Source organism: Paraglaciecola sp. G1-13, assembly GCF_055809255.1.
The window spans coordinates 4,093,246-4,150,916 of record NZ_CM147903.1 but is presented as its reverse complement, the minus strand read 5'-3'; the positions used below and the strand labels follow the sequence as shown (position 1 = coordinate 4,150,916).

The following is a 57,671-nucleotide window of genomic DNA, read 5'->3' as shown; positions in this document are numbered from 1 at the left end:
GGCTTTTGGCTAAAAATTCAGGCTCTTGGTTGGGGTAAACGGTAACCACTTCGTAATCTAATTCTTTGTGGGCAAGGGCCAATTTGATCATATTGAAGTAGTTACTGACGTCGAATCCATATAATTTAAGCATGCGTATTCTCATTGTTGCGTATGAGTCTCTAGCTTGCTTCACCTCCTAGCAAGGAGCAATGTTATTTTCTTTATAGAAGAGTATAAGTAAAGGAGGGGGTATAATGTTGAAGCGGCTGCTAAGTCGAAATCAATGGTCAGTAAAGACCTGAATAAACCCACATAGTGAGGTATCAACGTATGTGGGTTTGATCAAATATTCAGGACTACTTGGCTTGTTGCGCCGTGAGGTTGTCCAGACTGATGTGCTCGATTAAGGCTTGTCCATCGGCTGCAAACGTAATTTCATTGTACGGCGTTGACGGGAAAGCAAGCGCTGTCATCGACAACTCTCCGTCATTAACGAACAGTTCGATTGATGCCTTGTCATAAATGATATCGAACGAGTAGGTGTCTAATCCGGCACGAATTACACCCACTTGTTGGTTAACAAAATGTTCTTCAAATTCTGTCTCACCAGATTTTGCACGATCGATCGTTACAGTACCGGCGTTTACATCAAGGCGTATTGAAAGCAGTTCGTCGTTATTTTTGTAATCTAACGACATTGTATTCGCGCCTTGCCTTTTCACCTTCATAGTGACGCGGTGCGATTCCTCTATTGGACCGAGTAATGCAGATAAATCTGTGTCGCTGCTTACTTCAACATTATCAAGCTGTGCGACTTGGTGGCTTATATTGTGAAGTTCAGTGATGGGTTGAGAGAAAAGAAGTGGGCCTTGTGCCGTCTCTTGTAACACTAGGTTACGCGGAGTTGTCATACTGCCACGCCATGCTTCGGTAGGGACGTCTCTTGCGTAAAGCCAGTTGTTCATCCAACCCATAAATAACGTGCGTCCATCCGTATCTGGCACATTAGAGAATGTGACGCCGGCATAGTTGTCTGTGCCGTAATCAAGCCATATAGCTTCTTTTTGCTCTAAACGCTCAGAGAATTCAGGATCAACGGTGAATTTACTCCCGTCAAAGTCACCCACAAAATATTGAGTACCTGAACCTCCGTTGGGTGCCCCTGGGACTAAGCTCACCAGTAATACGTGCTTTGTTTCACCCGTACTGGCAATTGTCATCTCCAACAAATCAGGGCATTCCCATACGCCGCCATGGGCTCCTATTTTTTCGCCAAATGTACTTTCAGCTTGCCAGTCGATCAGATTTTTCGATGAGTGAAAGCCAATATTATCCCCTTGCGCCAATGCCATAATCCATTTTTTCTGTGGGGCGTACCAAGATACTTTCGGGTCACGGTAATCCTTTAAACCAGGGTTTTTCATCACTGGATTTTGACTATATTTGGTCCATGTTCTGCCTTTGTCCAAACTATACGCTAGCCCTTGGGTTTGAAAGTCGAGCGTTCCTGCTTGTTCTCCTGCAACATCATGGTAGGTGAATAGCGCAACCATAGGAGGGTTGTCTTTTGTGCCCAATCCGGATGTGTTTTCCCAGTCAACCACTACGCTACCTGAAAAAATAGTGCCTAATTCGTCTGGATATAATGCAACTGGAAGGTGCTGCCAATTCAGCATGTCTTTGCTAACCGCATGTCCCCAGTGCATGGGGCCCCAAATAGTTGACCCCGGGTGGTACTGGTAAAATAAGTGATATTCGCCCGCGTAATACACCATGCCATTCGGGTCGTTCATCCAGTTGGCGGGGGGCGTAAAATGAAAGTTTGGTCGGTGTTTTTCGTTACTTTGCATACTGCTATCCGAATTGACACGTTCAGATGCTGGATTTGTGGATGACTGGCCTGAACATCCGAGTAATACGCTAGCCATTAGGCCTAACATAACCGTCTTCATTGTTGACTCTCCTTTGTTGACTTAGTGAGTATCGCTGAAAGTGCTTCTAGGGATTTCCCCTTCGTTTCAGGCATTAATATAAATACAAATATGAGTTGTAGAACCATCATAAAAGTGAAAAACGCGAATACAGTACTTGGAGCATATTCTGATAGAAAATATGGCATAAACAGGGTGATTAAGGCTGCAAAAATCCAGTGCGTACCACTGCCAAGTGACTGTCCTTTTGAGCGTACCTTGTTGGGAAATATTTCAGCAATAAATACCCAGATTACGGCGCCTTGACCAATTGCATGGGAGGCAATAAAGGTAAATACGAAAAACACAACCATCATCCCGCCTTGCTCTGAATAAAACGCCCACGTCACCACTGCAAGTGACATGATGTAACCTAACGAGCCTGCATACATAAGTGTTTTTCGACCTACTCGATCAATCAAGTAAATCCCAACAAAGGTAAAAAGTAGGTTTATCACACCAATCCCTGTGCCCGACAGCAGCGAGGCGCTTGTGTCTAGCCCGGCTAGCTCAAAAACTCTGGGCGCGTAGTAAATAATAAAATTGATGCCTGATAATTGATTAAACGCCGCAAGCAAGAACGCCAACACAATAGGAAAACGATATGAGGTGCTAAATAAACGTCCTGAACGTTTATGTTGATTCTCATTAACAACCTCATTAACAATGCTTTCACTGTTCGTTTCACCCAGTGATATAAGGACTTGCTGGGCTTTAACCGAATCGTTTCCATGCAAAATTAACCAACGAGGACTTTCAGGGGCTTTCAATATCAACAGCAAGTAAGCCAACGCGGGTATGGCTTCCACACCAAGCATCATGCGCCAATCAAAGTCTAATAGACCAGACAGAACGTAGTTAGAAAGAAAGGCAATTAAAATACCAAACACAATTTGAAATTGATAAATCGCGACTAAACGGCCTCGATGAGATGCCGGTGCTATTTCAGAAATATAAGCGGGTACCGCAATAGACGAAATGCCCACCCCAATGCCGCCAATAAAGCGTAATATCGCAAAGGTGTATGGGTCTGTAGCAAGGGCAGAACCCAAGGCAGAGACTAAATACAATATACCAATAGCTACTAGGGTGGGTTTGCGACCGTATTTATCGCAGGGATAGTTACCGCCTAGTGCGCCTATTACTGTCCCCCATAATGCTGCCGACATGATAAACAAACCGTGGAAGAGTGGTGACGTATTCCATAAGGTTTGAATTGGCTTATCTGCACCAGAAATTACCGCGGTGTCGAACCCAAACAGAAACCCTGCGACGGCGACCGTCATTGCCCAAAACGTGATTTTATTCACTGTACGTCCCTCTATCTTTGATTGCCTAAGCTAACGTTTACTGCGTTTATCATGCTATTTGAAAATTCTCTCTCACTGTCGCCGACATCCAAGGTATATAGCCCTTGCTCAAGTATTTGAAGTCAGCCAGAACAGCATCTTAAACGTTTAAGAATAATTTATAGTAACCCGCTGTCTTTTTATTGTAAATATTTTATAACAACTAAATAACACGCTATGGTCTGGACTTCGTCGTTGTGATTTTCATAGCCTTGTTCATTAAAAGAGTTCATTAAATAAGTTCATTAATGGATTGAAATTGGTTATTTTGTAGCGCGCCATAGGCTCCAGGATGGGTTTGTTGGCATGGAGCCTGAAGTAAATACTAGAAAAAAGAGACCGCCTTTGCCTCGTTTGGACTTTTTATTCATCTGCATCAACTGAAATAACGCTATGCTCTTAAGGGTAAAATCATCAAAAAAAAACTTAATCTGAAACAAGTATCACAGCAACTCGGGGTATCTACCGCGACTGTGTCTAACGCGTTTAATCGCCCGGATCAGTTATCCGCTAAATTGCGGGAGCGCATCCTTCGCGAGTCAGCGGAACTGGGTTATCACGGCCCTAACTTTGCTGCTCGCTCATTGCGTAAAGGCCGGTCAGATGTCATTGCTGTTGTACTTGCTGATTCCATTAGTTATAGCCTGTCAGACCCGGTCGCCAGTCAGTTGCTACAGGGGGTTGCGGAGGTGTTGGGTGAAAACAAAAAACAACTCTTATTGCTCTCCAGTGAATCAGACGGGCTAGAGCACAGCAGTGCTGAGTCGTTGCCTGATGGCTTCATTTTTTATGGCACACCCAGTGGCGATATTTTTGCCCGAGTGAAACGCTCTGGTAAGCCAATTATTGCTGTAGACTTTGAAACCCACGAAGCTGAATCTGTCAATATTAACAATGAAGATGGCGCGTTCATCGTGGCGAATCATGCTTTAATTAATGAACCAAAAAACGTGGCTGTATTAGGTTTGCGTTTGGTGGATTCACAACGTATCTGTCGCCTCACGGACCAAGATATGCATGTTAAATCAAAAGAAATCTCTCGCAGTCGATTAAAGGGGTATCTGCGTGCATTTGATGAGAAGCAACTCACTATTTCCCCTAGCCAAATTTGGCACATTCCTCTAAATACCCCAGAGATGGCAGAAATAGCTGCGAAGGAAGCGCTGACCCTTAGCCCGTTACCTGAGGTCATTTTATGCATGAGTGATGTTATTGCGCTCGGCGTGCTAAGAGTGGCTAATGAGTTGAATATTGCAATACCAGAACAAGTGCAAGTGACTGGTTTTGACGATATACCTGAGGCGAACCGAAGTAAGCCTGGTCTCACCACTGTGTGTCAGCAAAGCTTAGAAAAGGGCAGGGTCGCTACCCGTTTACTCCTCGACAAAGATCACAATGACAGCGTCGTACTTGAAACGCGACTTGTGATTAGAGCGAGTTGTGCATAAGTTAGCAACTCGCTGCTCAGTTCTATTAAACAGGTTGAGCATTAAGTAGCCACATCACCTGATAAGGTGCAAGTTCAAGCTCTTGGGGGGCCGGAGAAACCCGTACCTCAGAAAGCAAATCGTGCCAAACATCACCACTACCTAAACCCAGAGTAGTACTTGATATCTGTTGCTTATGCTCGCTGAAATTGCAAATAGCTAACAATCTGGTGCCATCTTTTGCTGAGCGTTGATAGGCGAATAGTGCGCTTTGATGAGTATCGATAATACCCGTGGCGGCTTGACCAAATACGTTGTGGCGTTTACGCAACGCTATGAGGTTTTGCAAACCATTAGTCACCCGGTTTTGCGGTGTGTCTTTTTTCTTACTGGCTTGAATGTCCGCGTCCGTCACGGCAATTCTTTGCACCCAACGCTCATCGTGTTTTTTGCTTTCGTCTTGTTCGTAGCTGTAATCATTCAGTAAGGCCAACTCATCCCCAGAATAAATAAGCGGAATGCCACCGATGCTTAAGATAATGCTGTGAACCAATAGTATTCTCGCGATAGCATGGTTAATCAGTGTATCGTTATTTTTTTGTAGGCCTTGCTCCAACCCGGCAAGCGAAGCCAAAGAGCCGCAAACACGGCAGTCACCGTTGCTGGGATTTTCGCCAAAGGCAACGCCCGTGGCAAACGTGCCATCGAAGCGCCCGGTGTAGAATTGATTTAGGAAGCGACGATGGTCATAACCGTTTACGCCTTGTTGTTGGGCTACCGCATCGTCAAATGTCCAGCCAATATCGTCATGGCAACGAACATAATTCACCCAGGCGCAGTCAGGAGATATTTCAAAGCTTTTCTGCATAGATTCAGTCAATAAATGCGTGTCTCTGGTGGCCAGCGTGTTCCAGATAAGTGCCATAAGTAAGGGGTTGTAAGACAGCTGGCATTCTTGTTTGTCGATGTACTTCAAGACTTCATCAGGATGTACTATGGCTTCAGACTTAAAGACCACTGCAGGAGCAGCGATTTGCAAACAACTGTTGAATGCTTGGATCAAGCTGTGCGCTTTATCTTGATTCTCACAGTTGGTACCCATTTCTTTCCAGATAAATGCTAACGCATCTAAGCGCAGCGCTTCGCATCCAAGATTGGCTAGGTAGAGCATCTCGTCAGTGATGGCATTAAATACAGCGGGGTTAGTGTAGTTTAGATCCCATTGAAAATTGTTGAATGTCGTCCAAACCCACTTATGGGCATCTGAATTCCAACTGAAATTGCCTCGACGAACTTGAGGAAATATTTCTCTTAGATGTTGCTCATACTCGTCAGGAATACGTTTGTCATCAAACATATAATAGTAATCTTGGAAGTGTTCGTCTCCTGACTTGGCCGCGACTGCCCATTTATGTTCATCCGAGGTGTGATTAAACACAAAATCCAATACGAGGCTGATGCCGGCATCAGCGAGTGCTATCGATAATGCTTCAAGATCGTTATTTGTGCCAAGTGACTTATTGACCTTTCGATAATCTGATACGGCATAGCCACCATCACTATCTCCCTTGGGAGAATCGTATAGAGGCATTAAATGCAAATACGTGATGCCGGTCTCAACTAAGTAAGGGATCTTCTGTTTGAGTCCTTTAAGGTCGCCCGCGAACAAGTCTACATAACACGCCATACCCAACATCTTTTTATCTTGATACCAATGAGGATCGGCCAATCTAGCTTGATCTTTTGCCTTTTGCGCCTTCGAGCGCTTACTAAAGCCGTTGGCCAAGGTTTGTGTCAGCTGTTGCAGGTAGTAGAAAAAATCATACCTGTGACCGTAAATATCAATGAGTAGCGAGAATAGTCGAGGAAACTGCTCATTCATTCGGCTGATAAATATAGCTTGGTCATGTTTGGGCATAGCGCTTAAATCTAAGCCGTCTAAAATACGCGTTAAGGTGCGTTTACTTTCAAGTTTTATATCCATGGTACTCAAACTGTCTAAAACGATTAAGTTAAAATGTTATGTGATTAATAGTACGTTTGTCACCCAGTGTAAATGATTTTCGCTTTATTTTTTACAGAGTGTTTACAAAATTAAATTTATTTGTTAATTTCGTTTTACATCATCTTAAACGATTAAGTTGTTGTTTGCTAATCAACGTTAACATTTGCGGTTATTTATTGTTAATGGGCTAAGGTAAAAGCATATTGGCGACTTATTCACAAGCGTGTCTCTAGAGGCAAACGTTTTACTTTAAAGGAAATAAGCAGTGAAAAATGTTTCAAATTCAAGCAATGCTTCGCTTATTCGCTGGCTCACCTACTTGATGTTCATGATGTTTGCTATGACGTCTGACTCGGTGGGAGAGATCATTAAAGAAGTAAAACGAGAATTTGACGTCTCAAATACAGAGGCGAGTTTGATGCATTCGTTGTTCATGATTGGTATCGCATTCTCGGGGTTGTTTTTGGGTTTCTTGGCTGACAAGTTTGGCAGAAAGAGAACCATCATATTGGGTTTGTCCTTATTTGCTTTATCGTGTTACTTATTTCTAGTCGGTAATAGCTTCGAATTTATTTTAGGTCTCATTACTCTGTCTGGCTTAGCGGTTGGTGTTTTCAAAACAGCAGCCTTGGCACTTATTGGCGATATTTCTCGCTCTACAAAAGAGCACACTGGCACCATGAACGGCGCTGAAGCGTTTTTCGGTGTTGGGGCGATTATTGGGCCGCTGATTGTTGCCTGGATGGTCCGAGAAGGAGTTGACTGGAAATTACTTTATGTTCTTGCTGGTGGTTTGTGTACTTTGCTTATTTTAATGGCGTGGAAAGTCGATTATCCGGAGCATGTGCCTGCTGCTAAAACCCACAAGCCGGTTAATTTCATGAGTAGTCTGAAATTGCTTAAAAACCCGTACGCTATGGGGTTTTCTATCGGAGCCTTTTTGTATGTCGCCGCTGAGAGCGCCATCTACGTTTGGATGCCAAGTTACCTAGTATGTGACGCGGTCAATATCTCAGATGCATTTTCTTGTTACACCAGCGGTCCCGAAAAAATGCTTGCTGTGTATGCAGTGTCTGTTTTCTTTTCACTGCGAGCCGTCGGCCGGTTTGTGGGCATTTGGATGATGCAGCACTTTAACTGGGCCCTAGTGTTGATGTTATTTAGCCTGGCGATCACCCTGTGCTTCATGGGCGGCTTGTTGGGCGGTAAGAGCGTCGCTTTGTATCTTTTTCCTCTGACCGGTATTTTCATGTCGGTAATTTATCCAACCTTCAATTCAAAAGGAATTTGTTGTTTTGCTAAAAACGAACATGGCACCGTTGCGGGCGTCATCTTGTTTTTCACTGCTGCCGGTGCTGCTGCTGGGCCTTTCATTATGGGCATGGTCAGTGATGCTAACGGAGGGGACGCAAAATACGGGTTTATTGTTGCAACAGGTTTTTCCTGCATATTGTTTATCGGCTTATTACTCAACTTCATTTTCAATCCGACAGAAGGCCGTTTAGCCACGGTTGAAGAAGCAGAATATGGCGCTAAGCCATAGCCATATTGCAGCTAACTGAAACGTTATTTAGAAAACTGAGCCGCTTTATCGCTTGGTAATGAATAAGCATCGAATTTCGATGTGGTATTAAAAGTTCAACAAATATTAGGCAACCAGCGAGCTGGTCGGCTTTTAACCGTATTACAGCGTCTATTCAACCATGCTTTGATTGAGTGCGTTGTAAAACAAAATAATGGGGTAACACATGAAGAACACACACTTTTTTAAACCAGCCTTGTTGTCTATCGCTGTCTCAACGGCTATGTATTCCAACGTCTCTTTTGCACAGGAAGCTGCGCAAGCTGAGGATGTAGAAGTCATCTCAGTCTCAGGTATTCGAGGTTCGCTTATCCGCGCTCAAGCGGTAAAGATGGAGAATACTTCAATCGTAGAAGCCATTTCAGCTGAGGACATTGGTAAATTACCAGACTCCTCTATCGCAGAGTCATTAGCGCGTTTGCCAGGTATGTCTGGTGAAAGAGTCGGTGGGCGTACCTCTGGTATCTCTATCCGTGGTTTTAAAGAAGATTTCACTGGTACCTCATTAAATGGCCGCGAGTTAATCGGCATTGGCGACAACCGCGGTGTAGAATACGACTTGTATCCGTCAGAGATCATGACAGGTGCTACCGTTTATAAAACAACAGATGCGGCGTTGATGGTGCAAGGCATTGGCGGTACAGTTGATTTACAAACTGTGCGTCCTCTTCAAGCTCAAGAAACTTTAACGGTTAATGGTGTTTATGAGCTTGCTGGCCGTGACTCAGACAACCCTGAATTTGATAATAAAGGCCATCGTTTATCACTATCATTCGTTGAAAAATTTGCCGACGATACTATTGGTTTAGCGGTGGCATTGGCGACCACTGAATCACCTAATAACCAGCGTAAATTTGGTGTGTGGGGATACAACCCACCTAATGAAGATGGCCATATATTACCATCAGGCTTGGATACCAATGTGCAAAGCCAAGTGCTCGACCGTGACACTGTTTCTGCCGTGTTGCAGTTCCAACCTAATGATAGCTTAAATATCGTTATTGATGCGTTGGATATCAGCTTCTCTGACTCAGGTATTATTCGCGGTTTTGTCGAACCTTTTGAAGCCACAAACGTAACAGGTACAGGCTTCAACACCACAGGTACGCAGATTAACGCAAACTCTGTATTGATTAACAATCCTAAGCAGAAAGACGGGGATTTATCTGTTTATGGTTTAAACGTGGAATATCACGTAAACGACAACTGGTCGGTTAAACTTGATGTAGCAAGAAGTGAATCAACAAAGCGCGACCTACAAGGGGAGTCATATTCTGGCCTTGCTCGTAATGGTGCATTAGACGCTACTGACCCATCTCAATTTGGTACACGTGAATTCGAGATGAGCCAAGACGGCATCTACTTTACCGGTTCGACGGGCTTAGAGGCATTCTCAGACCCAAGCGCTCTTCAATTAACTGGGCCGCAAGCTTGGGGCGGCGGTTTGAAAAACCTTGCAGATAATTTTGCAACAACAGAATTGATGGCTAATGGTGACCCATACAGTTATGTTCAAGCCCAAGATGGCTTTTTAAATTATGCTGATTTCGAAGAAGAGTTAACCACCTACAAGTTTGAAGTGGTTGGCTTACTCGACGGCGATATTTTCCATACCGTCACCGCGGGTATTAATTACAGCGACCGCTATAAGAGCAAAGACAACAAAGGCTTTTTCGTAACGGCCTCTTCATATCCTTTCTCTGATGCCATTCCTTCTCAATATGTGTACAACGGATTAGCCGACTTAACGTGGGCTGGCTTAGGTGAAGTTGTTGCATACGACGGTTTTGCTCCATACAACGATGGTGAGTATCAATATAATGATGCAGGTTTACTTGAACCAGACCGTTTAGGCGACACCTATGTAGTAGAGGAAGAAGTTACCACTATTTACGCGAAAGTCGATTTTAATACCGAGATTGCTGACTTCCCGGTAATGGGTAACGTGGGTCTGCAATACGTACAAACGGATCAGTCCTCTACCGGTTATAACGGTATTGTTGGGGCTAACTTTGCAGTGTGTGACGACGATAACGATCAACAGATTGATGAATCATGCGTTGTTTCTGGGGGAGATGAGTACAGCCATGTACTGCCTAGCTTAAACGTCAGTGTGGAGGTTGGTGACAATCAATTCGTTCGTTTTGCTGCGAACAAAGCGATTAGCCGAGCGCGTATAGATCAAATGAAAGCATCAAGCTTCGTGAAGTTTGACCAAAACATTACGCTTATCGCTATTCCTAACACAATTGAGGCGGTCAATGACTACGGTTCACCTTGGTCTAAATTTGCTGGTAACCCTGAGTTGCGCCCACTAGAATCCAACAACTTTGATTTGTCGTTCGAGCATTACTTCGAAGATGAAGGGTACTTATCAGCAGTTCTTTTCTACAAAGATCTTGTTAATCTAACCCAAGAAAGCAGTGGTGATAGCTCACTGATTAACTTCAGAAACGACGAAACAAACGACGGTGCTGATTACTACATTCCTGGTTTCCACGACAGATTAGCTGTGTTCACGGGTGAGCATGATCCTGCCGGGGTTTTCTACAATGAAGGCGATTTAATCACTCCGCCTGATTACGGCACCTATTCATTCTTTGAAGATGGCCTCAAAGGAGAAGTAAAGGGTATTGAATTGACAGGTAATGTACCATTCAACATTTTCAGTGACAGCCTAGATGGCTTTGGTGTTGCGGCATCGGCTATTTTCATTGATGCAGAACTAGATGATGGTTCACCGCTTGTTGGTCAATCTGATCGCACTTATTCATTGACTGCCTACTATGCCATGGACGGTTTTGAAATACGTGTCGCCGGTACCGATCGCTCTGATTACTCTACGTATCAACGTGGTGGCTCAAATAAAATTGAAACGGCCCAGCGTAACGGCGTAACCCTAGTCGATGCACAAATTAGCTACGACTTCGAAAACTCCGATATTGATTATCTCAAGGGGCTACGTGTTTCATTGCAAGGCACCAACTTGACTGACGTGGATGAGGAAACAGTTGATACCAACGGTATCGTAACGGCTCGTCGTCAATTTGGCCCATCTTATATGGTTAACGTTAACTACGCGTTTTATTAATTAAAACACTGCTACTCGGCCCCTCAGTTTGCTAACTGTTGGGGCCTTTTTTATGCGTCAGATTGTGCATTTAATGCATAAACATGAGTATGATACCAATTCTTTTAAACTCTCGCTGAGTGCTCACTTATTAACGTGGAATGGTATGATAAGTCACTGTAAATTTATAGGGTGTGGAATATGGCAGCGCCAATACGCAAAGTAGTCATAGCAGGTGGTGGTACGGCAGGTTGGATGACCGCTGCCATGCTCAGTAAGGTTTTAAAAGAGCAGGTGGAGGTTGTATTAGTTGAATCCGAAGAGATTGGCATCATAGGGGTTGGCGAAGCGACAATTCCTCCCATACACACATTTAACACTTATTTAGGTTTAGACGAAAAAGAGTTTTTACGAGAAACGAAAGCGACAATCAAACTGGCGATAAAATTCGAAAACTGGCGAGTCAAAGATGAGAGCTATTACCATACGTTTGGTGCGCCAGGTACGAACATGGGGTTTTGCAGTTTTCAACATTATTGGCTGCGCGCCAAGCAAGCAGGCATGACAACACCTCTGTGGAATTTCGATTTAAATTATCTGTGCTGTGAACAGCAAAAATTCAATAAAATCAATACCCAAAACCCAGTATACGAAATGCAATATGCCTATCATTTTGACTCTGGTTTGTATGGTCAGTACTTGCGCAAACTATCCGAAAATGCGGGGGTAACCCGAATAGAAGGGAAAATAGAGCATGTGCAGCGTGACGAGCAGTCGGGTTTCATTACCGGCTTGCAGTTACATAGCGGCCAACAAATAGAGGGCGATTTATTCATTGATTGCACCGGCCAAAGAGGCTTGCTAATCAAAGGAGCGATGGGGGTCGAATTTGAAAGCTGGAAAGACTATTTACCAGCGGATACGGCATTAGCTGTACCCAGCGAACGCTTTGAGCGCACATTACCTTACACTCGCAGTATTGCCCATGCGTCAGGTTGGCAGTGGCGTATTCCGCTAACGCACAGAAACGGCAACGGCATTGTATACAGTTCGTCGTATTTATCCGATGAAGATGCCCATCAAACCTTGATGAGTAATTTAGACAGCAAACCCTTGGATGAAGCACGCAAAATACAGTTTCAAACCGGAAGAACAACTCAGCAATGGCACAAAAATGTTGTCTCAGTTGGTCTCTCAAGTGGCTTTTTAGAGCCATTAGAATCTACCAGTATTCACCTTATTCAATCTGCTATTGTGCGATTATTAAAAATGTTTCCGAACGAGACGATCGAGCAAAGTGTGATCGATGCTTACAATGAAGAGTCCAAGGCCGAATTTGCCACTATCGCTGACTTTATTATTTTGCATTATCATGTAAATGAACGAAATGATTCAGATTTTTGGAAAGACAGGCGGGAAATGCCCATACCAGAGCGGTTAAAACAAAAAATCGCTCTATTCAAAAGTTCAGGGGCTATCTTTAACGAGCCTCTCGATATATTCAGAGATGCTTCTTGGTTACAAGTCATGCTAGGTCAAGGCATTGAGCCTCAGGGGTATCACCCCGCGGCTAACGTGCCTAGCAAAAAAGAATTACTCGCAGTCATGCAGAAAATACAAACAGCCAAACAACAACCCTTAGGGCAAATGTTATCTCATGATGAATTTTTAGCGCGTTATACCAAACAGGGTTAACGAGCCTTAATTTTGCGTTATACTGCGCCGGTCTTAATAAGTTGGGTGATATATGAAAGTTTGTGGTGTTGAATTAAACAGTAATGATGTAAATGTGTGTTTGTTGTCTTTGGCGGATGAGGTGTTCCAACTGCCGGATTTTCGTAGCCGTCGACTCACATTAACCAACATTAATAGCGCCAGTGATTTGCGCTATTTTCAGCAGACCTTCGCTAAGCTAATGGCTGATTACCAAGTGGACAAAGTGGTTATTCGCCAGCGCCCCATGAAAGGCAAATTTGCTGGTGGTGCAGTGGGTTTCAAATTGGAAGCGGCGATTGAACTTATCCCTGATTTAGACGTGGTGATCATGTCACCCACGGATATCAAAGAATCTTTACGACGTAACCCTGTACACATCCCGTATGCTGAGACTGGCCTAAAAGTATTTCAAGAAACTGCGTTTAATACCGCGTTTGCTTATTTGATGAAAGACAAGTACGCCCCGAAAGACGAGTAACTTGTTGCTATATCATTTAGTTTTTAAAAAAGGCGCTTAGCGCCTTTTTTTGTGCACGTAAGATAGCGCGCTACACGCATGTCGTTATCACATCACAGACAGTGATTTTAGAACCAAGCGTACGCCTAACCCCAGCGACACTAAAAATACGATTACGCCCAAACTATTGGCCACAATGCCATTGGTGTATTTACCCAAAAGTGCCTTGTTATTCATGGTGTAAAGTAAGAAGGCAGCAATGATGGGGAGCAACAAACCATTGGCAAACTGAGCCCCAATAATGATATTGATTGGTTTAGCCCCACTTAGCGCAAAGACCATTCCCACTGCCAGCACACTTAAGCTGATACCGCGAAATATTTTTTCTTTCATTTTGGCGTTTGGGTTAACGATTTCAGTGATGGCATAGGCTGTTGCCAATGGGGCGGTCAGTGAACTGCTCAGGCCCGCAGCTAATAATCCAGCACCCAATAGATACTTAGAAAAGCTGCCAAACAAAGGCTCCAGCTGAATCGCCATATCCGCTGCACTATTCGCCCCTAAACCGCGAGAGAATAAACTCGCAGCGGCCGTAGATACTATGAACATTGCCACCAAGCCACCTAAACCGATAGAGACCACTGAATCAGCGCGGGCAGCAGGCAAATCCGCTTCACCTTGCCAGCGCGCCTTTGCTGCAGAGGCGTGTAAAAATAAGTTGTATGGCACAACGGTCGTGCCGATTAAGGCGACCACAGTAATTAAACTATCATCCGGCAGGGTCGGGGTGAACATACCATGGAAAAAGGCGCCTAAATCAGGCTGGCTGACAATAAACGTGCTGATAAATGCCACGCCCATAAAAAGCACTAACACCATAAGCAAGCGCTCTACCTGTTTGTAACTGCCTCGCCAAAGTACTAACGCTGCGACAAGCGTGATAAGAACGATGGTCCAAGTAAACATAGTGTCGTTTGGCTCATCCAATATCGCACTCACTCCAAGCGCCGCCCCGGATAAATTGCCCGCCTCGTATGCGGCATTGCCACCGTAAAGCGCCATGGCAATCAGGGCAAACAGAGGCCATTTCCACATCGAATATTGCAAGCTATCGCGTAGCGCTTCACCCAGTCCCTTTTGCGCTATGGTGCCCAAGCGCCCAGACATTTCTTGGAAAATAATGGTTGAGACAGTGGCGAACAGTAATGCCCACAACAAGGTATATCCAAAATTCGCTCCGGCTAATGTGCACACAGTGACCGTGCCCGGGCCTATAAAGGCAGCGGCGACTAAGGCGCCGGGCCCGACATTCTTAAAAAAATTTAATGACGGCATATCAGGTATTTCCTATGTGCTCGCTTCAGCGAATCTAATTAAATTAAGCATTTTCAATGGTAGACGAGCTTACCCATTAGCTTTGTTGCTGTGTCAACTTAGCAACATAAAAAACCCTTATCAACAATATATCTACAAAATATTGATAAATTATCATTGTGTGGTTAGATTGACGTTAAGTACATTTCTACTTCGTTTCGCAAAGGAATTAAAAAATATGACGCGCACTGCCAGTGAGCAATCGATACCTAACCTTCATTCTTCATCTGATACAAATGGCTCAGACGCCAAGCGCTGGGATTTTTGGATCGACAGGGGCGGTACGTTCACTGACATCGTAGCGAAAACACCCCAAGGTCAGTTTCTAACAAGAAAGCTGCTGTCTGAAAATCCAACGGCTTACGAAGACGCTGCTTTGCAAGGTATTCGTGATTTTCTAAATGTTGAGCCCACTGCGCCTATCCCGAATCAATTAATTAGCAGCGTGAAAATGGGCACAACCGTGGCTACCAATGCGTTGCTAGAGCGCAAGGGCGAGCCCACCGTGCTTATTATCACTGCAGGTTTACGGGATGTGCTCGAAATAGGCTATCAAGTGCGTCCAAAAACCTTCGCCTTAAACATTGAAAAACCTGAAGTGTTGTATCAAGACGTTATCGAAGTGTCTGAGCGTTTCGACGATCAGGGAAACGAGCTAGTCGCACTATGCGAGGAGACTGTGCGCCAAGAACTTCAGCAGCGCTATGAGGCAGGGTTTCGTTCGGTCGCCATAGTATTAATGCATGCGTATAAATTTCCCGAGCATGAATTACGAATTGCGACGATTGCCAAAGAAATTGGTTTTAGCCAAATCAGTACCAGTCACGATGTAAGCCCCATGGTGCGTATTGTACCAAGAGGCGATACCACAGTGGTTGATGCCTATTTATCGCCTATTTTACGTCGTTATGTGCAACGAGTTGGGGCAGCAATTGGCGCTGAGACAGGCGCAGACACAAGTTCAAAAACAAGTGCTGGTACCGATGAAAGCACTGCTATGGTTGAAGCAAAATCGGTGAGTAGTGATAGCAAGCGCTTGCAGTTTATGCGCTCATCCGGCGGTTTAACCGTAGCGAGTAAATTTCAGGGCCGGGACGCGATTTTATCTGGCCCTGCTGGTGGCATTATCGGGGCCGTGCGCACTAGCGAATTAGCCGGTTTTAATAAAATCATCGGTTTTGATATGGGCGGCACCTCTACGGATGTCTCTCATTATGCAGGGGATTTTGAACGCGCCTTTGAAACCCAAGTGGCTGGTGTGCGCATGAGTGTACCCATGATGAGCGTGCATACGGTAGCCGCAGGCGGTGGTTCAATATTACACGTTGATGAGCAACGCTTTCGCGTAGGACCGGAATCAGCGGGTGCATTTCCTGGCCCCATGTCTTATCGAAATGGCGGGCCGTTAACCGTGACCGATGCCAACGTGTGCTTGGGCAAAGTTGACCCGCGCTTCTTCCCTAAATTATTTGGGCCCCAGCACAACCAAGCTATTGATGATGCGGCCGTTAAAGCTGCCTTTGCAGAGATTGCCCAACAACAAAGCACGCAAAGCAGCCCAGAACAAGTGGCTGAAGGCTTTTTGACCATAGCCATTGAACATATGGCGCAAGCGATCAAAAAGATTTCCATTGAGCGTGGCTACGACGTGCAGCAATACGCCTTAACCTGTTTTGGCGGCGCAGGCGGCCAGCATGCGTGTTTAGTAGCAGACCGCTTGGGCATGCAAACTATCTTTATTCATCCTTTTTCTAGTATTTTGTCGGCTTATGGTATGGGTCTGGCGGATATCCGCAGTCAACGCACGGAAACCTTTCAAAAAGTGATGGATCCCAGCGGCCTTGAGGCGCTCAATGCTGCCTTTGCTCGTTTAAAAGCGCACACCAGTAAGGAGCTTAAAGATCAAGGAATTGATGATGCCGAGCAAAGCCATAGCGCCACGGTATTTTTACGTTATCAGGGCACCGATACGACTCTGCCAATAAGCCAAGCCGCTATTGATCAAATGCAGCAAGACTTCGAAGCTCAACACGCAGCTCAATATGGCTTCATCTCCCCTGATAAAGCCATCATCGTTGAGTCTATCTCTATGGAGTCTGCGGGTGGGGGGCAATATATTAATGAGCCTGTTTATCCTCTTGCTGAATCAGCCGTGCCTGATGCCCAGTACACGACCCAAGTATTTTCAGGAGGAGCGTGGCACAACACGCCTATTTATTCGCTAGCTGAGTTGCTGCCAGGTCATCAAGTGCAAGGCCCGGCGATTATTATAGAGGACAATGGCACCGTTATTGTGGAGCCAAATTGGCTTGCAAGCATGACCGAGCACAAGCATTTGGTGTTGAAAAAGAGTGCAGTCGACGCCTTGGAAAACAGCGACACCCAAAATACACCAGCGGTTAGTCATGAGAAAAGCGATCCTGTGCTGGTGGAAATCTTCAATAACCAGTTTATGTCGATAGCGGAGCAAATGGGTATAGTGCTGCGCAATACGTCATCTTCGGTCAACATCAAGGAGCGATTGGACTTTTCCTGCGCCGTGTTTGACGTGCAGGGTCAGCTAATTGCTAATGCGCCACATATTCCGGTGCATTTGGGGTCGATGGATGCCACGGTGAAAGTGCTTATTCAGAGCGGCCTGAGTATTGAAGTAGGTGATGTGTTTATTCACAACGATCCTTTTAACGGCGGCTCTCACTTACCTGATGTGACGGTAATCACCCCTATCTTTGATCAGCAGAAAGAAAACGTAGTGTTCTTTGTGGCCAGCCGCGCGCATCACGCAGATATAGGTGGTATCGCACCAGGCTCTATGTCACCGAAGGCTAAAACTATTATTGAAGAAGGCGTGGTGATCCCGTGCATGAAGTTGGTCTCAAAGGGGCGCTTTCTGCATGACGAGCTGCAAGCATTGATGCAAGGTGCGACTTATCCGGTACGTAATTTCAACCAGAATGTGGCCGACTTACAGGCTCAAATCGGCGCTAATCGCCGAGGTTATCAAGAGTTACTTAAACTAGTCGATGAACACACCTTGGGTGTAGTGAACACCTACACCCAACATATTATGGATAATGCTGAAGAAAGCGTAAGGCGCACCATAGACACTCTACAAGGCGGCGAGTACCGCTACGAAATGGATGGCGGCTTACATATTTGCGTGAAAGTAGCAGTGGATCACGCTAATCGCAGTGCCAGCATCGATTTTACTGGCACGAGTCCCCAGCAGCCGAATAATTTCAATGCGCCTGGGGCGATTACGCAAGCCGTTGTGCTTTACGTATTTCGCTGCCTGGTCGACAGTGACATTCCGTTAAATGCAGGCTGCATGCGTCCACTCAGCATTATTGTGCCAGAGGGGTCAATGCTTAACCCCGTTTACCCCGCGGCAGTGGTTGCCGGTAACGTAGAAGTCAGCCAAGCGGCGACTAACGCATTGTTCGGGGCTTTGGGTGTGCTCGGCATGAGCCAAGGCACTATGAATAACCTGACGTTCGGTAATGCGAAATATCAATATTATGAAACCATTTGCTCTGGCGCCCCTGCTGGTCCTGGTTTTGATGGCGCAGCGGCAGTGCATACCCACATGACAAACTCACGCTTGACGGATCCTGAGATTCTAGAGTCTCGTTACCCCGTATTGTTGGACAAGTTTATCGTACGCAGAGGTTCGGGCGGCAAAGGCCAATGGGATGCGGGTGACGGTATCGAAAGACGCATTCGCTTTTTAGCGCAGATGCAGTGTGCAATATTGTCTGGCCATCGGGAAGTCCCGCTAGCCGGTGTTAATGGGGGGGATTCAGGTGAACTTGGGTATAACTGGATTGAGCGTAACGGCCAGAAATGGTTAGATTTGACCGGCAACGGTGAAACCCAAGTACAAGTAAATGATGTGGTGGTTATTCAAACACCTACTGGCGGCGGGTTTGGCAGCGTTTTTGATAAAACGACTGATAAAAAAACGGTAGACGAAAAGATAGAAGACAAAAAGAGAGAAGCCAAAAAGAGAGCAGACAAAAAGACGCAAGGTAAAAAGGCAGATACCACTGGGCAAGGAGAGTAACGATGAGCGATAAAGATGAAACGACTAAGGGCACAGCTGAAGCTGCTGATCGCGAACGAACTGACGTCGAGCGCTCTGATACCCAAAGCACGGATAACCAGAGAAAAATCGTCTCCTCTGAGCATTTGGCCAGTGATGGAAATTGGCCATTATCTGAAGTCGAATATGGTATGACGGTGGTGTACAACGCGTTTTCACAGTGGATGGTGCGCTGCGCTAATGCAGCCGGTATTGGTGAGTTGGCGGTGCTAGATATTTTGATACTGCACAATATCAATCATCGAGGGCGCGAAAAGCGCTTGAACGACATAGCCTTTATGCTGAATATCATTGATACCCACACAGTGAATTACGCGCTTAAAAAGTTGCTAAAGCTTGAGTTAGTCATCGGCACTAAGCGTGGTAAAGAGATTTTTTACGCCACGTCTGACAAGGGTAAACTGGCTTGTGAGGAGTATGGTCGCGTTCGTGAGCGATGTTTACTTGATGGGCTAGGTATGCTCGATATCGACCAACAAGAATTAGCTAAACTGGCGTCTACATTGCGTTCAATGTCAGGTTTATACGATCAAGCATCGCGCGCAGCGGCATCTTTGTAACAGCATGTATAGATTAAGCCGTATTTAGGATGAAAGGCGGCTCAAAAATGCTGTTAAACTCTTTCTTAGTAGCATATTAACACTTCTATAACATCTGAATATGGTCCTCCATAGCTAGATTCAATTTACCTTTTTGCTAACTTGGTGGCATGGTTCATGTCATTCGTGCCATCCCTATCCACCGCGTTCTTCCGCGGTAACGATAGGGAGGCGCTGTGAAGATACTAAACCAGCCATTTCGAGTAGAGAGCAAATATTGTGTCCGAAGCCTTATCTGTCACCACTTCTATCCACGGCAGCGTTGCCGTCATTTGCTTTAATCGCCCCGATAAACTAAATGCTTTTGATGATAGTCAGCGTAAATCCTTTCGTGAAGCCGCGAACAAGGTCAATGCCGACGATAGCATACGAGCTGTGGTGCTGATGGGGGAAGGCAGAGCCTTCAGTGCAGGCGCCGATTTAAATGAAGTCATGCCTGATGAGCTAGATGTAGAGCAGGGCTTGATACAAGAATATAAACCCGCTTTGATGGCGATAACGCAGGCACCAAAACCTTGGATTAGCGCCGTCAATGGCGCAGCTGCAGGCATTGGTAGCGCGTTCGCTATGGCATGCGATTTAACTGTCATGGCCGAGAATGCCTATATTTATCAAGCTTTTAGCGCCATTGGTTTAATACCTGATGGTGGCGCTACTTGGCATCTTGCGCAAACGGTGGGGCGCAAACGCGCTTATGAGCTGATCGCGCTGGGTACCAAATTAAGTGCAACGGAGTGCTTACAACTAGGACTGTGTAATCGTGTTGTACCAAACGCTGCACTACTCGATGAAACTATGGCACTGGCTAACGAACTCAGTACTAAAGCGCCATTAGCATTGCGTTACGCTAAAGAGGCGTTACATGTTGCTACGCAAAGTAACTTGAGTGATACGTTTGACCATGAAGCCAAATTACAAAAAATATGTGCCAACAGTGAAGATGCCAAAGAGGGCAGTAGTGCATTTTTAGCTAAGCGTAAAGCGAAATTCACCGGTCGGTAGTCGTACTAACATGAGGACGTGGCGGCATATTTTGGGTAATGCGCCGTAGGTTCTAAATTATTGATATAGGAGTAGTTAATGGACAATACAACGGTACTGCATAGCTTATTTGCAGGTAACGAAGCGCACCCTGATAAGCCCATGTTCCATCAACCAATCGACCGCCAATGGCATACCTACACATGGGCCGAAGTGACTGAGCAGGCCAAGCGCATTGCTCAAGGCTTACGCGCTCAAGGTTTCGAAAAAGGCGATCGTATTGTCATTATGTCGAAAAACTGTGCTGAGTGGATCATCGCTGACTTCGCCATTGCTATGGCGGGGATGGTCAGTGTGCCGATTTATGCCACCGCTGGGGTGAATATTATCGAGCACGTGATTAATCACAGCGGCGCAAAAGCGATATTCGTGGGAAAATTGGATAATCTCGATGCAGCCAAAGCGGCTATTCCTAGTACGTTATTGAGTATATCTTTTCCTTACCCCACGGTTGAATGCCATGAAAAGTGGAATGATTGGCTAACAGCATTTGAACCTATTGAGGATCCATATCTGCCAAGTCATGACGATTTGGCGACGATTTCTTACACGTCGGGCACCACGTCTTTGCCAAAAGGGGTGGTATTGAGTCATAAAAACTTCTCTTCTGCGGCGGACAACGTCATCAAGCTCTTTGAGATTAGAGACGGTGATCGCTCAATCAGTTATTTGCCTTTGGCGCATATTACCGAGCGCAGCTTAGTGGCGGTATTTGTGCGCTGTAAAGTCGAGGTGTATTTTACTGAAAACCTACAAACATTCGTGGCTGATATTCAGCACGCGAGCCCTACAGGGTTCTCGTCGGTGCCACGCTTATGGTCGGTATTTCAGGCTCAGGTCATCAGCCAAGTAGGCGCTGAAAAGCTAGATAAAATGCTCAAATTGCCAATTATTGGCAAATTGGTCGCCAGTAAAATTCGCAAAAAACTCGGGTTACACAAGGCCCGTACCTTTGGCTCAGGTGCTGCGCCTATGTCTGAATCTGTTTTGGCCTGGTATCACCGTTTGGGTATTCCAATCAACGAAGGGTGGGGTATGACGGAAACTACAGGTCTTGCCAGCGGCAATATGCCTTTTAGTCATGAAGACTTGGGCACAATTGGAAAACCTATGCCCAATATTGAAATGACCCTCTCTCCTGACAGTGAAATTCTTATCCGTGGTGATTTGGTGTTTAACGAATACTATAACGACCCAGAAGCCACAGCAGAGAACTTCGTTGACGGTTGGTTTAGAACGGGCGATGTGGCGACCATTACAGAGACAGGTGCCTACAAAATCACGGGGCGCATTAAAGAGCAGTTTAAGACAGCAAAAGGCAAGTATGTGATGCCAGTGCCTATTGAAAGCCTGCTTTTTGCTAACTTAAATGTGGAGCAAGCGTGTGTGCTTGGAGCGGGACAAAAGCAACCAGTGGCCATGGTGGTGCTTAATCAGTCGTGCAAGCGTAAATCAAGTGAAGTGATTAAATCTCTGCAAGACACGCTAGCGAAAGTGAATAGTCAGTTAGAAAGTCATCAAAAACTCGATTTCATTATGGTGTGTAGCCATGGTTGGACAGTAGAGAACGATTTACTGACAGCCACCACTAAGGTTAAGCGCAGTGATGTAGAGTGCCACTATAGTTGGTTATTTGATGAAGACCGTGGTGAGGGCATACTATGGGAAGAAGACTTGCACTAGGGGCTGTTGAACGTTGGACTATGTTTTTTGACTTAGCTCACTAGGCCTACAAAGTATCGTCGCCTTAAGACCTTTAAGGCGTCGCAATGTAAGGCTTTTCTGGAGAGACGATGCAAACATTTAGCGTTACTGGTAGTGATGGTCTGCCACTGAGTTGTTATCAGTGGCTGCCCACTAGCGTTTCGGCTGCCAGTGCTAAGCCAGTAGGAAGCGAGCCTGCAGACAGTGAACCTGTCAGTAACGTGCGGGCAGTGATACACATTGCTCACGGTTTGAGTGAACATGCCCTGCGATACGAGCGGTTTGCGTTGGCGCTGAATGAAGCAGGTTTCGCTGTGATAGCGAACGATCACCGAGGGCATGGCCGGTCAGTTTTAAAGGATCGCGAACTGGGGCACATGGCGGATGAAGACGGTTGGCATAAAGCGGTGAATGATTTAGCCGTGGTTAATCAACACATTCAACGGCGCCTACCTAATACTCCGATTATCTTACTCGGTCATTCCATGGGCTCATTTATGACCCAGGATTATATGGTGCGTTATGGTGATACGATTTCTGCCGCGGCCCTATCGGCAACCAATGGGCCAGTGGGCGCATTGCTTAAGGTGGGGCAGATGTTAGCGCGATTTGAGCGGCGCAGGCTAGGGGCTACTGGGCATAGCCCCGTCATTTTGAGCATGGTATTTGGTGCATACAATAAAGCGTTCAAACCCAATCGGACTGAATTTGACTGGCTCTCTAGAGATGAGGCTGAAGTCGACAAATATATCGTTGACCCTCAGTGTGGTTTTGAATGTTCTACCCAAACTTGGAACGACATGTTTACCGCATTAGGCACGATAGCGTCTGAGCACGCCCTCAAAAAAATAAATAAGACCCTGCCGATTTATGTGTTTTCAGGCACTGATGATCCCGTCGGTGAAAAAGGCAAAGGCGTTCAGCGATTACTAAACGCCTATCAAAAACAGGGGTTAACCCAGGTCACACATCAATTCTACCAAGACGGACGCCACGAATTGTTAAGCGAAATCAATCGCCATCAAGTCACCGCCGACTTTATTCAATGGGCAAAAAGCGTCTTCAACTAACGCATTAATACTTTCATCGCTTTTCAATCCTAGTTTCCTGCTTCCTGCTTCCTGCTTCCTGCTTCCTGCTTCTTAGCGCTAACGTGCGGTAATGATTGCTTTACGCTAAAAGTGAGTAGTTCTTGCGTCTTAGCTTTACCACGAACAACTTTCAATCGTCTTTGGTTTTTGGCAGGCACTTTGCTTAGGGTGGCTTAAGCCAGTATTTCTTGCCATCCCATGCATTAATTTGCGGTGGGCGCTGGTGCGAAAAAGACAAAAAACTGAGAGGAATACATGTTGCACCGAGCACTTAAGCGTAGACATTTTTTACAAGGTCTGGGGGCCGGAGCGGTCGCTGCTTCGCTAACCGGTTGTACGCAAACACCGGCAAACAAAGGCTTTGAGCGTCCATTCTCTCGAAAACCCATGGTGGCACCGAGAATATCTGCCAATAATATTATCACTGAAATTGTTGGCCATAGACCTTACAGAGCCGAAGGCTTTGTGGTTACAAGCGAACCTTTCGGTGATAAAACCCTGGTGCACAATTATGGACATGGTGGCGGTGGCGTTACCCTATCTTGGGGCTCTTCTGCATTAGCGGTCAGTGAAGTCAAAAACACTTACGTGGGTAACGCTAAGAGTAAAAAAGCAGCCATCATTGGTGGCGGTGTTATGGGGCTCACTACAGCCAGATTATTGCAAGAAGCAGGCTGGGGCGTAACCATTTATACCAAAGAAATGGCACGGCACACCACATCGCAAGTCGCAGGTGGTGAATGGGGCCCGTTCAGCGTGCATGACCCGATGGTATCTTCGGCTGCATTTAAATTGCAATTGCAACTTGCAGCGCAAATATCCCATGAAACCTTTGCTCGTATGGTCGGCGACGACTACGCGATAAAATGGACAGAGTTATATACTGCAAGCGACACCCTCCCGACGGCGGATAGTCCATTTAGTCAGTTTTACCCCTATAGACAGACCTATGGCCCTGGTGAGCATCCTTTTACTACAAATTACTGTACTGTATCAGCTACTATGTTGGTGGAGACTGGGACTTTCTTGCGTCGCTTGATTCAAGACGTCAGAGTTGCTGGTGGTGTATTTGTGATCCGTGACTTTAAAGATCAAGACGAAATACATGGGTTACAAGAGCCCGTCGTATTCAACTGCACCGGTTTAGGTTCACGCGCCTTGTTCGGTGATGAAGGGATTACCCCTGCAAAAGGCCAGTTGATATTGCTCCCACCAGACCCAGCTGTAGATTTTCTTACTGTAGGCGGTGGCAGTGGCAAGGGCCCGCTGTATATGTTTTCGCGTAACGACTACATGATCTTAGGCGGTACTTTCAAACCAGGAGATTGGTCGACGCAACCTGAGCCGCAAGAAACAGAGCGTATTTTAACTGAGAGCCAAGCGTTTTTTGCCGGGTTGTCTAAATCTTAACGCACTCAATAAAGTCTTAACGCACTCAATATAGCGGGAAAAGCACTGAACAAGTCAGCGCGCCAAGTTGGTTTTCTTACTGCGCGCTGACGGACCGTTGTTGTGATAGCACGCTGAGATTAGTTTACCCACAATGCACGATTCACCACCCAAAACCTGCTGCACATTGCCTAAAGCCCGCACCAGATCCCTTATAAGTCACGATCATATCGATTAAAATTCAAGCGAATTAATTTTTTAGTAGTGGCTGAGTCTTGCGTCATGTTTTAATCAGCGGTAAACCTAGTTAGACTCAATATGATAGGCAGTAAGTTGATACGTTTTATCCTAAGATCCGCTATTTTTTCTATTTCTTCTTCGTATCAGCGCTAAATGGAATCGTGCAATGCCCTTTAACAAAGTTGATTATATTCCCACTATGCCAAACGGTGGTTACGACCCTATCGCTGCGCAAGAGCAACAAAAAATCCAAACCAAGCGATGGCAAGTACTCGTAGGTACGTTTCTTTGTGTGATGATCTTGGCCAATCTCTTTATTTGGACCAGAGCGCCTGAGTATCAAAGCCAGGCGATTATGCATTTTGCTTACACCTCGCAAAATGCTGAAGAGCTTGATTATATAGCCCAGCAGCAACTTAGCCTTAACCAGAAACGTTTGACCAGCAACAGCACTTTACAGGCGTTATCAACTAAGCTGCGAGAAGACCATTTAATTGATCTTAATGTTCAGCAGTTACGAAATATGCTTAGTGCGACGGCTAGTGAAACAGGCAAGATAATCACCTTGCAAACCACAGGGCCGACTCCTGATTTACTGGAGGATGTTTTGCAACAATGGTTGTCGTTGTATACCTCATTATTAGAGCGGGAAAAACTGAGTAACGGCTCTGACGAAGAACGGCAGTACCAACAGCAGTTGGCGGTATTAGAGCAAAAAATCACTGAACAGAAGCACGTAGTAGAGGCGTTTTCTGAGGCCAATAATATTATCTCTTTAGAGCGTAATGAAAATATTATTCCTAACAAAATCAAAGGATTGAGCAATTCTTTAGACGAGGCTGAAGCGCAAAAAGCGCAGGCGCTAGCAGAGCTAGACAGTCTTAACGCGTCATTGGCAAGTGGTCAGCAAGTTGAGCGCCCCACGGATCGCCCAAGTATCGATGCGAACCGAGCTGTACTGCAAGCGCTAGAGGGAGAGCTGTCAGCACTGTCAGAGCGATACACACAGCAATACCTGCAACGTGATCCTGAGGTAGTAGCCAAACAACAAAAAGCGAAAGCCTTGAAAGAAGAGTTAGCAAACCAAATAGCCGACAGCCAGCTTTTATACTTGCAGGATTCTCAGCGAAATTTAGCCGCTTCAGTGGGCAAAGTGAAGAGTTTACAAGCGCAATTAGCAGACTTTCAAAATCAAGCGCAGCAATTTAATCAAAAATTAGCTGAGTATCGACGGTTAGATGATGCCCTCAAAGACCTACAATTACAGGCGAAAACGTTAAATAATCAGCTGGTTGAACAAGAAGTATCTAAGCCGTTTGATGCCAAAATAAGCATACTCGAACCGCCCTTTACTCCAGAGTTTCCTGTGGGTCCTAACTATTGGCAAGACACTTTAATCAGCATCATTGCCGCCATTGTATGTGCTATAGCGGCATTATTATTATTTAGCTTTATTGTGCGTAGGAGTTCACCCAATTTAGGCAGCACCAATTTTGTGGTTTTGCCCGGTGAGCAACGCGACCAGTCTTATGCAGAATTGCAGGGAGCTCATCAGGCGCAGTTAGAGGCCAAGGCACAAGCGTTGCGCCTAGGCGAGCAGCAGCGTCATCAACCGCAAGAGAGTCATCAACGCCAGCAAGAAAACATCCGTTTACTCACAACCGACGAGTGTCAGGCCTTGTACGGGGTTGCAAATAAGCAAGCTAAGGCCGTTATCGGTTTAATGTTAAGCGGTGTCAATGCCACTGAACTGCGCCAAATTACCAAAGCTGATTGTATGATAGGTAAAACGAAGCTGAATATAACGGGTGCATATGCGCGGCAAATACCACTCGCTGGTCAATTAATCACTGTCCTTGAACAGCTTTGCGAAGGGCTAAAGGAAGATGATTTATTATGGTTAAACCCGCTTTCAATTGAAGATTTTAATCAACTCATTATCAACGCCGCGCATGATGCTGAGCTACCTTACCCAGAACAGCTCTCTGGTGAGGTATTAAGGCATACTTATTTAACGTACTTGGTCAGCCAAGGGGTTCGATTAAACGATTTAGAGCAACTTGCTGGCTATCTCAAACCAGCCAAGTTAGGGAAATACCGGACCGTCAATCGCCACGGCAAATCAGTGGATATCGAGCAAGCAAATACGATGTTTCCCTACTTTTGAATATGCTATTTAAGTGCTATGCAAAGCAACAATGATTGGCATGATGCCCGCCCCCTGCGCAAATCCCTGTCGCGTAATATTTGCGTTAGGTAGGTTACCACTTTTCTTTTTTAGTTGTTATTTGTTACCTAATTATCTGAATTGCTTATTAAATATGCTGTTGTCGCCCTTGTGCGATGAAAGCGTTGCTCACTTGTAACAAACATGTAAGTATCGCTCGCGCGAGGAAAATAACTATAAAAAATGGAAACAGTAAAATGAAAAAAATTATTGGTGCCGCAGCACTTTTATTACTAACTACTACATCAGTTCAAGCCGATGAAGAGAAGCTCAACCCTTGGCAACAATGTGGTATTGGCGCGATGATATTCCCTGAAAACGGTGTAGCTGCCGCTATTTCAAACATCATTTGGGATCTAGGGACAACCGCGGTGACGTCTGCGAGTGCATCAGAAGACAGCTGTGATGGTGCGCGCACCAAGACTGCTATGTTCATAAATGAAACGTATAGCCAACTTGAAGATGAAATAGTTCAAGGTGAAGGCGCTCATTTGACCGCAATGATGACAATGATGAGCTGTGATGCTACTGCTGCGAGCGAAATTCGTTCAGAAGTAGCGACGAACGTATTATCAAGTGTGGCAAGTGATTCAGCGAAAGCAGAACAATTGTTCAATATTGCAGAAACGGCTTGTTCAGCTAGCTAAATCATATTCATCCTCGTTAACGGGTATCATAGATGCCCGTTTCAAAGTGCCCCATGAAACTTGCCTTATCTATTTTAACTTTTTGCCTTTTTTTTACCGTTAGCGTAAACGCCCAAGAGCCTTGGCAATCGCGTACGTGGCAGAAACTCGTTCACTATTCTGCAAGCAGCCATATTAGTGAAATAAAGAACGCTGATTTTTTCCTAAGTACTCAGGGGAAAAATAACCCCGAGGCCGAATTTGTGGCCAGCTTAGCGCTATTAACGCCATCTAACAGAATATTCGATGAGCGAGTATGCCGCTATCCAGCCAGAGCACTTTACTTGCGTTCCTTGGGCTATGATGTAGTTCATGTACCTTCTTTGTGTGACAATTTTAAACAGTGGCAAGGAGATCTCTCGAAGCAGCAGGTGAGTATTGTTTACGCCGATGGTTACCTGGGTAATCCAGCCTCATTTTATGGTCACTTGTTGTTTAAATTGAAAAGTGAAGCGTTCTCAGTAGATCTATTGAGCAATAGCTTGAATTTTGGTGCGAAAGTACCTGATAACGAAAACCCAGTAGCTTATATCTTAAAGGGGTTAGTGGGGGGATATGACGCCAAGTACAGCAGCAACCACTATTACCGCTACAATATTAACTACGCCGAAGTTGAAATGCGTGACCTTTGGCAATATACCTTAAACTTAACGTCTGACGAAAAGACAATATTGATTGCCCATGCTTGGGAGTTGCTTTTCACAGAGTATCGATATTATTTTACCCACCGCAATTGCGCGTATCATATTGCCAAAATGCTCGAGCTAGTATTAGAGCAAGACTTGATATCAAATAGGCGGCCTTTCGTATTACCCATCAGCGTATTTTCGGCTCTTGAGCAAGCAACAACGATCTCAGGTCACCCCGCCGTGCAAAAGGTAGAGCACACTCTTTCTCGCCAAGCTCGGTTCAGACAACATTTTGCTGAATTAGATGTGACGATGCAGGAGACACTAAGCGACATTGTTAATAACGCAGGCACGCTGGTGGAAGTCCAAAATTATCTTGATGCCTTGTCATTGAAACAACAGCTGATGTTACTCGACGTTTTGCTCGACTATGTCAATTTCAGCCTAGAATTAAATAAAGATGATATCAAACTGCAGTCACTTAAAAGGAATGTTCAGCGCGCACGTATCGTTTTACCAGCCAAAAAAGTGCAGTGGAGCACACATACTGAAGTATTGCCGCACACAGGACAGAACCCCACGACGGTGCGAACTACATTAGGGCACAATAATGGCCACGGAGGCTTCGCAGAGATTATGTTTCGCCCTGCTTACTACGACATGCTAGCCCGTGGCGGTGGTATTTTACCAAACTCAGCATTATCAATGGCGGCGCTGTCAGTACGTTTAACGGATGACAACTTGGCGCTGAGTAAACTCGATCTGCTAAATATAGAAACGGTCGACACCGGTGCGACTGGTTTACCTGGTGATATAGGCATTGCGTGGCAGCTGCGCTTGGGTAACGAACGTGACTATTTAGGGCCAGCAGATGTCAGCAATGAATTTTTCCTAGAAAGTGGCTTCGGTAAAGGAATTGCGATGGGGGATACTACGCTTTATGCATTGGCCGTTGGCAGAATGCAAACACCTGACTCACTGGATACACGCTTTATGATATTACCGATCTTGGGTGTTCTATGGCAAACGGATGCGTACAAAGGCTTGTGTAAAATCGTGTTTCCGATCCGCATAGATAGCAATGCTTATCGCAAAAGAATAAAAAGTACCTGTGAGGTCAGTACGTTTGCATCCAAGACAACCGATATTCGTTTCGGTATCAGTCATCATAACAATACAGAGCTTTCCTTAAGCGGCAGTTGGTATTTCTAAGCTAGACAACAAATGAGTGCTCGCTTCCTCCTGCATAGGTCTTTACCATTGTCACTTTAGTCTATTTTTTAGTGTGTAAGCATGTATGGAAATATCTGGACAGGCGTTGATACTAATTGAGTTTACGCGAGGTTATCTTGCCGTTTTCTTTACCTTTGTCGCACTTTTTTATGCCGTAAAGATCACCGTAGCAAAGTACAAAAGCGGTAACGAACAAGTGTTTGCGGGAGAGCGGTTTTGCACTTCTTGGTGGAATCACACACTTTTTCGTTTATTTCGAGTCATTATTTGGATGGTTTGCTTATTCAGGTGGGGTTTTCCCGCACTTGATTACTACTTAGGCATATTCTCATTTTTGCTTGTCCCTTGCGTGTTACTGACAGGCAATATTTTACTGACCCTTGGATTTACTGTAACCATTATAGTGCATTTGAGCATGGGCGAATATTGGCGCTCAGGTGTTGACCCAACAGGACCTAGAACACTCCTTACACGGGGGTTCTTCCGCTTTTCACGCAATCCTATGTTTACTGCTATTGCGGTGGCTCAATTAGGCTTTTTTCTGGCTCTGCCCAGTGTTTTTTCGCTAATTTGCCTGCTCGTTGGTGTACTTTCATTGGTCCGCCAAATCCGAGTTGAAGAAGCGCATTTGTCTCAAGCCTATCCTGTGGCATACACCGACTATTTACTCAACGTTAGGCGTTGGCTTTAGCAACTGATGCGCCATAACGGGTAAATTAAATAATCATAAAGTATCAAAATAGCGTTAATCAGTAACTAAATATTGCCAATCTAAATGATATTAATTACCATTCGCGGCCTTTGAAGTTGTCATCATTTATTAGGGCCCACCATGTATTCCAAAAGCACACACCACTGGCCAATATCAACGGCTGTTGCCACCATATTGACCGCCGCTTCTATTCCTACCTTAGCGAACGAAAACAGTGCTTCGGATAATAAGGCTGCAGTGACAGTTAGCGATGTAGAAAAGATCACTGTTTATGGTAAACATAACCAGTTGATTATGGACTCAGGCACAGCGACTAAATCGAATATGAGTTTGATGCAAACACCTGCAGCAGTCGTAGTGGTTGATAAGCTCTTAATCAACGAGCAAGCAGGTACTACCTTGCAAGAAGCGCTGCGAAATGTCAGTGGTTTATCTCAAGATGGTAATAACTACGGTGTGGGCGATAACCTTGCCATTCGCGGTTTAGGTGTTAATTATGCCTATGATGGAATGTATGGTGGTGCAGATTTAGAAAACAGCTACAACCCAACGCGTACCATGACCAATGTTGAAAGCATCGAGGTACTCAAAGGCCCTGCAACCGGTCTTTACGGCATGGGCGCTGCCGGTGGCGTGATCAACCTGATTGAGAAAAAGCCACAACAAAAAGAAGCCTATGAAATGCGCTTTGTCGTTGGTCAGTGGGACAACTACGGTGTGATGTTTGACGCAACTGGAGGCTTAGCAAAAGATACGGCTTACCGCTTAGTGGCAAATTATGAAACATCGGATGGTTATCGCGGGTTAAGTTCAGAACGTAGCGAATTATACGCGTCATTGAGTCATGAATTCTCTGCCGATAACTCGGTGCTTTTTTCAGCGGCGTACATCGATGATGCTGTGCAGATTGACTCGATTGGCCATCCTGTACGTTTGATCGATTTGAGTTTAATCGACTCCGACCCGGGTAGCATTACCGCTGACGACCTAGCCAATGGCGACGTTGCTGACGGTGGCTTACAGCTAACGGAAGAGCAACGCCAGACTCTTGCTGATTCTCTTAGTGCAACAGACGGCTGGCAGCCAATTGACCTTGGTGACACAGGATTAATTTCGCCATTGTCGACTCCTAATGAGGGCGAAGAGCTTAGGTTAAAAGTGCGTCAAGATTTGGAATTTGCTAACAATTGGCGTCTAACCCATCAATTTCAATATAGGAATTACACTACTGACTATATTCGTCAAACCTCTGCCTATAACTATATTTATCACAACCGAAGCGGGGTGATTAATCTTGACCCGAGAGCGCCGTTGATCATTGATGATGTGCTGTACCCGTTTGCTGCGCGCCGCCAAGAGTACCGTAATATCTCTGCTGAGGAATCGACGTGGCAATATTTCGCTGATATATCGAAAACTTGGAGTGCAGGCAGTTTACGTGGTGAACACTTAATAAGCGCTAATTACGAATATCGTGATATGACGTATACCCAATATTCAATTTGGGATGCAGACGATACTCGCAGCGATCCCGTACCATATATATTAGATATACGTGAACCTAATTGGCCTACTGGTGAGTTTGATGATTATAACCCGTCGCTTCGCAGCAAATATGACAAATCAGCAAAAGCTTGGGGATTGAGCCTACAAGAGGTTTTATATATTACAAACTCACTGACAGCGCGAGTAGGTGGCGCCTACAGTGGTATCAAGCAGACATACCAAAACCAGTTCAGTGATGGCAATCCTGAATTTGATGCCGACGATAATGGTTTTACCTACAATGTGGGGCTGAACTACAAGGTAACTGAGCAATTTGCCGCTTTCGTGAATCAATCTAAAGGTCGCACTGCTTACAGTGTGTTAGGTAGTTTGACGGGAAATGACGACCGTCCTGACTCAGAATCTGAATCCTTTGATTTAGGCACAAGGTTTACGGCCTTTGATGAAGAACTATTAGCATCCTTAGTCTGGTTTAAAACCAGTAGAACTAACCTACGTTATTCGAACCCGCTTTTCGAAGATGATCCAGAAGATGCCTTTTATAACATTGACGTACCTGAATATTATTATGACGAACGTGATGAAACACAAGGTGTCGAGTTAGACGTCAACCTAATGCTGAATGACCAGTGGTCGATGAATTTTAATGCAACCTATCAAGATGCAGTCACCAACCCCGGCAGTCATGCATTAAGCCAAGTAGAAGAACAAACCAAGGGGATTGCACAAAAATTTGCCAGTCTATGGACAAGTTACAGCCACCAGTTTGACGGTCTTTCTTATCCAGTCAAATTCAGCATTGGGGTGAATTATGAAGATGAACGCTCAATTGCGGCATCTGCATTTGGTATTAACTATGCGATTGTTGACGCCTACGCCGTATTGGGTGGTGCAGTAACTTACGTCGGCGAGAAGTGGAACATTCAGCTTAACCTAAACAATCTTACCGACGAAACTTACTACAGTAAGGCTCTGTACTTAGGTGGTTTACCAGGTGAAAGTCGCAACGCCAAATTAACCGCATCATATCGTTTCTAACAGACTGGTTGCGACCCTACTGATGAAACATCAACTGGATGTGTCACTTCGCATGATAGTCGCCATTATTGGCGGCTACCTTGCTTCAGTGGCCTTTAGTTTTGCGTGTGTGCCGCTGTTAGTGTTGAGTCACCTATGTGACAAAAATGAAGCGGTAATGGTTAGCACTATGCTGAGCTACTTGTTTTATTTTGCGTTGATTATCATCAGTTTTTGTCGCAAGAGTAGTGTCTTACTGTGCCGCGATGTGTGTTTAATATTAAGTGTGTGCGGCGTCATCATATACGCCCTAGGTGATGTATGAAGCCTGATTTTAGAAAGTCGATGATATGGCTACATACATACTCTGGTTTAGTCTTAGGTTGGCTGTTATTTACCATTTTTTTAACGGGTACCTTAAGTTACTTTAATCCGGAAATAACCCAGTGGATGCAGCCTGAACTGCAGCACGTTGCGACCAGTAAAAATACCATTAATCGTTCACTGACAATGTTGCACGACAAAGGCGAAAACGCCGACAGATGGCGAATCTATTTGCCGAATGAACGCACTCAGAAGTGGAGCATACAATGGAGCGAAGGGCCTGATAGACATAGCCTGGATTTAGGCGCGCAAGTTGGATCTGTCATTTCCCCTCGAGAAACTGCTGGGGGTAACTTCTTTCGAGTATTTCACTATACGCTGCATCTACGAGGCTATGGCGGCCGTTACATAGCGGGTGTTGCGGCTATGTTCATGTTGGTGGCCGTGTTCAGTGGCATTTTTACCCACAGACGCTTCTTTCGCGATTTTTTCACCTTGCGTACTAACAAGTTGCAAAAGACCTTAACGGATTTTCACGCTCTTGCGGGGATTGTCACAATACCCTTTTGCATCATGATTTGCGCCAGCGGTATCATGATATATGTGATCATGTACATGCCTTGGGCCGCAGAGCATTACGCTGGTGGTGAAAGGCAGCTCAGCCGTGCGCTTAGCCCTGGTTTAAGCCCAGTTTCTGCTGTTCGAACCGCCCCAGAGTCATCCGCATCTGGGTCACAGTCGTCATTAACTTCCACTTCTGATCTGGGGTCAAGTTTTCAGCCATTGCGAGATTTTTCAGCGATACAAGCCCAGGTAAATCAACAATGGGCTGGGCAACATCAAATTGACGTTATTACCTTTGAGCAACCTTATAACGAAAATGGCCGAGTCATTGTTCAGCGCGTTAATGAACATACTCTGTCTTATCAGACTGAGCGCTTGGTTTTTTCAGCCCTCACGGGTCATGCTTTAACCGGCTACCCGCCGGTCAGCACCGCGGCCAGTGTACGAAGAGTATTTTTCGGTCTGCATGAAGCGCACTTTGCAGGCATTGGTTTGCGCTGGCTATTATTCCTGCTCGGTCTTCTATCTACTGCGCTTATTGGCACTGGTTTGGTCATTTGGCTAAATAAGCGTCTAGCCAAGATAAAAACACGTCATGCTGGGCATGCCATCGTCGAGCGGCTCAATATTGCCACGCTCTGCGGACTGCCGTTAGCTATCAGTGCCTATTTTCTTGGTAATCGGCTCATTCCTATTGCTATCGAAAATCGAGCCGCCCTTGAGGTACAGGTTTTTCTTTGGGTCTGGTTGGGGTGCTTGCTACACAGTTTCATACGCGACTCACTAAGGGCGTGGGAGGAGCAACTGTTTACCATCGCTTTCTTGTGCTTGTTATTGCCTTTGGTCGATGTGTATCAAGAGCATACGCGCTTACTTGAAGCCTTAATGAATGGCAATATCATCTACATAGGGTTTTGTTTGTGCACACTTACCTGTGGCGCTATTTCACTTAGAACAGCATGTTGGTTACGTGCAAAGACGCGTTTGAGTGCAACCACCTTAGGTCAGAAAACATGTTGTTAGCCTTTGCTTTACAGTTATTTTCATTGCTGTGCTTGTCATTCGATATGGACAAACATGCGAAGCCTGTGTGGGTGAAAAAAATTAAAAAGCACGGGAAATATCGACTGTCAGTTCTAGGGTGGGTGAGTATGCTTTGCTCGCTTAGCTGGGTATTTTTCATCCAAAACAATCTTCCTATTAATGTAGTAAATTGGCTGGCCTATCTGTCGCTTAATGTACTCTTAACTGCTTTATTACATGCCTATTTAGCAAAACGTGTAGCGCATTAACGTTTTACATACTTACTTACATTTAACCTTGCTCTAGGCCCTGTATTTCCTGCCACTTAGGGCGTTTCATTGGTGTAGGTTAACCCTATCTTAACCCTCTGTTTGTTATTATTTTGGCCATTATAGGCAGTGACGACATTCAATGGTTATCCATCGATGGAACGTTTGTCTTTTGCCTCACGTTTTTAATTTATCACGAGGAACGCTTTACCATGAAATACTTAACGTGCATTGGGGGACTGTTATTAGCCTCTGTCTTGCTAAGTGGATGCCAGCAAGAAACAACTCAGCCCCAGCCTCAGGGTGGGCGTGTCACTGAAGTTGCTTATCTCACCGTGACCCCTACCGAGTATAAAATTGACACCCAAATGCAAGGTAGAGTGGTGGCCTCGTTGACGGCTGAAGTGCGTCCCCAGGTTGGCGGTATTATGCAAGAGCGCCTATTTACTGAGGGCGAGTTCGTAGAAGAAGGTGACGTTCTGTACCAAATCGAGCCTGCGACCTTTCAAGCTGCCGTCAATGAAGCTAAGGCAAATTTAAACAGTGCTAAAGCAACCGTTGCAACCGCCAAGCTCAAAGATCAGCGTTTCGCTGACCTTTTGAAATTTGAAGGTGTGTCGCAACAAGATGCAGACGATGCTCATGCAACGTATTTAGAAGCAAAAGCAGATATTGAACGTTTTGAAGCTGCTTTAGAAACAGCGCGCATCAACCTTGAGTTTAGCAAAGTAAAAGCGCCTATCTCAGGGCGGATTGGTATCTCAAACGTTACCCCTGGTGCATTAGTCACGGCATCACAAACGACCGCCCTTTCGACCATTCGCACCTTAGATCCAATTTATGTGGATATGATCAAAAGCAGTACAGAGATCTTGAAATTACGTCAATTGTTAGCCAAAGCAGATATCAAAAAAGGCTCGACTGATGTTTCTCTGCTTCTTGAAGATGGCAGTGAATACGAGCTAAAAGGCCAGCTGAAAATGCAAGAAGTAGCGGTTGACGCTTCAACAGGTGCCGTGACGCTAAGAGCTGAATTCCCTAACCCTGACGGTGTGTTATTGCCAGGTATGTTTGTGCGTACTCGCGTTAATGAAGCGGTTGACGACAACGCTATTCTCGTGCCCCAGCAAGGTGTTTACCATAACCCAGCAGGTGAAGCTTATGCTTACGTCATTGACGAGGACAACAAGGTACAGTCGCGCGTGGTGGAAACCATCAGTGCAGTTGGTAACAAATGGTTTATCAGCTCAGGTTTGAAGGCGGGCGACAAACTATTGGTAGAAGGCTCAAGCAAGGTTGGCCCCGGCAGTGAAGTGAAAACGGTAGAAGTGCAAATGCAAAGTAACGGTAAGATGGTTGCTGTTGCAGCTCAATCAGGAAATTCGTCCGCTGCGCCGTCTTCTGCACCTTCTGCTGTAAAAGGGGGCGTGTAAAACATGTTTGCACGTTTCTTTATTGACCGCCCAGTTTTTGCCTGGGTTATTTCGATTATCATCATGCTTACGGGTATCGCGTCGATTATGTCGCTGCCTATTGCACAATATCCTACTGTAGCCCCCCCCGTGATTTCGGTAAGTACGACTTACACTGGGGCGGATGCTGAAACTGTTGAAAACAGTGTGACGCAAATTTTAGAGCAGCAATTAACAGGATTAGATGGGCTGCTATATTTTTCATCTTCGAGTACATCTGATGGCTCTGCGTCAGTAAATGTCACGTTTGAAGAGGGCACAGATGCTGATTTTGCCCAAGTTCAGGTACAGAATAAGGTGCAACAAGTGACCTCGCGCTTGCCCGAATCGGTGCAGTCTCAAGGGGTAACAGTAACCAAGTCCAATACAGATTTCTTGTTGGTTACAGCGGTATACGACACCACTGACAAAGCCTCAGCGTTTGATATCTCTGATTATATTTCTTCTAGTATGGAAGATTCGTTGGCACGAATAGATGGCGTAGGAGACACCCGTGTATTTGGCTCACAGTACGCCATGCGTATCTGGCTAGATCCAACTAAATTGGCTGCCTATGAATTGATGCCCTCGGATATTACCACTGCACTTGCAGCGCAAAACATACAAGTGCCCGCGGGTAAAATTGGCGCAGTCCCATCCCTTGATAATCAAGAGCTAAACGCCACGGTAACTGCGCAATCAATGTTAGAAACGCCTGACCAATTTCGCGATATTATTTTAAAATCAGATCCCAGCGGCGCCAGTGTGCGCTTAGGTGACGTAGCACGTGTTGAGATTGGCAGTGAAAGTTACGATGCCATACCGCGCTTAAACGGTCACCCAGCATCAGGTATCGCTGTAATGCTAACACCCGGTGCGAATGCACTTGATACCGCCACACGCGTCAAAGACAAAGTCGCCGAGCTTGCTCTAAATTTACCTGAAGGGTATGAGGTTACTTTCCCCCGGGACAGTACGGATTTCATAAAAATCTCTATCAGTGAAGTGGTGCAAACATTGGCCGAAGCCGTGGTATTGGTGGTACTGGTAATGTGGTTGTTCCTACAAAACTGGCGCGCCACGTTGATCCCCGCCATTGCAGTGCCGGTGGTGTTATTGGGCACGTTTGGCGTGTTAGCGGCGTTTGGCTTTTCAATTAACACCTTAACCATGTTTGGTATTGTGCTCTCTATTGGCTTGCTGGTAGATGATGCCATAGTGGTGGTGGAAAACGTTGAGCGTCTAATGCGTGAGAAAAACCTTTCGCCCCGAGACGCGACCATCGAATCTATGTCTGAAATTAGCGGTGCTTTGATTGGGATCGCGGTGGTATTGTCAGCGGTATTCTTACCCATGGCCTTTTTTGGCGGCTCAACAGGGGTCATTTACAAGCAATTCTCCATCGCGATAGTGTCATCTATGACCCTGTCAGTAATTGTGGCCTTGACCTTGAGCCCTACGTTGTGTGCCAGTTTCCTGACTCATAAAGAGCATAGTTCTAAAGGTAAAGGCTTCTTTGCGCGCTTCAATCGTATGTTCGACAAGTTAACGGCGTCGTATACCAGCCAGGTAGGAAAAATAATTACCCGTAAAGTGCGCTGGGTATTAGGGTATGGCGTTATTATCGTGGTGTTAGGGTTATTAGTGGTACGTATGCCGACAGGATTCTTACCCCAAGAAGACCAAGGCAGCATAATGTTCCAAGTGAACATGCCTGTTGGCGCATCAATATCCAGAACGCGGGATGTCTCTGAGCAGGTAGAGCAATACTTGCTTGAAAATGAGTCTGAGGACATTCAACGGGTCTTTAGTATTTCTGGTTTTAACTTCTCCGGTAGTGGCCAAAATGCCGGCATGGGCTTTGTGTCGTTAACACCATGGGATGATAGAACTGAAGACGACCAAAGTGCTGATGCGCTGATTGGGCGCATGAATAAGAATTTATCCACAATACGTGATGCAAGTATATTTGCTTTGTCGCAGCCTGTTATTCAAGGCTTAGGACAAAGTAATGGTTTTACCTTTGAATTGCAGGCGGCTCCTGGCACAAGTCGAGATGAACTCACGACCTTGAAAGACCAATTCATGGCCGCTGCAAGGCAAAGTGAGCTGCTAATGGGGGTGCGCGAAGGGGCACTGAGTAACACCCCTCAACTAAAAATAGACATAGATTACGGCAAAGCGACGTCCCTTGGATTATCGCTGGCGGATGTGTCTAACACCCTGACTGCTGCGTGGGCGGGCTCCTACGTAAATGATTTTATCGATGATGGCCGAGTGAAAAAGGTGTATATCGAAAGTGATGCGCAGTACCGCTCTAAACCAGAAGATTTGAATGACTGGTATGTGCGAGGGCAAAACGCGGATGGTGATACCACCATGACGTCATTTTCAGCCTTTAGCACTTCGTCTTGGTCTAGTGCACCACAAAGTTTGTCACGTTTTAACGGTATTGCTTCGTATCAAATACAAGGCTCAGCCGCCAGCGGCGTAAGCTCAGGTCAGGCAATGACTGAATTAGAGCGACTAGTTCAAGAAGTGGGACAAGGGAAGTTAAGCTTCGCTTGGAGTGGTTTGTCTTATCAAGAAAAGCTCTCAAGCGGTCAGTCCACTATGTTATATGCGATATCGATTTTGGTGGTGTTCTTAGCCCTTGCTGCACTCTATGAAAGCTGGTCTGTGCCTTTATCAGTCATATTGGTTATTCCACTTGGGGTGGTGGGTGCTGCGCTGGCTTCAACCCTGCGCGGGCTTGAAAACGATATTTACTTTCAAGTGGCCTTGTTGACCACCATAGGGTTGGCCTCTAAAAACGCCATACTTATAGTTGAGTTTGCTGAAGCGTCTTATCAAAAAGGTATGTCGTTAGTTGGTTCTGCTGTTGAAGCCGCTAAGCTTCGCTTACGCCCGATCATCATGACTTCGCTGGCCTTTATGTTTGGTATTTTGCCGTTGGCAATTTCATCTGGTGCTGGCGCGAACAGTCGAATTTCAATCGGTACCGGTATTTTAGGCGGCACGCTTACGGCGACGATTTTCGGGATTTTCTTTGTCCCTTTATTCTTTGTGATCATTCGCGGGATCTTCTCAAAAAGACGCCCTGTTTATCATGATGAGGCTAAAAAAATGGAGAATGCCCGTGATTAAGTTAACCTCTGGCACTATACGCCCAGCATTATTATCAGTGGTGTGTGCCATCGCATTGGCAGGGTGTAGCTCGATGGCACCAGACTACGAACGCTCGGAATTACCCATAGCGAGCGACTGGGCGCAACAGCAAAACAAAACACTGGAGCAAACGTCAGGGTTAACATCGCAAAAAGCGGCTGAGTTACCTTGGAGGCAATTTATTCACGAGCCTCGCTTAACCCAAGTGATAGAGCTGGCGCTTAGCAGCAACAGAAGTTTACGTGAAACTTTGTCTGACGTTGAATCAGCTCGCGCTACCTATCGTATTCAAAAAGCAGATCTATACCCGCAGATAACTGCAGGATTAAGTGGTACACGAGCGAAATTATCTGATGGTGACATTTCAACCTTGTATCAGGCAGAAGCGGGTCTGAGTGGTTACGAGATTGACTTATTCGGTAAAAACCGCAGCTTGAGCGAAGCGGATATGCAAAGTTACTTAGCCAGTGCTGAAACCGCTAAGGCAGCACAGATTGCCTTAATTGGGGAAGTGGCGAATGCTTGGTTGACGCTTGCATCTGACAGCAGTTTACTCAGTCTTGCAAAAGAAACAGCGGCCAACGCGCAAAAAACAATGGAGATCACCCAAAAACGCTTGGAGCTAGGGGTTGATTCTAAGATTGATTTGGCCAGTGCACAGACCGTATATCATACAGCTCGCTCTGATATTGCCAGTTTCAACACCCAAGTAGAACAAGATATCAATGCTTTGCGCTTATTGGTTGGTCAGCAAATTGATGCCACAGTGTTGCCCAGTGCGTTACCGAATGATGCTGATTTCGTGAGTAATGTTCCAGCTGGGCTATCGTCTGATGTGCTATTACAACGACCCGATGTGCTTTCAGCAGAGCACGATTTGAAATCAGCAAATGCAGATATCGGTGCCGCTAGAGCCGCATTTTTCCCGTCTTTATCGTTAACAGCTACAGGTGGGTTAGCAAGCTCGGTGTTAGCGGATATCTTCAGTGGTGGGGCAAGCTCAATCTGGACATTGGCGCCGAGTTTGAACATTCCTATTTTCACTGGCGGTGCGAACGATGCCCAATTGGCGTTTACTCAGGCTCAAAAACAGAAATTCTTAGCGGCTTATGAATATACGATTCAAAGTGCGTTTTCAGAAGTGGCTGATGCCTTAGCGCGTAAAGCGACCATTCAGGAGCAACTCGATGCACAAGAGGCATTGGTTGCAGCGGCAACACGCAGCTATGACTTATCACTTGCGCGGTATAAAGGTGGCGTGGACAGTTTTCAAAATGCACTAGAGGCGCAGCGTACTATGTACAGTGCGAGTCAAACATTGATTAGTACTCGCCAAACAGATCTCGTCAACAGGGTTACTCTATATCGCGTATTAGGTGGTGGCTTAGCTGATACTGGCAACGCTGATGTTGTGGCCAATAACGCGGATTATAATCCTTAAAGTAAATAGGCTTAATCTAGCTTGGTGTGGCAAAGTATGATGGCGACCCAGTCTTTTTTGCTGAGTTCGGGGAAGTTAACAACCCGGATTTGGCGATTAAGACAAATTAAATATTCTAATTTTTTAAATTTATTTATATTTTTTACTTAAATATCGACTACATTACTCTGATATAAGACGCGCTAATAAGCGCGTCATTCGGTGAATCTAATCGCCAACTCGTCTCAATACCATTTCGCTACTAGGAACCAGCAGTGTTGTATCTTTTCTCTGTGTTGATGATTGCTTGTGGCTGCGTGTTTCTGCTGATCAGTGTTCGCCCTGTTAATCACATCTACAAAACGGATAGCAATTTAGGATGGCTAGTGCTGCGCAGCTTGGTCGTATTTTTTGTATTCGGTTACTTTGGCGTTTTTTATTATTTCGTGCAAAAAATGACGATTAATACCGCGGATGTGATTGTCTCAGCGATCATGATGGCGGGTGGTTTTTTTGTATTTCTGGTGACACGTCTTAGTTTAAAAAGCATGGTGAAATTGAATCAACTTGCTGCCCAAGAACGCAGTAATTTGTTACACGATCCCCTAACGGGTTTGGCGAATCGAGCGTATTTGATGCAAGACATGCAGGCGCTTATTGCAAATGAAGAGCAATTTGACTTATTGATCCTCGACTTAAATCAGTTCAAGCAAATTAACGATGCGTTAGGCCATTATTTCGGTGATGTACTGCTTTGTCAGGTTGGACTAAAAATTGGCCAAACTCTGCCAAATACGTGTACTTTGTATCGTTTAGGGGGGGATGAATTTGCCATAGTATCGACAGCAATGGTAAACAAAAATACAAGCCAAAAGGAAAATGAATCAGCAAACAGAATCGATGATATCGCACGATTGATTCACAGCACTATGGACGAAAATTTCGAGATAGAAAGCTACGAGCTAAGTGTTAGCGCATGTATTGGAGGTACGGGGTTTCCTGAGCTTGGCCGTTCTGCCGAAATACTGCTTGGCCAAGCGAATTTGGCTTTGTATGAATGTAAGAAAAACACCAGCTCTTTTAGCCATTATTCATCAGCATTTGAAACGGGTGCCGCTGATAACTTAAGTATTGCGACGCGTTTAAAGCAAGCTGTTGCTTTGGAAGAGTTTGAACTTTGGTATCAACCTATTATCGACTTATCCGATGGCAGCGTGAATGGGGCTGAGGCGTTAATTCGCTGGCCTCAATTAGATGGAAGTTATATTGCGCCAGATAAATTCATAAAAATCGCAGAACAAAGCCTGCTGATAACCCAAATAACCCAACGGGTGATGAATATCGTCAAAGAAGATATTCAGTTATTCAATCAATCAAAATTGAGCTTATGCGTGCACCTCAACTTGTCTGTTAAGGACCTGCAAAGTCCTCACTTGGTAGATAATATTAACTCGATATTCAGTCAATGCGATTGGAGTAAGCATGCTCTGATGCTAGAAGTCACAGAAAGCGCGATGATGACAGATGTCGCTAGGGTCAAAACTACCATGGCACAGATTGCAAACACAGGGTTGGCCTTTAGTATTGATGACTTTGGCACAGGCTATTCTTCCTTAGCGTTATTGCGCGACCTACCTGTGAATCAGATAAAAATAGACCGCTCTTTTGTGAGTAATATTCTAAAAAGTGAAGATGATTTGGCAATCGTTAAGTCAACCATTTATCTGGCGAAACATTTAGGCTGTAACATTGTCGCTGAGGGGGTGGAGGATGCTCAAACCGGTCAGCTTCTTAAATCTCTGGGCTGTGATCACGCCCAAGGTTACTATTACAGCAAGCCATTAAAAATAGAATCTTTCATTCAATTTGCTGAGTCACATAGGCCCATTACTCAATAAGATATAACAGTCAACATCAGCCGAAATACTCACCATGTAATTAAGTGTAATAAAATTCCCTTATCTATTTAGGCCGAGCATGAAACCTGGTTATTCCAACAGTGATAAGGCACTAACCTACTGAAAAATGAGAAGTGATTGGTATGACAAGCTGACTAATCGCGCTGATTGATAGACATTTAACTCAGACTTACTACTATAAAGTGAAGAGCTAGGATGCTGTGTTTCTTATACCTCGTATATTGAATCTTTTCTTTCTTGAAGAACTCAAAAAAACGACGATATAAACTGACCAAGTAAAGTTAGGTAAGCAAGGTTCATCACTCCACTTTCATCGTGTCAGCTAATTATCATTTGATCTCAATATTGGTTAGATTCGAACTGGGTAGTTGAGTGCGTATGAACGGAAAACATCACTGTCACTTTAAATCCTTTGTTAAGCAGCCCCGCCAAACAAAGACATCATCAGGTTACGCAGCACACTTTTTAAATAAAATACTTCTTTTCCTCATTGTTGTTTTTTTGCCAGCAATCCTCATCACTGCCAACGGTCAAAACAGCCAGACCCCTAGCACGATGACATACAGCCAGTTAGGGGCGTCTTGGTACAGTAAAGGCGAATATGACAAAGCAATAGAAGCTTTTCGGCAAGCTCTTGAAGATGACATTAATCACTTTGGCGAAGCACATCTTAATGTGGCGACAGCACACAATAATCTAGCGCTCGCGTACAAAGCAAAAGGTCAATACGACAAGGCAATCTCTTATTATCAGTTGGCACTTGCTAGCAGCATAGAAAACTACGGTGATGGGCATCAGGAAATCGCTTCTGTGCGTAGCAATTTGGGATTAGTTTGGTATGCCAAAGGGCAATACGACAAAGCCCTCGAGTACTATGAATTAGCGCTGGCCAGTAGCGTTAAAAACTTGCACAAGGACTCCGCTTTTATTGCAACGTTAAGAAGCAATATCGGATTAGTATTTCAAGCCAAAGGCGCCTACGACGAGGCTATTCGATATTACACGCAGGCACTGGAAAACGGCATTGCCACTTTGGGTGACGACCACCCCTCGGTGGCAATTCGGCGCAGTAATCTAGGCAGTGCATGGGAAGCAAAAGGACAGTATAAAAAAGCGGTAGCGCTTTACGAATTAGCCTTAGAAAGTGGCATACGTCAACTGGGTGAAAATCATCCTACTGTGGCTACTAGACGCAATAAACTGGGTAATGTTTGGCAAATTCAAGGGCATTACGGTAAAGCGATTGAATACTACACGCTTGCCTTAACAAGCAGTTTAAATTCAGTTGGAAAAGACCACCCTTTTGTAGCGGTGATGCTGAACAGTTTAGGTAGCGCTTGGGAAGCCAAAGGTCGATACACAAAAGCGATCGAGCAATATGAAAAAGCGCTGCAAATCAACATACTAATCTTTGGTGAAAGCCACCCTGACGTTGCTAGCACGCGCAGGCAATTGGGCAGCGCGTGGCATAAAAAGGGTCAATATGACAAATCGTTGGTGTATTACAAACAAGCGTTGGCGAGTGACATTAAGACATTCGGAGGTGACCATCCCAGTGTTGCGGACACGCGCAAGCGTTTGGGCAGTCTTTTACAAGCCAGAGGTCAGTTTGATGAAGCAACAAAACTGTATGAGCTCGCGCTTACCAGTAGTTTGGCGATTTTTAGCACCAGCCATCCAGAAGTTGCCAGTATTTATCGTCAACTAGGGAGCGTATGGCAAGCCAAAGGCCAATACACGAAGTCGCAAAATTACTATGAGCAAGCGTTAGAAAGCGAGATAAATACATTTGGTGAAGATCACCCAAATGTGGCGTTAACCCATGCACTACTTGGCAGCCTATGGGAGGCAAAGGGGCAATATGACAAGGCAATCGGCTTTTATGATTTAGCCTATCAGAGCCATCTGCTCAAATTTGGTGAGAGTCACCCAAGCGTGGCCAAAACTCGGCGTCAGCTCGGCCGGGTTTGGCAGGAGAAAGGGCAATACGACAAAGCCTTAGGGTTTTTCGAGTTGGCGTTAACCAGTGATATAAAAACCTTTGGTGACGAGCACCCAGATGTGGCCGTTACACATCGCCTGTTAGGCGGTCTATGGCAAGCTAAAGGTCGATACGATAAGGCTATCAAGTACTATCAACTTGCTCTTAGCAGTAGCTTGTTAACTTTTACTGAGAGTCATCCCGAAGTAGCTGATACGCGCAGGCAGCTTGGCAGTGTGTGGCAGGAGAAAGGTCAGTACGACAAAGCAATGGAGTTTTATGCCTCGGCGCTTGCCAGTGATACAAAAACCTTTGGGGATAACCACCCTAACGTCGCCGTTACGCGCAGGCTTTTAGGAAGCCTGTGGCAAATTCAAGGTGATTACGACAAGGCAATTGAATATTACGAATTGGCCCTGCAACACACGCTTAAAAAATACGGCAACGCACACCCAGAAGTCGCTAAAACATACAATCAATTAGGCAGTGCATGGCAAGCGCAAGGGCAGTTTGATAAGGCCAATGAATATTATCAACTGGCCTTAATGGGGGGGCAGCAATCTCTCGGTGAACAGCATCCTGTGGTGGCTACAACGCAAAGCCATATGGGCAGTCTCTGGCTGGCTAAGGGCCAGTACGACAAAGCTTTAGGCTTATATGAGCTGGCCTTGGCTAGCACGATTAAAAGCTTGGGGGAAGAGCATCCAGATGTTGCCGAGATACGCAGTAGTTTGGGCAGAATATTCAAGGGAAAAGGCCAATACGACCGAGCAATAGAATATTACGAACTGGCCCTTAATAGCGGTATTGCAACCTTCAAAGAAGACCATCCGTCGGTGGCTATAAGGTGGAGTAATTTAGGCAGTTTGTGGTCAGCGAAGGGACAACATGAAAAGGCGATTAAATACTATCAATTGGCATTTAACAGTGGGATCAACACCTTTGGTCAAGACCACCCTGCGGTGGCCATCAGACAAAGTAATCTAGGCAGTGCTTGGGAATCGTTGGGAGACTACGACAAAGCGATACAATATTATGAGTTAGCACTACAAGGGGGGATTAAACACTTTGGTGAAGATCACCCAGCAGTGGCCAAAAGGCGCAGTAATTTAGGGAGCGTTTTTAAAGCACTTAAGCAATATGACAAAGCGATTAGTTACTATGAATTAGCACTGAAAAGCGGGATCCGCGTGTTGGGGGAAAACCATCCGTCAGTCGCGATCCGCCAAAACAGTTTAGCCAGTTGCTGGCAAGCAAAAGGGCAATACGACAAAGCTATCGCGTATTATGAGAAGGCGCTGTCGATCTACGTGCAAACCCTGGGCGAAAATCATCCGAATGTGGCCGCGACGCGAAGCAACCTTGGTAGCGCATGGTACGCGAAAGCAGAGTTTAAAAAGGCGATTGAATATTATGAATTGGCGTTAGCCACGGGACTAGCAATTTACAACAAAGACCACCCATTCGTTAGCGCCATGCGCAGTAATATAGACAATGCTAGGGATGCTCGTTGGCAATAAAAGAAACCGGCATTTACCGGTTTCTTTGCTTATACCAATTACCGTGGAACGGTATTAGGTATTGTCCTTAAAAGCGCTTTCTCAGTGTGATGCCAAATGTAGCAGGGTCAGAAATATAAGCGTTAAATTTACCCTCTTGCAGAGGCGTATTAAAATTCACATGGTTAATATATTCTTCATCCAACACATTGCGACCCCAGAAAACCAAATCCATATCGTATTTCGCGAAATTCATAAAGAAACGCAAGTTAAGCAAGTTGTATGAGTCTTGCACGGCGAACGGGTCATTACTGCCATCTAAAACGACATCCCCCGTGTAAGAGTATTCAGCTACGATATGGGCATCGACGCCATCACTAATGGTGAAATCCTTTTTCACTCTTAACATGGCATAGTCTTCTGGCTCGCCAGTTGGGCGGTCACCAGAGCGATCGCAATAAGGGTTTGGCGCACCCGATTCCGAAACTTCCTGACCAGGATCGGTAATACCTGTGTGCCACGTGTAGGCTATCCAACAATTGCCGCGCATAAAGTTGTCATACTCTGCGTTGACTCTGGCATATACAAAACCGACTTCAATGGTATCTGTTGGCAGCCACGTTAGCTCTACTTCTAAACCAGAGGTTTTGTAATCCCCTGCATTTTGTAGATTAAAACCTGTGCCGGTAAATGTATTCGCTTGAATGTCATCAACGTTGGTTGAGTGTACTGCGGCGTTAACCCTAAGATCTTGTTCCGGAAAGTCTTTCTTAATACCAATTTCCAGTGATCTGGATTTCTCAGCAGCGAATATAGGGTCGAAACCTTCTGTAATTCGATCAGTGTTGGTCCCCCCAGACTTATAACCAGTACCGTATGAAACATACATGAGCGTGTCTCTATTTGGGGTGTAGCTGAGTTTCAGCGTGCCGGTTATTTGGTCATCATCTAAGGTATCAGAAATATCTGAGCGAGCAGCGGTAATGGCGCCAAGAGGATTGAACCCCCAACCCAGCGTTTGAAACGGGGCCAGAGCAGCCAGTGCTGCCTGGCCGTTAGCCGTTGTAATATCAATCGTATTGGCTTGAATGCCCGCCAAGACGTTACCGGCTAAACCTGCACCGTAAAGTAGTGACCCAGGCACGATTGACTCAGGGTCTGCTGGATCACCAAGCGAGGTAAAGAAGGTTGGAAAGACCGAGTCTGCGGGTAACACTTCACTAAAAATAGTCGAGAGATCTTTACTTTCATCGGTATAACGTAAACCTGTGGTTAGGGTGAGCGTTTCGGAAAGTTGGTAGTCGATTTGACCAAAAATAGCGTAGCTTTCATGTTTTTGCTCTGCGCGGTGATCAAAGCTGGTCGATGCAGGGGCGGGTGATGCCGACGCTGACACAAGGCCATTGGTTGCAATGCTCAAGGCATCAATGCCAGCGAGCAGATCATTAAATGCTCCTTGTGCGAAGCCTGCCAGAAAAAAGTCATTGAATTGTTCGCCCGTGTACAAGCTGTAATCGAGATCCAAGTCTTGCCTAAAATAGTAAGCACCGAGTATCCCTGTGACGTGGTCACTGGTGTAATCGATTCGTAATTCTTGGGAGAACGAATTTTGCTGTGAGTCATTTCGGGTACCAAACAAATGAGCATCCGTAAAGTCACTGTCTATGTTGTCATAGGAGTCGAAATTACGATAAGCGGAAATAGACACCAAGGTAAATTGCTCATTGATATTCCAATTCAACTCAGCTGACAACCCGCTATCTTCTACCTGTGACTCAGGTAAGAATGACAGCGCGACTTTGTGATCAAAAAAGTCACTGCCATCAAATATAGTGGCATTAAACGGCGCTTGAGATAGGAGACTATCAGTGCCAAATTTACCTTCTATACCAGTGGCTTGAGCATTACTGACTTGTACTGGGGCGGCGCAGCAAATTTCATCAATTTTTGCATAGTCAGCAATAATGCGCAGAGTGACATCGTCACTCGGGGTATATAAGGCTTGAAGTCTCGCACCCCAGCGGTCTCGATCATTTAGGACGTCACTTCCTGAGTTGACTTCGCTAACGAAACCATCACGTTGACTACCAAAACCTGTCACGCGCAATGCCAGTACATTGTCAATCGCAGACAGGGACGCCGCAGCGGAATAATTAATTAAACCGTAATTTCCGACTGTACCTTCGATAAAATTATTCGCGCCATCATGGCTTGGTGCAACAGAACGGATCAGTATTGCGCCTGAAGGCGTATTTTTTCCAAACAGTGTCCCTTGAGGGCCGCGAAGAACTTCCACAGCTTCAATATCCACTAAATTGTTGACCATAGAGCTTTGGCGCGCGCGATAAATACCATCAACGTAAAGCCCCACCGATGGGTCCAAACCAAAATTTTGTGACGAGGTGCCTATACCGCGTATCGAGAAGCTGGTGTTGGTCACATTCTGGGTTTGAAATGCAGAGGAGGCAGGCACCATACTAGCGACATCAAAAATATCTTTGAGCACAGCTTGGTTAAGTTGCTTACCGGAAAAGGCGCTAACTGAAACAGGCACCGTCTGCATACTTTGACGACGCTTTTGCGCTTCAACAGTAATGGTTTCTAGGCGAAGTGTTTCTACTTCTTCTTCGATTTCTTGTGCGCTAACGATGGGAATGGGAAAACCCAAGGTGAGCGAAATTAAGAGTGCGATGGGGTTCTTTTTAAGCTGGCAGGTGTTAGTTTTATCCATATGTGCGTGTCCTTTTGTTCGTCGATTTTATCCATGTTTGGTGAACATTTTTTCTGGTTAACAGGTGCACAACTAGAGATTTGCTGACCAGTATTTCGTTATCGTTTTTATTGGAAACCCCGCTTTATAATCATGGGGATAGAGCAACTATAGTTGTCGAAAAATAGCATCGCCAATCGATTTTTACCTGTCATGATTTGACACATTAAATATGAATATTTTTTATGAGTGTTTAACTTACCCATTGATATAGTTAATGTTCCAATTTTATTGGGCTGCGTGACGTTTGTGCGTGAGGGTCTTTGCTCTTCAATCAATCATCTGGTTGCTCTGCCTCTCAACAGGCGCAGATTAATGTGTCATTATGGCGCTATAAATATGCCAAACACGGATGTTCAGGCGACATTTGAACTGACATTGTGAATTATGTAGGCATCACAGCAAGCTGTTGTTATTTGTTCTGATTAATGATCAGCAAAGCAAATAACCTTACTTAGCCATTAGATGTACAGTAGAGCAGCACTACCTCAAACCCATTAACGAAGTTAGTGACACATGATATATTGCCTTTTCTTGATATATGACCCCGTTAATTTAGAAAAATCGCTATTACGTCTCCATCGGTTTCTCACCTCAAGCGGAACAAAAGCCAAAATTCTGGTCATCAATAATGGCGAGCAGATACATAGCTCATCGTTAAATAATATTGAATTTATTCCTGGGGATAACCGCTATTTTGAGTTCTCTGGCTGGCAAGCCGGTAAGCAATATTTAGAAGAGAATTATACCTTGCAAGATGGCGATCTATTTTGCTTCGCAAATGACACCTTCGACAAAAACCACTATTTTTCTCCCTTAACAGCATGGCTGTATAATTTAAAATCGAAACAGGCTGCAAAGCGCCAAAGGGGATTCATTTTAGGGCGGGTTGATAGCCGTAATATAGAATATAAAGTGGATAAGTTACCCTTATCTAAATGGATTTCATCTTACTTTTTCGTGTTGGATTATACTGCGTTCCAAGCGCTGGTTTTTCTCAATACACGGCTGTGCACCGCAGTGAAAGAAGTCACTGATGAATCGATTTATTTTGATCAAACCGTTGTTGATACTCCCATGCAAGAACATATCAATAGTTGGCTCAGGCCAACAGGAAAAGGCTGGTATCGTGCTCATTCAAGTGATAACGATGTCATTCGAAATAAAAGTGTCGCCATTTTGCATGAGAAATATTTAAGTGCGGTGTTAATGGCTAGAAATGTTGAGCTTATTCACGTGTATAGCGGGCGCATTGGTCGGATAGTGCACAAATTTGATAAACGGGTGCAGAAATTTCGCTTGCGATATCTTCAGTCCAGTAAGGCGTAAGATAGTTAGTTCACGGGACGTATTTTTTAGGGTACCTGCAAAGCATTAATTTGAATTAAGTTGGGCCTAAGCCGTTGTTTTATTTCGTGTAAAAAAGTGTCATGTAGTGAACCACTGTTGTATTGTCGATGAACATTAATACTGCAAGACGTATCCATGATTGATTTTTCTAAAAAGCTAACGAGTCATCGACTTCACAATACGAGAAACAGAGAGTCCATCAAATCGATTCTGTTCGATTTTGAAAGTGATCGCGGGCGTATTATCAATTCGGCAGCGGTGCGCAGGTTGCAGCAGAAGACCCAAGTATTCCCCCTAGAACGAAACGCCGCGGTGAGAAGCCGGCTGACTCATTCATTAGAAGTGCAGCAAGTTGGGCGATTTATTGTTCAAAGCATATTCAATAAATTAGATAGCGCTAAGCAGACGGAATACAACCTAGCCGAATTCGAGCGACATTTAGAAAGCGTGGTGGAAATGGCGTGTCTCATGCACGACATAGGCAACCCGCCGTTCGGCCATTTCGGTGAGCAGGCAATTAATGACTGGTTTGCTCTCAAGCTGAAAGATTCATTTCCCACAAACAGCGACGGTGAATTCACGTTTAATCCGGCCTTACAGCGAGACATTTGTAACTTTGAAGGTAACGCTCAAGCGATAAGGCTTATACACTCGCTATTACAATTGAATCTCACTTTTAGTCAAGTGGCAGGCATACTCAAATACACCCGCTGCGGTACTGATGTAAAACCTGATAAAAGCGATAAGCTTGGCTATTTACAAAAAAAGGTCGGCTTTTATTTCAGTGAAAAAGAGTATGTCGAAACCCTGTGTGACACCTTAGGCATAAAGGTTGGGCATCGTCACCCTGCGTCATACATCATGGAAGCTGCCGATGATATCTCCTACTGTATCGCTGACCTTGAAGATGCCGTTGAAAAAGGCATCTTGGGTATTGAACAGTTGCAAGCGTCTTTGTGTGAAGAATTTCTGTTACTGCTGACCGAATTCGGCTTGGATACCAGCAAAAATACCATGCAAAGTTTAACCTCAAAAGCCTATAAAGCCGCGAAGGCGGATGATATATCAAAAGACAGTCAGTTCTTTATTTCTTTAAGAGTGGGCGTACTTCACCCCTTAGTGACTCATGCTGTTGAACGCTTTATCAATAATATCGACGGCATATTTCATGGGTCGTTTAATCAAGCGCTGTTAGAAGATAGAAGTACAGCCCATGCGCTATCTGAAGCATTTAAAAAAGTCGCTCTAAAGTACGCGTTTTGCAACAAAGAGGTTGAAGCAAGGGAGTTGCAAGGTTACAAAATCATTAGTGGTTTGCTTGATTGCTATCAGCCATTATTGAGGCTGTCGAAAGCACAATTTTCTAGGGTATATCAGCAAGAAAAAGACGCACCACTGTTAGCAAAAAGGTTAGTGAAAAAGCTGCCAGGTAAGCATTTGCGTGCCTATTTGCACGCCATCCATCATGATGCCAGTGAGGAGCTAGAGTTTTACTACCGTTGCCGATTGTTACAAGACTATATTAGCGGCATGACAGACCAATATGCGTATGATGAGTACCGCGCACTCATGGTGGTGGATTAAGCACAGCGGCGAGTTGTATCCTTGCTATCTGTTTAATAGCCAAGATATAACCAAGCTTAGGTAAAACACAGTCTTTTGGAGCGAAGTCTAAGTAATGCGCAGTTTATTTGAAGCGCACCTTACCACCGATTATTTTCAGTGCGGGTGTGCCACGTACTAACGTATCTCTGGCAAAAATGGTTTCACACTTGGGGCATGTCCCTTCAACGCTGGTGAAATCTTTGCTTATTCTTTCTTTAAAGCATTTTATTAAGGCCCCTTTACCGCCCTTTTTATAGCGAAAAAGTTGCTGCTGACAGCTAGCACAAAAAATATCGACGCTTTTACTGGGGGCTTTTGAATTTGGTTTTGCCATTAATATCTTACGTTTTGTGAGTATGGTTAAGCCTATTGCCGACAGTATATTGCCAGCAATAAGATAAACAAACACGCTAGTACCTAATGAATAAAATCAATGCTAATAAATAAATTAACCACTTCGCAAAAATTTAAAACACTAAAATCAAATGCCTGATGAATTCGTTACATTTGGCCTTTGGTTTCAAAGTTATGATGCCAGCTTAATGCCTCATCTAAATTATGCGGCGTGTGCATACCGCGTTTTGTCGCACAGGCCCGCTCATAGTAATCATGCAGTCGGTCTTTAAACTGCGGGTGAGCACATTTTTCAATGACGACTTTCGCCCGTTGTCTTGGCGACAAGCCCCTCAAATCGGCAAGGCCTTGCTCGGTCACAATGACTTTCACATCATGTTCAGTATGATCAACATGGGATACCATAGGCACAATGGCAGAAATTGCCCCGCCTTTGGCGATAGAGGGCGTCATAAATATCGATAAGTAACCATTACGCGCAAAATCCCCCGACCCGCCAATACCGTTCATAATGCGTGAACCCATTACATGCGTCGAATTCACATTGCCATATATGTCTGCTTCGATTAAACCATTCATGGCGATAATACCGAGTCGCCTAGCGATTTCAGGGTGGTTACTAATGTCTTGTTGCCTTAGGATAATTTTGTCGCGATAGAAGTCAATATTGTCATTAAATTCATCCAGTGCCTGGGGGCTAAGTGAAAATGCCGTGGCGGACACTACAGACAATGAGCCAGATTTCAGCATTCCTAGCATGCCATCTTGAATAACCTCAGTGTAGGCGGTTAAATTGCGATAACCGCCTTGCTCTAGTCCGCTCAACACCGCATTTGGGATATTGCCCACACCCGATTGAATAGGAAGTAATTCCTTGGGTAGGCGACCTTTTTTAATCTCATGGGAGAAGAAATCAAGAATGTGTTCAGCGATTTGGTTCGAGACCTTATCCGGCGGGGTAAAAGGACTATTACGATCTGGTGCTGAAGTTTCAACGATGGCGACAATTTTTTCCACAGGGATCGACAAGTACTTTTCGCCAATGCGGTCAGACGGAGAATTCAAATCAATAGGCTTGCGGTGAGGTGGTAACGCTGTGCCATAGTATATATCGTGCATTCCTTCTAACTTCATGTTTTGCTGAGTGTTGACCTCTAAAATTACCTTATCTGCTTGCTCGACCCAGGTTTTATTATTGCCAACCGAAGATGAAGGAACAATCCGCCCATCTGCTAATATGCCGGCAACTTCAATAACGGCGACATCCATCTTGCCTAAAAAGCCTGACCAAGCGTACTGAGATACTTCAGATAAATGAATATCAACGTAATCCATTATGCCGTCGTTAATTTGTTGACGGCAAATAGGATCAGATTGATAGGGTAGCCGCATATTGATGCCGTCTACGGCTGCGAGTACACCGTCAAGTTCAGGGGCAGTAGATGCACCCGTCCACAAATTAATTTTGAAGGGCTGGCCGTTGCTGTGCAATGCTTTGGCTTTTTCTGCCAACGAAGCGGGGATCGACTTGGGGTAGCCAGCGCCGGTAAAACCACTCATGCCGATGGTTTGCTGGTCTTCGATAAAAGAAACAGCTTCTTCAGCCGACATGATTTTTTTGCGTAAAATGGGACACTCAACACGTGATAAAGGCAACATGCGCACTCCTAAAAACAGCATAAAACGATAGTTAACTCGTACTTTACTGACGTAAAAAGAAGTGGATATAAGACCTGGGTCTTAGATGAGCTGTAAAATGTAACGGCTGGTAATTTTTGATAACACTATGTTTTTCATATGTTTAATTAAGGTTAAATTTTAATTCTTATTGAGTTAAGTTGATGAATGCTAGCTAATGTAAATCGTTATTCACTGCCGAAAATGAGTTGCCAGATATTGGGGCTTCGCTCTTTATGATAACGCTTTCTCAGTTCTGCCACTTTTTCCAATTGAGCTTTGGCAGCCGTGATATCGTTGTGCGTCAAACTGTTATGAACCAGACTCAGCTGTGACTGCACCTCACTCAAGCCTTGCTGCAAAATGGCTTGGCGTTTTTTATCAAATTCAACTAATTGTACTGATGCCACTAAGCGTTGTAGTTCACTCACGTTGCCGAGCATGGAGTCTGACTCAGTTGCGCGCATAGCTTGCTTGTAGTTCAAAGACATCGACTTCATTGTTGCTTCTACATCTTTGCTCTGCGTAACTGCTTTTATGGGCTCTTGGGCAACCGCTTGTTTGGCCAGCAACAAAGGGCCACTCAAAACGAATAGCGTTAGGCTTAGGTGCTTTAACATCATCATTTCTACTCAATAAAATAAAATCGAGCGCAGTCTAGCACAGATGGGCAGGGCTTTAGTTTTGACTTAAAAGGAATTGAAAGTGAGCGGTAAGTGTAAACCTATCAGGTACCAGATTGATTTACTGGGGCTGGGTTAAGCCAAACGGAATAACTCCGCTGCGGGTAACAGGAATGTTTCCCCATAATCCCTTGCTAGTGAATATTTTAGCGTTGATCTCGTAGGCCAATGCTTGAGGCTTAGAATTCATAATATCAAGTATTACCCGACCGGAATTGAATAGGCTAGCGCTTACGTCAACATCAAAGGTATTGTCGCTTAAAGGCTCAAGTACAAACTTTTTATCACTCACACCTGTAGCAACCTGCAAACCACGCAAACTCAGTTTAAAGTTCATGCCGTCTACCGGGAAAGAAATATTATTCGGATTGGTCACTCGAAACGTCAGACGAAATCGCTGCTCTAGCCCCTGAGCCGGCAGCATACTCAAGTTGGTTAACTGCAATTCAGGCTTCTCAAAATCAGGGGTAAGGGCGGCGCAAGATGACAGCAGCATGGTGATGAATATTAGCTTGACGATATGCCGTGTAAGTACCACTGCACGTCCTTGAAGGTTTGGCTGCATATTCTAGAAGCTCCTTTTTAACCCCATTTTTAGAAGAAGGCACATCATCGCCGCAGTGGGTAGGGGAGTCAAATGTTATGCGCCGCTCAGTTATGCACAGCTTAGTTAAACACATTGTGCATAGGGTGGGCGATTCGCTTACCAGTATCCCCGCTTATATAGCTGACCATTCACGTCAGGCGGTCACTTCTAACAAAAGATACGTTAAGGGTCAGTGTTTAGAAATGACATGATAAGCCTGTTGCTCTTAATGTATATCAGGCTGAAAAATGATGGGGATCAATATGTTTAACAAGCATCTGGCTAATATGGGATTAAGCTTTAACAACCTAGGATATTTATGCAAGAACTTGAGAAACACTCATTGGTAAAAGATCTTCCTGAGCATCATCACACCATTCGTCACCTTAAAATGAATGATAGTCATTTTGCTAAGTTATTCACTGCATATCATGCACTGGAAAGCGAAGTACATGATCTGGAAAGTCGAAATACCCCAGTGAAAGATGACTATATTGAGTCACTCAAAGTAAAACGTGTTCATCTCAAAGATGAATTGCTGAATATTATCCAAAAAACAGAGCAAGCGCTGTAGTTGAAACGTCGAGTTGAATAAGGAAGCTACCTCTATGAAGAAGCTATGCCAATGAAACGATTATCAGTGACATTAAGTAAACTAGTCAGCGTCTTGACGATATGTACTATTGCGTTGGTAGGGTGTAGTAGTCAATTCAACTCGAACCTGCGCAAAGTGACCTACCCGCCAGAATTCAAATATACTGAGAAAGCGGATTTGAGTTCTGATATGCATCGTCTCGCAGCGCAGATGGCTTTGCTCGAAGTCGCCCTCGATATGCCGAGTGCAGGGGCTGAAAGTGCGCCTGAATTGCAACGGGAAAAGGTGCTCAAGGCGCTAGGCAATATGAGCAAAATAGCGTCGAATTTAAAAGCAGGTGACATGGGCGCCAATCACCCGTTTATGCAAGACTATATGCAAGGTTTCGTCAGCCAGATAGACGAAGCCAGAATTGCCGCATCGTTAGAGCAACCTCGCTATTTTGCCGCAGGGAAAGTGTCAGGCGGGTGCACGAACTGCCACAAGATCAACAGATAATAGGTTTTTTTTGTCAACTAACGGGTTGGGTTAAGCACTGAGCTCAAGTGGATAAGGGTGTGGAAGATAAATGGTAAACGGCGGCAATAAAACAACAGATTTGGGTTGGTTGCTGCTGCTCATATTGGTGTTTATCGCCGTATGGACTAATTCAATCATTGGTACCACCGACGTTGCAAATTGGCTTATTGAAAATACGCTGACGGTTATTTCGCTGCTATTCTTAATCATTACCTACAGAAAATACAAGTTCAGTATTGTGAGTTATTTTTTACTCTGTGTGTTTTTATGCTTGCATGTATATGGTTCAAAATATACTTATGCCGAGAACCCTTTAGGGTTTTATTTTCAAGATATTTTTCATTCACCTAGAAACCAATATGATCGTCTCGTTCATTTTAGCTTCGGCCTTTTGCTCTACTATCCCATGAAAGAGTGCTTTTCAGTATGGATAAAATACCCACCGCGAATTGCCTTCTTTTTGCCCATCACTCTTATACTTTCAGTCAGTGCCCTTTATGAAATTTTAGAGTGGCTGGTTGCCGACATTTTCTTCCCTGCAGAGGGTGATTCCTATTTGGGCACGCAGGGAGACATATGGGATGCGCAAAAAGATATGGGTATTGCGTTTGTTGGGTCGTGCATAGCCGCTTTGTTTTTCTATCTATTTAGGTTATTCCGCCAGCCGAACGTCAAAGGGCGATAGCAAGTAAAAACAGTTAATACCAATTCCAATAAACTGTCGCTGAGTGGTTAATTATTTACTGGAGTTAGTATTTCTCGACCATAGGCTTTACTGTAGTCAAGGGGTAACCACCTGCTTTATG

The 57,671-nt window shown here is 45.0% G+C and carries 40 protein-coding genes (2 of these 40 only partly in view); 29 read left to right on the top strand and 11 right to left on the bottom strand.

Going from position 1 to position 57,671, the window contains the following annotated elements:
• The 3 genes from AC0L6N_RS17505 to AC0L6N_RS17495 all read right to left on the bottom strand — a co-directional run.
• Positions 1–133 carry the beginning of a glutathione S-transferase family protein gene (locus tag AC0L6N_RS17505; protein ID WP_473476382.1) on the bottom strand. It extends 530 nt beyond the left edge of the window, so the window shows 133 of its 663 coding nt (coding positions 1–133); it begins with the start codon at positions 131–133; its stop codon lies beyond the left edge, outside the window.
• Between the two features lie 205 nt (positions 134–338).
• Positions 339–1,934 (bottom strand): glycoside hydrolase family 32 protein, encoded by a 1,596-nt coding sequence (locus AC0L6N_RS17500; RefSeq protein WP_473476380.1) that lies wholly within the window; start codon positions 1,932–1,934, stop codon positions 339–341.
• Complete coding sequence (locus AC0L6N_RS17495; RefSeq protein WP_473476377.1) at positions 1,931–3,262, bottom strand: sugar porter family MFS transporter; 1,332 nt, start codon at positions 3,260–3,262, stop codon at positions 1,931–1,933. Before AC0L6N_RS17495 ends, AC0L6N_RS17500 begins: the two co-directional genes overlap by 4 nt.
• 452 nt (positions 3,263–3,714) lie before the next feature.
• Here AC0L6N_RS17495 and AC0L6N_RS17490 point away from each other — a divergent pair, with 452 nt between their 5' ends.
• Positions 3,715–4,749: a LacI family DNA-binding transcriptional regulator gene (locus tag AC0L6N_RS17490; RefSeq protein ID WP_049765916.1), complete on the top strand. Its 1,035-nt coding sequence runs from the start codon at positions 3,715–3,717 to the stop codon at positions 4,747–4,749.
• A 25-nt stretch (positions 4,750–4,774) separates the two neighbouring features.
• On the opposite strand, the gene AC0L6N_RS17485 is transcribed toward AC0L6N_RS17490, so the two are convergent.
• On the bottom strand, positions 4,775–6,712 hold the full coding sequence (locus AC0L6N_RS17485; protein WP_473476375.1) for an amylosucrase: 1,938 nt from the start codon (positions 6,710–6,712) through the stop codon (positions 4,775–4,777).
• A 343-nt stretch (positions 6,713–7,055) separates the two neighbouring features.
• On the opposite strand from AC0L6N_RS17485, the gene AC0L6N_RS17480 reads away from it, so the two are divergent.
• From AC0L6N_RS17480 to AC0L6N_RS17465, 4 genes are all read left to right on the top strand, one after another.
• Positions 7,056–8,276: an MFS transporter gene (locus AC0L6N_RS17480; protein WP_473481372.1), complete on the top strand. Its 1,221-nt coding sequence runs from the start codon at positions 7,056–7,058 to the stop codon at positions 8,274–8,276.
• Positions 8,277–8,481: 205 nt separating this feature from the next.
• Positions 8,482–11,406: a TonB-dependent receptor gene (locus tag AC0L6N_RS17475; RefSeq protein ID WP_011576528.1), complete on the top strand. Its 2,925-nt coding sequence runs from the start codon at positions 8,482–8,484 to the stop codon at positions 11,404–11,406.
• 180 nt (positions 11,407–11,586) lie between these two features.
• A complete protein-coding gene (locus AC0L6N_RS17470; RefSeq protein WP_473476373.1) occupies positions 11,587–13,080 on the top strand; it encodes a tryptophan halogenase family protein in 1,494 nt (497 codons plus the stop codon).
• 52 nt (positions 13,081–13,132) lie between these two features.
• On the top strand, positions 13,133–13,579 hold the full coding sequence (locus tag AC0L6N_RS17465) for a DUF3010 family protein (protein WP_011576526.1): 447 nt from the start codon (positions 13,133–13,135) through the stop codon (positions 13,577–13,579).
• 87 nt (positions 13,580–13,666) lie between these two features.
• On the opposite strand, the gene AC0L6N_RS17460 is transcribed toward AC0L6N_RS17465, so the two are convergent.
• A complete protein-coding gene (locus tag AC0L6N_RS17460) occupies positions 13,667–14,893 on the bottom strand; it encodes an Nramp family divalent metal transporter (RefSeq protein WP_473476371.1) in 1,227 nt (408 codons plus the stop codon).
• A 217-nt stretch (positions 14,894–15,110) separates the two neighbouring features.
• On the opposite strand from AC0L6N_RS17460, the gene AC0L6N_RS17455 reads away from it, so the two are divergent.
• The 19 genes from AC0L6N_RS17455 (at position 15,111) to AC0L6N_RS17365 (ending at position 46,747) form a co-directional block, all read left to right on the top strand.
• The gene (locus AC0L6N_RS17455) at positions 15,111–18,995 is read left to right on the top strand and encodes a hydantoinase B/oxoprolinase family protein (RefSeq protein WP_473476368.1); all 3,885 of its coding nucleotides are present in this window, start codon (positions 15,111–15,113) and stop codon (positions 18,993–18,995) included.
• A 2-nt stretch (positions 18,996–18,997) separates the two neighbouring features.
• A complete protein-coding gene (locus AC0L6N_RS17450; RefSeq protein WP_473476366.1) occupies positions 18,998–19,594 on the top strand; it encodes a winged helix DNA-binding protein in 597 nt (198 codons plus the stop codon).
• Positions 19,595–19,852: 258 nt separating this feature from the next.
• The gene (locus tag AC0L6N_RS17445; RefSeq protein ID WP_473476364.1) at positions 19,853–20,635 is read left to right on the top strand and encodes an enoyl-CoA hydratase/isomerase family protein; all 783 of its coding nucleotides are present in this window, start codon (positions 19,853–19,855) and stop codon (positions 20,633–20,635) included.
• Positions 20,636–20,713: 78 nt separating this feature from the next.
• The gene (locus tag AC0L6N_RS17440) at positions 20,714–22,357 is read left to right on the top strand and encodes an AMP-binding protein (RefSeq protein WP_473476362.1); all 1,644 of its coding nucleotides are present in this window, start codon (positions 20,714–20,716) and stop codon (positions 22,355–22,357) included.
• 110 nt (positions 22,358–22,467) lie between these two features.
• Positions 22,468–23,448, top strand: coding sequence for a lysophospholipase (locus AC0L6N_RS17435; RefSeq protein ID WP_473476360.1), 981 nt, complete (start codon positions 22,468–22,470; stop codon positions 23,446–23,448).
• Positions 23,449–23,724: 276 nt separating this feature from the next.
• Positions 23,725–24,879, top strand: coding sequence for an FAD-dependent oxidoreductase (locus tag AC0L6N_RS17430; protein WP_473476358.1), 1,155 nt, complete (start codon positions 23,725–23,727; stop codon positions 24,877–24,879).
• Positions 24,880–25,264: 385 nt separating this feature from the next.
• Positions 25,265–27,265: a tyrosine-type recombinase/integrase gene (locus tag AC0L6N_RS17425; protein WP_473476356.1), complete on the top strand. Its 2,001-nt coding sequence runs from the start codon at positions 25,265–25,267 to the stop codon at positions 27,263–27,265.
• 257 nt (positions 27,266–27,522) lie between these two features.
• Positions 27,523–27,972 carry a DUF3015 family protein gene (locus tag AC0L6N_RS17420; protein ID WP_041714108.1) on the top strand — a complete coding sequence of 150 codons (450 nt, stop codon included), beginning with the start codon at positions 27,523–27,525 and terminating at the stop codon, positions 27,970–27,972.
• A 53-nt stretch (positions 27,973–28,025) separates the two neighbouring features.
• Positions 28,026–29,852 (top strand): Lnb N-terminal periplasmic domain-containing protein, encoded by a 1,827-nt coding sequence (locus tag AC0L6N_RS17415; RefSeq protein ID WP_473476355.1) that lies wholly within the window; start codon positions 28,026–28,028, stop codon positions 29,850–29,852.
• A gap of 85 nt (positions 29,853–29,937) precedes the next feature.
• Complete coding sequence (locus AC0L6N_RS17410) at positions 29,938–30,564, top strand: methyltransferase family protein (protein ID WP_473476352.1); 627 nt, start codon at positions 29,938–29,940, stop codon at positions 30,562–30,564.
• Positions 30,565–30,705: 141 nt separating this feature from the next.
• Positions 30,706–33,129 carry a TonB-dependent receptor gene (locus AC0L6N_RS17405; RefSeq protein ID WP_473476350.1) on the top strand — a complete coding sequence of 808 codons (2,424 nt, stop codon included), beginning with the start codon at positions 30,706–30,708 and terminating at the stop codon, positions 33,127–33,129.
• A gap of 22 nt (positions 33,130–33,151) precedes the next feature.
• On the top strand, positions 33,152–33,433 hold the full coding sequence (locus tag AC0L6N_RS17400) for a hypothetical protein (protein ID WP_473476348.1): 282 nt from the start codon (positions 33,152–33,154) through the stop codon (positions 33,431–33,433).
• Entirely contained in the window at positions 33,430–35,019 is a 1,590-nt protein-coding gene (locus AC0L6N_RS17395) for a PepSY-associated TM helix domain-containing protein (protein WP_473476345.1), read from the top strand. Before AC0L6N_RS17400 ends, AC0L6N_RS17395 begins: the two co-directional genes overlap by 4 nt.
• A complete protein-coding gene (locus AC0L6N_RS17390) occupies positions 34,956–35,288 on the top strand; it encodes a DUF3325 domain-containing protein (protein WP_473476343.1) in 333 nt (110 codons plus the stop codon). The genes AC0L6N_RS17395 and AC0L6N_RS17390 overlap by 64 nt, the downstream gene beginning before the upstream one ends.
• A gap of 212 nt (positions 35,289–35,500) precedes the next feature.
• Positions 35,501–36,721, top strand: coding sequence for an efflux RND transporter periplasmic adaptor subunit (locus AC0L6N_RS17385; RefSeq protein ID WP_473476341.1), 1,221 nt, complete (start codon positions 35,501–35,503; stop codon positions 36,719–36,721).
• Between the two features lie 3 nt (positions 36,722–36,724).
• Positions 36,725–39,886: an efflux RND transporter permease subunit gene (locus AC0L6N_RS17380; RefSeq protein WP_473476339.1), complete on the top strand. Its 3,162-nt coding sequence runs from the start codon at positions 36,725–36,727 to the stop codon at positions 39,884–39,886.
• Positions 39,873–41,348, top strand: a complete 1,476-nt coding sequence (locus AC0L6N_RS17375; RefSeq protein WP_473476337.1) for an efflux transporter outer membrane subunit — start codon at positions 39,873–39,875, stop codon at positions 41,346–41,348. Before AC0L6N_RS17380 ends, AC0L6N_RS17375 begins: the two co-directional genes overlap by 14 nt.
• A 254-nt stretch (positions 41,349–41,602) precedes the next feature.
• The gene (locus tag AC0L6N_RS17370; protein WP_473476334.1) at positions 41,603–43,225 is read left to right on the top strand and encodes a putative bifunctional diguanylate cyclase/phosphodiesterase; all 1,623 of its coding nucleotides are present in this window, start codon (positions 41,603–41,605) and stop codon (positions 43,223–43,225) included.
• Between the two features lie 522 nt (positions 43,226–43,747).
• Positions 43,748–46,747, top strand: a complete 3,000-nt coding sequence (locus tag AC0L6N_RS17365) for a tetratricopeptide repeat protein (protein ID WP_473476333.1) — start codon at positions 43,748–43,750, stop codon at positions 46,745–46,747.
• 67 nt (positions 46,748–46,814) lie between these two features.
• Here AC0L6N_RS17365 and AC0L6N_RS17360 read toward each other — a convergent pair whose 3' ends face one another.
• Positions 46,815–49,457, bottom strand: coding sequence for a TonB-dependent receptor (locus tag AC0L6N_RS17360; RefSeq protein WP_473476331.1), 2,643 nt, complete (start codon positions 49,455–49,457; stop codon positions 46,815–46,817).
• Between the two features lie 555 nt (positions 49,458–50,012).
• Here AC0L6N_RS17360 and AC0L6N_RS17355 point away from each other — a divergent pair.
• Together AC0L6N_RS17355 and dgt are read left to right on the top strand one after the other, a co-directional pair.
• Positions 50,013–50,825, top strand: a complete 813-nt coding sequence (locus AC0L6N_RS17355) for a hypothetical protein (RefSeq protein ID WP_473476329.1) — start codon at positions 50,013–50,015, stop codon at positions 50,823–50,825.
• A gap of 156 nt (positions 50,826–50,981) precedes the next feature.
• Positions 50,982–52,430, top strand: coding sequence for a dGTPase (dgt, locus tag AC0L6N_RS17350; RefSeq protein ID WP_473476327.1), 1,449 nt, complete (start codon positions 50,982–50,984; stop codon positions 52,428–52,430).
• A 103-nt stretch (positions 52,431–52,533) separates the two neighbouring features.
• Here dgt and AC0L6N_RS17345 read toward each other — a convergent pair whose 3' ends face one another.
• The 4 genes from AC0L6N_RS17345 to AC0L6N_RS17330 all read right to left on the bottom strand — a co-directional run bounded on the left by AC0L6N_RS17345 (position 52,534) and on the right by AC0L6N_RS17330 (position 55,730).
• Entirely contained in the window at positions 52,534–52,785 is a 252-nt protein-coding gene (locus AC0L6N_RS17345; protein ID WP_473481370.1) for a hypothetical protein, read from the bottom strand.
• A 167-nt stretch (positions 52,786–52,952) separates the two neighbouring features.
• A complete protein-coding gene (locus AC0L6N_RS17340) occupies positions 52,953–54,464 on the bottom strand; it encodes an acetyl-CoA hydrolase/transferase family protein (protein ID WP_473476326.1) in 1,512 nt (503 codons plus the stop codon).
• A 206-nt stretch (positions 54,465–54,670) separates the two neighbouring features.
• Complete coding sequence (locus AC0L6N_RS17335) at positions 54,671–55,108, bottom strand: cytochrome b562 (RefSeq protein ID WP_473476325.1); 438 nt, start codon at positions 55,106–55,108, stop codon at positions 54,671–54,673.
• Between the two features lie 118 nt (positions 55,109–55,226).
• Positions 55,227–55,730 carry an LEA/WHy family protein gene (locus AC0L6N_RS17330; protein ID WP_473476322.1) on the bottom strand — a complete coding sequence of 168 codons (504 nt, stop codon included), beginning with the start codon at positions 55,728–55,730 and terminating at the stop codon, positions 55,227–55,229.
• A gap of 340 nt (positions 55,731–56,070) precedes the next feature.
• Between AC0L6N_RS17330 and AC0L6N_RS17325 the strand changes: the two genes are divergently transcribed.
• The 3 genes from AC0L6N_RS17325 to AC0L6N_RS17315 all read left to right on the top strand — a co-directional run bounded on the left by AC0L6N_RS17325 (position 56,071) and on the right by AC0L6N_RS17315 (position 57,550).
• Complete coding sequence (locus AC0L6N_RS17325; protein WP_011576498.1) at positions 56,071–56,325, top strand: HP1242/YdcH family protein; 255 nt, start codon at positions 56,071–56,073, stop codon at positions 56,323–56,325.
• Between the two features lie 51 nt (positions 56,326–56,376).
• Positions 56,377–56,844, top strand: coding sequence for a hypothetical protein (locus AC0L6N_RS17320; protein ID WP_232283258.1), 468 nt, complete (start codon positions 56,377–56,379; stop codon positions 56,842–56,844).
• Between the two features lie 70 nt (positions 56,845–56,914).
• Positions 56,915–57,550, top strand: coding sequence for a DUF2238 domain-containing protein (locus AC0L6N_RS17315; protein WP_473476320.1), 636 nt, complete (start codon positions 56,915–56,917; stop codon positions 57,548–57,550).
• A 116-nt stretch (positions 57,551–57,666) separates the two neighbouring features.
• Here AC0L6N_RS17315 and rnr read toward each other — a convergent pair whose 3' ends face one another.
• Positions 57,667–57,671, bottom strand: the 3' portion of a protein-coding gene (rnr, locus tag AC0L6N_RS17310) for a ribonuclease R (RefSeq protein ID WP_473476318.1). The gene runs 2,242 nt beyond the window's last position; the window shows 5 of its 2,247 coding nt (coding positions 2,243–2,247); its start codon lies off the right edge, out of view; its stop codon occupies positions 57,667–57,669.

What these genes read in the sequence shown, in the direction of transcription:
- AC0L6N_RS17390 (WP_473476343.1), top strand. Translation starts at nt 34,956, where the DNA reads ATGTTGGTTACGTGCAAAGACGCGTTTGAGTGCAACCACCTTAGGTCA.
- AC0L6N_RS17465 (WP_011576526.1), top strand. Translation starts at nt 13,133, where the DNA reads ATGAAAGTTTGTGGTGTTGAATTAAACAGTAATGATGTAAATGTGTGT.
- AC0L6N_RS17395 (WP_473476345.1), top strand. Translation starts at nt 33,430, where the DNA reads ATGAAGCCTGATTTTAGAAAGTCGATGATATGGCTACATACATACTCT.
- AC0L6N_RS17415 (WP_473476355.1), top strand. Translation starts at nt 28,026, where the DNA reads ATGAAACTTGCCTTATCTATTTTAACTTTTTGCCTTTTTTTTACCGTT.
- AC0L6N_RS17315 (WP_473476320.1), top strand. Translation starts at nt 56,915, where the DNA reads ATGGTAAACGGCGGCAATAAAACAACAGATTTGGGTTGGTTGCTGCTG.
- AC0L6N_RS17400 (WP_473476348.1), top strand. Translation starts at nt 33,152, where the DNA reads ATGAAACATCAACTGGATGTGTCACTTCGCATGATAGTCGCCATTATT.
- AC0L6N_RS17320 (WP_232283258.1), top strand. Translation starts at nt 56,377, where the DNA reads ATGAAACGATTATCAGTGACATTAAGTAAACTAGTCAGCGTCTTGACG.
- AC0L6N_RS17420 (WP_041714108.1), top strand. Translation starts at nt 27,523, where the DNA reads ATGAAAAAAATTATTGGTGCCGCAGCACTTTTATTACTAACTACTACA.
- AC0L6N_RS17450 (WP_473476366.1), top strand. Translation starts at nt 18,998, where the DNA reads ATGAGCGATAAAGATGAAACGACTAAGGGCACAGCTGAAGCTGCTGAT.
- AC0L6N_RS17355 (WP_473476329.1), top strand. Translation starts at nt 50,013, where the DNA reads ATGATATATTGCCTTTTCTTGATATATGACCCCGTTAATTTAGAAAAA.
- AC0L6N_RS17325 (WP_011576498.1), top strand. Translation starts at nt 56,071, where the DNA reads ATGCAAGAACTTGAGAAACACTCATTGGTAAAAGATCTTCCTGAGCAT.
- AC0L6N_RS17335 (WP_473476325.1), bottom strand. Translation starts at nt 55,108, where the DNA reads ATGATGATGTTAAAGCACCTAAGCCTAACGCTATTCGTTTTGAGTGGC.
- AC0L6N_RS17425 (WP_473476356.1), top strand. Translation starts at nt 25,265, where the DNA reads ATGCCCTTTAACAAAGTTGATTATATTCCCACTATGCCAAACGGTGGT.
- AC0L6N_RS17460 (WP_473476371.1), bottom strand. Translation starts at nt 14,893, where the DNA reads ATGCCGTCATTAAATTTTTTTAAGAATGTCGGGCCCGGCGCCTTAGTC.
- AC0L6N_RS17440 (WP_473476362.1), top strand. Translation starts at nt 20,714, where the DNA reads ATGGACAATACAACGGTACTGCATAGCTTATTTGCAGGTAACGAAGCG.
- AC0L6N_RS17410 (WP_473476352.1), top strand. Translation starts at nt 29,938, where the DNA reads ATGGAAATATCTGGACAGGCGTTGATACTAATTGAGTTTACGCGAGGT.
- AC0L6N_RS17475 (WP_011576528.1), top strand. Translation starts at nt 8,482, where the DNA reads ATGAAGAACACACACTTTTTTAAACCAGCCTTGTTGTCTATCGCTGTC.
- AC0L6N_RS17470 (WP_473476373.1), top strand. Translation starts at nt 11,587, where the DNA reads ATGGCAGCGCCAATACGCAAAGTAGTCATAGCAGGTGGTGGTACGGCA.
- AC0L6N_RS17330 (WP_473476322.1), bottom strand. Translation starts at nt 55,730, where the DNA reads ATGCAGCCAAACCTTCAAGGACGTGCAGTGGTACTTACACGGCATATC.
- AC0L6N_RS17500 (WP_473476380.1), bottom strand. Translation starts at nt 1,934, where the DNA reads ATGAAGACGGTTATGTTAGGCCTAATGGCTAGCGTATTACTCGGATGT.
- AC0L6N_RS17375 (WP_473476337.1), top strand. Translation starts at nt 39,873, where the DNA reads ATGCCCGTGATTAAGTTAACCTCTGGCACTATACGCCCAGCATTATTA.
- AC0L6N_RS17430 (WP_473476358.1), top strand. Translation starts at nt 23,725, where the DNA reads ATGTTGCACCGAGCACTTAAGCGTAGACATTTTTTACAAGGTCTGGGG.
- AC0L6N_RS17485 (WP_473476375.1), bottom strand. Translation starts at nt 6,712, where the DNA reads ATGGATATAAAACTTGAAAGTAAACGCACCTTAACGCGTATTTTAGAC.
- AC0L6N_RS17435 (WP_473476360.1), top strand. Translation starts at nt 22,468, where the DNA reads ATGCAAACATTTAGCGTTACTGGTAGTGATGGTCTGCCACTGAGTTGT.
- AC0L6N_RS17455 (WP_473476368.1), top strand. Translation starts at nt 15,111, where the DNA reads ATGACGCGCACTGCCAGTGAGCAATCGATACCTAACCTTCATTCTTCA.
- AC0L6N_RS17380 (WP_473476339.1), top strand. Translation starts at nt 36,725, where the DNA reads ATGTTTGCACGTTTCTTTATTGACCGCCCAGTTTTTGCCTGGGTTATT.
- AC0L6N_RS17385 (WP_473476341.1), top strand. Translation starts at nt 35,501, where the DNA reads ATGAAATACTTAACGTGCATTGGGGGACTGTTATTAGCCTCTGTCTTG.
- AC0L6N_RS17480 (WP_473481372.1), top strand. Translation starts at nt 7,056, where the DNA reads ATGTTCATGATGTTTGCTATGACGTCTGACTCGGTGGGAGAGATCATT.
- AC0L6N_RS17340 (WP_473476326.1), bottom strand. Translation starts at nt 54,464, where the DNA reads ATGTTGCCTTTATCACGTGTTGAGTGTCCCATTTTACGCAAAAAAATC.
- AC0L6N_RS17345 (WP_473481370.1), bottom strand. Translation starts at nt 52,785, where the DNA reads ATGGCAAAACCAAATTCAAAAGCCCCCAGTAAAAGCGTCGATATTTTT.
- AC0L6N_RS17360 (WP_473476331.1), bottom strand. Translation starts at nt 49,457, where the DNA reads ATGGATAAAACTAACACCTGCCAGCTTAAAAAGAACCCCATCGCACTC.
- AC0L6N_RS17405 (WP_473476350.1), top strand. Translation starts at nt 30,706, where the DNA reads ATGTATTCCAAAAGCACACACCACTGGCCAATATCAACGGCTGTTGCC.
- dgt (WP_473476327.1), top strand. Translation starts at nt 50,982, where the DNA reads ATGATTGATTTTTCTAAAAAGCTAACGAGTCATCGACTTCACAATACG.